Annotated in this window: 50 protein-coding genes; 32 read left to right on the top strand and 18 right to left on the bottom strand. The window is 70.7% G+C overall.

Annotated elements, in window-relative coordinates:
• Nucleotides 1–33 precede the first annotated feature (33 nt).
• The 4 genes from BLW84_RS11965 to BLW84_RS11950 all read right to left on the bottom strand — a co-directional run bounded on the left by BLW84_RS11965 (nt 34) and on the right by BLW84_RS11950 (nt 2,541).
• The gene (locus BLW84_RS11965) at nt 34–549 is read right to left on the bottom strand and encodes an Asp23/Gls24 family envelope stress response protein (RefSeq protein ID WP_093264947.1); all 516 of its coding nucleotides are present in this window, start codon (nt 547–549) and stop codon (nt 34–36) included.
• Between the two features lie 129 nt (nt 550–678).
• Entirely contained in the window at nt 679–1,245 is a 567-nt protein-coding gene (locus BLW84_RS11960; RefSeq protein WP_093264945.1) for a hypothetical protein, read from the bottom strand.
• On the bottom strand, nt 1,238–1,795 hold the full coding sequence (locus BLW84_RS11955; protein WP_093264943.1) for an RNA polymerase sigma factor: 558 nt from the start codon (nt 1,793–1,795) through the stop codon (nt 1,238–1,240). The genes BLW84_RS11960 and BLW84_RS11955 overlap by 8 nt, the downstream gene beginning before the upstream one ends.
• Complete coding sequence (locus BLW84_RS11950) at nt 1,792–2,541, bottom strand: pyrimidine reductase family protein (protein WP_177226425.1); 750 nt, start codon at nt 2,539–2,541, stop codon at nt 1,792–1,794. The genes BLW84_RS11955 and BLW84_RS11950 overlap by 4 nt, the downstream gene beginning before the upstream one ends.
• 96 nt (nt 2,542–2,637) lie before the next feature.
• Here BLW84_RS11950 and zapE point away from each other — a divergent pair, with 96 nt between their 5' ends.
• Nucleotides 2,638–3,663 (top strand): cell division protein ZapE, encoded by a 1,026-nt coding sequence (gene zapE, locus BLW84_RS11945; protein WP_093264939.1) that lies wholly within the window; start codon nt 2,638–2,640, stop codon nt 3,661–3,663.
• A gap of 79 nt (nt 3,664–3,742) precedes the next feature.
• Here the strand turns inward: zapE and rocD are convergent, their stop codons facing one another.
• A complete protein-coding gene (gene rocD / locus BLW84_RS11940) occupies nt 3,743–4,975 on the bottom strand; it encodes an ornithine--oxo-acid transaminase (RefSeq protein ID WP_093265220.1) in 1,233 nt (410 codons plus the stop codon).
• A gap of 179 nt (nt 4,976–5,154) precedes the next feature.
• Between rocD and BLW84_RS11935 the strand changes: the two genes are divergently transcribed.
• Entirely contained in the window at nt 5,155–6,210 is a 1,056-nt protein-coding gene (locus BLW84_RS11935) for a lactonase family protein (protein ID WP_093265219.1), read from the top strand.
• Between the two features lie 100 nt (nt 6,211–6,310).
• Here BLW84_RS11935 and BLW84_RS11930 read toward each other — a convergent pair whose 3' ends face one another.
• Complete coding sequence (locus BLW84_RS11930) at nt 6,311–7,963, bottom strand: serine/threonine-protein kinase (protein WP_093264937.1); 1,653 nt, start codon at nt 7,961–7,963, stop codon at nt 6,311–6,313.
• 225 nt (nt 7,964–8,188) lie between these two features.
• On the opposite strand from BLW84_RS11930, the gene BLW84_RS11925 reads away from it, so the two are divergent.
• The 4 genes from BLW84_RS11925 to BLW84_RS11910 all read left to right on the top strand — a co-directional run bounded on the left by BLW84_RS11925 (nt 8,189) and on the right by BLW84_RS11910 (nt 12,586).
• Nucleotides 8,189–9,709: a sugar ABC transporter ATP-binding protein gene (locus tag BLW84_RS11925; protein ID WP_177226412.1), complete on the top strand. Its 1,521-nt coding sequence runs from the start codon at nt 8,189–8,191 to the stop codon at nt 9,707–9,709.
• On the top strand, nt 9,706–10,716 hold the full coding sequence (locus BLW84_RS11920; protein ID WP_093264935.1) for an ABC transporter permease: 1,011 nt from the start codon (nt 9,706–9,708) through the stop codon (nt 10,714–10,716). The genes BLW84_RS11925 and BLW84_RS11920 overlap by 4 nt, the downstream gene beginning before the upstream one ends.
• A 97-nt stretch (nt 10,717–10,813) precedes the next feature.
• Nucleotides 10,814–11,818 carry a substrate-binding domain-containing protein gene (locus tag BLW84_RS11915; protein ID WP_093264933.1) on the top strand — a complete coding sequence of 335 codons (1,005 nt, stop codon included), beginning with the start codon at nt 10,814–10,816 and terminating at the stop codon, nt 11,816–11,818.
• 123 nt (nt 11,819–11,941) lie between these two features.
• Nucleotides 11,942–12,586: a trimeric intracellular cation channel family protein gene (locus tag BLW84_RS11910; RefSeq protein ID WP_093265216.1), complete on the top strand. Its 645-nt coding sequence runs from the start codon at nt 11,942–11,944 to the stop codon at nt 12,584–12,586.
• Here BLW84_RS11910 and BLW84_RS11905 read toward each other — a convergent pair.
• Nucleotides 12,583–13,035 carry a peroxiredoxin gene (locus BLW84_RS11905; RefSeq protein WP_093264931.1) on the bottom strand — a complete coding sequence of 151 codons (453 nt, stop codon included), beginning with the start codon at nt 13,033–13,035 and terminating at the stop codon, nt 12,583–12,585. The genes BLW84_RS11910 and BLW84_RS11905 overlap by 4 nt on opposite strands.
• Before the next feature lie 117 nt (nt 13,036–13,152).
• Here BLW84_RS11905 and BLW84_RS11900 point away from each other — a divergent pair, with 117 nt between their 5' ends.
• Complete coding sequence (locus BLW84_RS11900; RefSeq protein ID WP_093264929.1) at nt 13,153–15,126, top strand: hypothetical protein; 1,974 nt, start codon at nt 13,153–13,155, stop codon at nt 15,124–15,126.
• A 42-nt stretch (nt 15,127–15,168) separates the two neighbouring features.
• Here the strand turns inward: BLW84_RS11900 and BLW84_RS11895 are convergent, their stop codons facing one another.
• Complete coding sequence (locus BLW84_RS11895) at nt 15,169–16,350, bottom strand: low temperature requirement protein A (protein WP_093264927.1); 1,182 nt, start codon at nt 16,348–16,350, stop codon at nt 15,169–15,171.
• A gap of 238 nt (nt 16,351–16,588) precedes the next feature.
• Here BLW84_RS11895 and BLW84_RS11890 point away from each other — a divergent pair, with 238 nt between their 5' ends.
• Both BLW84_RS11890 and BLW84_RS11885 read left to right on the top strand, forming a co-directional pair.
• Nucleotides 16,589–17,389, top strand: a complete 801-nt coding sequence (locus tag BLW84_RS11890) for an Fpg/Nei family DNA glycosylase (RefSeq protein ID WP_093264925.1) — start codon at nt 16,589–16,591, stop codon at nt 17,387–17,389.
• 280 nt (nt 17,390–17,669) lie between these two features.
• Nucleotides 17,670–18,533: a 3-hydroxybutyryl-CoA dehydrogenase gene (locus BLW84_RS11885; protein ID WP_093265214.1), complete on the top strand. Its 864-nt coding sequence runs from the start codon at nt 17,670–17,672 to the stop codon at nt 18,531–18,533.
• A 63-nt stretch (nt 18,534–18,596) separates the two neighbouring features.
• Here the strand turns inward: BLW84_RS11885 and BLW84_RS11880 are convergent, their stop codons facing one another.
• The gene (locus tag BLW84_RS11880; protein WP_177226410.1) at nt 18,597–19,433 is read right to left on the bottom strand and encodes an alpha/beta fold hydrolase; all 837 of its coding nucleotides are present in this window, start codon (nt 19,431–19,433) and stop codon (nt 18,597–18,599) included.
• Nucleotides 19,430–20,476, bottom strand: coding sequence for an alcohol dehydrogenase family protein (locus BLW84_RS11875; protein ID WP_093264923.1), 1,047 nt, complete (start codon nt 20,474–20,476; stop codon nt 19,430–19,432). The genes BLW84_RS11880 and BLW84_RS11875 overlap by 4 nt, the downstream gene beginning before the upstream one ends.
• Nucleotides 20,477–20,601: 125 nt before the next feature.
• Here BLW84_RS11875 and BLW84_RS11870 point away from each other — a divergent pair, with 125 nt between their 5' ends.
• Nucleotides 20,602–21,162: a TetR/AcrR family transcriptional regulator gene (locus tag BLW84_RS11870; RefSeq protein WP_093265211.1), complete on the top strand. Its 561-nt coding sequence runs from the start codon at nt 20,602–20,604 to the stop codon at nt 21,160–21,162.
• A gap of 12 nt (nt 21,163–21,174) precedes the next feature.
• On the opposite strand, the gene BLW84_RS11865 is transcribed toward BLW84_RS11870, so the two are convergent.
• Complete coding sequence (locus BLW84_RS11865) at nt 21,175–21,828, bottom strand: GntR family transcriptional regulator (protein ID WP_093264921.1); 654 nt, start codon at nt 21,826–21,828, stop codon at nt 21,175–21,177.
• Between the two features lie 144 nt (nt 21,829–21,972).
• Between BLW84_RS11865 and BLW84_RS11860 the strand changes: the two genes are divergently transcribed.
• Entirely contained in the window at nt 21,973–23,154 is a 1,182-nt protein-coding gene (locus tag BLW84_RS11860; protein ID WP_093264919.1) for a CaiB/BaiF CoA transferase family protein, read from the top strand.
• On the top strand, nt 23,151–24,344 hold the full coding sequence (locus BLW84_RS11855) for an acyl-CoA dehydrogenase family protein (protein ID WP_093264917.1): 1,194 nt from the start codon (nt 23,151–23,153) through the stop codon (nt 24,342–24,344). The genes BLW84_RS11860 and BLW84_RS11855 overlap by 4 nt, the downstream gene beginning before the upstream one ends.
• 432 nt (nt 24,345–24,776) lie before the next feature.
• On the opposite strand, the gene BLW84_RS11850 is transcribed toward BLW84_RS11855, so the two are convergent.
• Nucleotides 24,777–26,264, bottom strand: a complete 1,488-nt coding sequence (locus BLW84_RS11850) for an amidase (protein ID WP_245761088.1) — start codon at nt 26,262–26,264, stop codon at nt 24,777–24,779.
• A 139-nt stretch (nt 26,265–26,403) separates the two neighbouring features.
• On the opposite strand from BLW84_RS11850, the gene BLW84_RS11845 reads away from it, so the two are divergent.
• Entirely contained in the window at nt 26,404–27,573 is a 1,170-nt protein-coding gene (locus BLW84_RS11845) for an MFS transporter (protein ID WP_218157292.1), read from the top strand.
• A 110-nt stretch (nt 27,574–27,683) separates the two neighbouring features.
• On the opposite strand, the gene BLW84_RS11840 is transcribed toward BLW84_RS11845, so the two are convergent.
• The gene (locus BLW84_RS11840; RefSeq protein WP_093265208.1) at nt 27,684–28,490 is read right to left on the bottom strand and encodes an SAM-dependent methyltransferase; all 807 of its coding nucleotides are present in this window, start codon (nt 28,488–28,490) and stop codon (nt 27,684–27,686) included.
• A gap of 143 nt (nt 28,491–28,633) precedes the next feature.
• Between BLW84_RS11840 and BLW84_RS11835 the strand changes: the two genes are divergently transcribed.
• From BLW84_RS11835 to BLW84_RS11815, 5 genes are all read left to right on the top strand, one after another.
• A complete protein-coding gene (locus BLW84_RS11835; RefSeq protein WP_093265207.1) occupies nt 28,634–29,722 on the top strand; it encodes an S-(hydroxymethyl)mycothiol dehydrogenase in 1,089 nt (362 codons plus the stop codon).
• A complete protein-coding gene (locus tag BLW84_RS11830; RefSeq protein WP_093264913.1) occupies nt 29,719–30,348 on the top strand; it encodes an MBL fold metallo-hydrolase in 630 nt (209 codons plus the stop codon). Before BLW84_RS11835 ends, BLW84_RS11830 begins: the two co-directional genes overlap by 4 nt.
• 212 nt (nt 30,349–30,560) lie before the next feature.
• Nucleotides 30,561–31,787, top strand: coding sequence for a sensor histidine kinase (locus BLW84_RS11825; protein ID WP_093264912.1), 1,227 nt, complete (start codon nt 30,561–30,563; stop codon nt 31,785–31,787).
• A gap of 37 nt (nt 31,788–31,824) precedes the next feature.
• On the top strand, nt 31,825–32,520 hold the full coding sequence (locus BLW84_RS11820; RefSeq protein ID WP_093264910.1) for a response regulator: 696 nt from the start codon (nt 31,825–31,827) through the stop codon (nt 32,518–32,520).
• A gap of 334 nt (nt 32,521–32,854) precedes the next feature.
• Entirely contained in the window at nt 32,855–33,904 is a 1,050-nt protein-coding gene (locus BLW84_RS11815) for a Gfo/Idh/MocA family protein (RefSeq protein WP_093264909.1), read from the top strand.
• Nucleotides 33,905–34,001: 97 nt separating this feature from the next.
• Here the strand turns inward: BLW84_RS11815 and BLW84_RS11810 are convergent, their stop codons facing one another.
• The gene (locus BLW84_RS11810; RefSeq protein WP_093265205.1) at nt 34,002–36,299 is read right to left on the bottom strand and encodes a M28 family peptidase; all 2,298 of its coding nucleotides are present in this window, start codon (nt 36,297–36,299) and stop codon (nt 34,002–34,004) included.
• Between the two features lie 168 nt (nt 36,300–36,467).
• On the opposite strand from BLW84_RS11810, the gene BLW84_RS11805 reads away from it, so the two are divergent.
• Both BLW84_RS11805 and BLW84_RS11800 read left to right on the top strand, forming a co-directional pair.
• Nucleotides 36,468–38,885, top strand: coding sequence for a phosphoketolase family protein (locus BLW84_RS11805; RefSeq protein ID WP_093264907.1), 2,418 nt, complete (start codon nt 36,468–36,470; stop codon nt 38,883–38,885).
• The gene (locus tag BLW84_RS11800; protein ID WP_177226409.1) at nt 38,882–39,973 is read left to right on the top strand and encodes an acetate/propionate family kinase; all 1,092 of its coding nucleotides are present in this window, start codon (nt 38,882–38,884) and stop codon (nt 39,971–39,973) included. The genes BLW84_RS11805 and BLW84_RS11800 overlap by 4 nt, the downstream gene beginning before the upstream one ends.
• On the opposite strand, the gene BLW84_RS11795 is transcribed toward BLW84_RS11800, so the two are convergent.
• Nucleotides 39,963–40,691: a hypothetical protein gene (locus BLW84_RS11795; protein ID WP_093265202.1), complete on the bottom strand. Its 729-nt coding sequence runs from the start codon at nt 40,689–40,691 to the stop codon at nt 39,963–39,965. The genes BLW84_RS11800 and BLW84_RS11795 overlap by 11 nt on opposite strands.
• A 358-nt stretch (nt 40,692–41,049) precedes the next feature.
• Between BLW84_RS11795 and ehuB the strand changes: the two genes are divergently transcribed.
• Genes ehuB through ehuA form a run of 4 tightly spaced genes read left to right on the top strand, consistent with a single transcriptional unit; the run spans nt 41,050 to nt 44,076 of the window.
• Nucleotides 41,050–41,931, top strand: coding sequence for an ectoine/hydroxyectoine ABC transporter substrate-binding protein EhuB (ehuB, locus tag BLW84_RS11790; protein WP_093264906.1), 882 nt, complete (start codon nt 41,050–41,052; stop codon nt 41,929–41,931).
• An 18-nt stretch (nt 41,932–41,949) separates the two neighbouring features.
• The gene (gene ehuC / locus BLW84_RS11785; RefSeq protein WP_093264904.1) at nt 41,950–42,654 is read left to right on the top strand and encodes an ectoine/hydroxyectoine ABC transporter permease subunit EhuC; all 705 of its coding nucleotides are present in this window, start codon (nt 41,950–41,952) and stop codon (nt 42,652–42,654) included.
• Nucleotides 42,651–43,307 (top strand): ectoine/hydroxyectoine ABC transporter permease subunit EhuD, encoded by a 657-nt coding sequence (gene ehuD / locus BLW84_RS11780; protein WP_093264903.1) that lies wholly within the window; start codon nt 42,651–42,653, stop codon nt 43,305–43,307. The genes ehuC and ehuD overlap by 4 nt, the downstream gene beginning before the upstream one ends.
• 13 nt (nt 43,308–43,320) lie before the next feature.
• Nucleotides 43,321–44,076 (top strand): ectoine/hydroxyectoine ABC transporter ATP-binding protein EhuA, encoded by a 756-nt coding sequence (gene ehuA / locus BLW84_RS11775; RefSeq protein WP_093265200.1) that lies wholly within the window; start codon nt 43,321–43,323, stop codon nt 44,074–44,076.
• 334 nt (nt 44,077–44,410) lie between these two features.
• Here the strand turns inward: ehuA and BLW84_RS11770 are convergent, their stop codons facing one another.
• Nucleotides 44,411–45,577: an LLM class flavin-dependent oxidoreductase gene (locus tag BLW84_RS11770; RefSeq protein ID WP_218157291.1), complete on the bottom strand. Its 1,167-nt coding sequence runs from the start codon at nt 45,575–45,577 to the stop codon at nt 44,411–44,413.
• 237 nt (nt 45,578–45,814) lie between these two features.
• Between BLW84_RS11770 and BLW84_RS11765 the strand changes: the two genes are divergently transcribed.
• The 7 genes from BLW84_RS11765 (at nt 45,815) to BLW84_RS11730 (ending at nt 53,771) form a co-directional block, all read left to right on the top strand.
• Nucleotides 45,815–47,203, top strand: a complete 1,389-nt coding sequence (locus BLW84_RS11765; RefSeq protein ID WP_093264902.1) for a purine-cytosine permease family protein — start codon at nt 45,815–45,817, stop codon at nt 47,201–47,203.
• Between the two features lie 203 nt (nt 47,204–47,406).
• Entirely contained in the window at nt 47,407–47,817 is a 411-nt protein-coding gene (locus tag BLW84_RS11760; protein WP_177226408.1) for a RidA family protein, read from the top strand.
• Complete coding sequence (locus BLW84_RS11755) at nt 47,814–48,596, top strand: creatininase family protein (RefSeq protein WP_245761087.1); 783 nt, start codon at nt 47,814–47,816, stop codon at nt 48,594–48,596. Before BLW84_RS11760 ends, BLW84_RS11755 begins: the two co-directional genes overlap by 4 nt.
• A 10-nt stretch (nt 48,597–48,606) precedes the next feature.
• Entirely contained in the window at nt 48,607–49,209 is a 603-nt protein-coding gene (locus BLW84_RS11750; protein WP_093265195.1) for an NADPH-dependent FMN reductase, read from the top strand.
• Between the two features lie 219 nt (nt 49,210–49,428).
• The gene (locus BLW84_RS11745; RefSeq protein WP_177226407.1) at nt 49,429–50,628 is read left to right on the top strand and encodes an oxygenase MpaB family protein; all 1,200 of its coding nucleotides are present in this window, start codon (nt 49,429–49,431) and stop codon (nt 50,626–50,628) included.
• 351 nt (nt 50,629–50,979) lie between these two features.
• Nucleotides 50,980–51,720, top strand: a complete 741-nt coding sequence (locus BLW84_RS11735) for a class I SAM-dependent methyltransferase (protein WP_093264897.1) — start codon at nt 50,980–50,982, stop codon at nt 51,718–51,720.
• A 59-nt stretch (nt 51,721–51,779) separates the two neighbouring features.
• The gene (locus tag BLW84_RS11730; RefSeq protein ID WP_093264896.1) at nt 51,780–53,771 is read left to right on the top strand and encodes an APC family permease; all 1,992 of its coding nucleotides are present in this window, start codon (nt 51,780–51,782) and stop codon (nt 53,769–53,771) included.
• A 135-nt stretch (nt 53,772–53,906) separates the two neighbouring features.
• Here the strand turns inward: BLW84_RS11730 and BLW84_RS11725 are convergent, their stop codons facing one another.
• Both BLW84_RS11725 and BLW84_RS11720 read right to left on the bottom strand, forming a co-directional pair.
• Entirely contained in the window at nt 53,907–54,884 is a 978-nt protein-coding gene (locus BLW84_RS11725; protein ID WP_281247393.1) for an LLM class flavin-dependent oxidoreductase, read from the bottom strand.
• 220 nt (nt 54,885–55,104) lie between these two features.
• Entirely contained in the window at nt 55,105–55,287 is a 183-nt protein-coding gene (locus BLW84_RS11720) for a PspC domain-containing protein (protein WP_093264893.1), read from the bottom strand.
• 62 nt (nt 55,288–55,349) lie between these two features.
• Between BLW84_RS11720 and BLW84_RS11715 the strand changes: the two genes are divergently transcribed.
• Complete coding sequence (locus BLW84_RS11715) at nt 55,350–56,171, top strand: hypothetical protein (RefSeq protein ID WP_093264891.1); 822 nt, start codon at nt 55,350–55,352, stop codon at nt 56,169–56,171.
• Nucleotides 56,172–56,571: the final 400 nt, after the last annotated feature.

Genomic DNA, 56,571 nt, shown 5'->3' with positions numbered 1-56,571 from the left:
AGGACGAGCCTGGAAACCGTTTCCTCTCGGGTCCTACTCGACGCGGGACGTGGTCTGCTGGCCGGCTTCCTCGCCGTCCTCGTCGGGCAGGTGGATGTCGTTGACCGCGATGTTGACCTCGATGACCTCCAGCCCGGTCATCCGCTCCACCGCGGTGATCACGTTGCGCCGCACCGCCCGCGCGAGGTCCACGATGGACGCGCCGTACTCCACGACGATGTCCAGGTCCACCGCGGCCTGCTTCTCGCCGACCTCTACCTGGACGCCCGAGGTGGAGGAGGTCCCGCTGCCGCCCGGGATCCGGTCCCGGATGGCGCCGAAGGCCCGGGACACGCCGCCGCCCATCGCGTAGACGCCGGAGATCTCGCGGGCCGCGATGCCGGCGATCTTCTGCACGACGGACGCGGCGATGGTGGTCTTGCCCTGGGCGGTCTCGTCGGCCAGGCGGGCGGGCGCGGTGCCGGAGCGGGTCTCCGGGATTCGCCGGCTCTCGTCGCTGCGCTCGGTCTTGGCCTGCGGGTTCTGCGGGCTCCCGCTGTTCTGGGCCATGGAAATCCAGCTCCTTCCCGGTCTTCGCCGATGCCGTGACGGCTCGGCTGGGCTTGTAGGTGATCTGATGCATCCGCTCGACGTGATCTTCCGCGGCTGTGAGCCACGCCACTCATTGTGACGATGCGGTCACCCGGCTCTCGGCGGCTCGACGTCGACCACCCGCACCCACACCTGCGGCGCGCCCGCGCCGAGTGCCTCGCCCAGCGCGGCGGTCAGCTCGCGGTGGATGGCGTCGGCCAGCTCCGGGGCGGGCAGCGGGTAGCGGACCGCCAGGTCCACCCGCACCTCGTCGACGTCGCCGACGCAGCCGCGCAGGTGCACGCCCGGCCGCTCGGCGAGGAGTTCCAGGCACAACCGACGCGTCAGCAGCACCACCGCCTGCGGGGAGACGCGCAGCTTGCCGCCCTCCTGGACGAGCTCCACCGGCGCCGCGCCGCGGCCGCCCCGCACCCCGCGCACCGCCATCAGCGTGCGCTCCACCAGCCCGTGCGGCGACTCGATCGGCAGATGCGCGGTTCGCCGCACCGGCGCCCAGTCGGAGTCCAGCTCGGCGAGCCTGGCCTGGCAGTCCTGGCAGGTCGGGATGTGCTTGGCGAGTTCCGGCGGGGCGCTGTCGGCGAGGAAGTCCAGCAGCATGCCGTCGGTGCGGCCGCACGGCAGCGCGCGGTCCGGATCGAAGGAGCGGTCATCCATCGCGCATCTCCTTCAGCCTGGCGAGCAGAACTGCCCGCGCCCGGTGCAGCCGGGACCGCAGCGCGGCCACCGGCACGTCGAGCATCTCGGCGATCTCCTCGTAGCTCAGCCCTTCCAGCTCGCGGAGCACCAGCGGGATGCGCTGGGAGGGTTCGAGGGATGCGATCGCGCGGTGCACGCGGGCCGCGTCCTCGGTGCGGACGACGTGGCCCTCAGGATCGACCGCGATTCGGTCGGAGATCAAATCGGCGGTCGGTTCCAGCGGGACGGTCGGCTTGCGGCGGCGCACGGTGGCCAGGGCCGCATTGGTGACCACCCGGTACAGCCAGGTGGTCGGCGCCGATTCGCCGCGGAACCGGCCCAGCGACCGCCAGGCGGACACCCACGCCTCCTGGACCGCGTCCTCGGCCTCGGCGGAGTCCCCGAGGATCCGGTACGCGACCCGGTACATCTTGGCGGTGTGGCGGCGGACCAACGCGTCGAACGCCGTCGCGTCGCCGCGTTGGGCGGCAGCCACCAGGGCTTCGTCCGCGCTCGCCCCAACTGTCACGAACGCATTCTCGCGTAACGCAGCAGGAGCAGCGATTCCGCATGCAGGGCGGACTGCAGGTGCATCCGCCGAGGCGCCTCGACACCGGCGCCCGTCGCGATCCGGCCCGCGTCGCCGCTGGCCAGCAGCGGCGACAGGGTGAGGCACAGCTCGTCGACGAGGTCCTCGTCGACGAGATTGCCGAACAGCGTCGGGCCGCCTTCGCAACCGATGCGGCGCAGCCCCCGCGCGTTCAGCGCGTCCAGCGCAGCGTGCAGATCCACCCGTTCGTCGCCGGCGACGACGACGTCGGCGCCCGCGTCGGCGAGCGCGGTGCGCCGCGACTGGGGGGCGGCCTCGCAGGTGAGCACGATCGGCGGCACCAGGGTGTCGGTGAGCAGCGGCGATTCCGGCGGCAGCGAAGCGTGCGCGGTGACCAGTGCGATCGGCGGCACCGGGGACAGGCCGAGGCGCTCCCGGCGCTCGGCGCGGACCTCGTTGCGCTTCACGCCGCGGTAGCCCTCGGCCAGCGCCGTGCCGACGCCCACCAGCACGACGTCGGAGAGGTCGCGGATCAGCCCGAGGACCCGCTGGTCGACCGGCGCGGACAACCCGCGTGAGCTGCCCCGGACGGTCACCGCGCCGTCGAGGCTGGAGACGAAGTTCACCCGCACCCAGGGCCGTTCCAGTCGCTCCGGGTAGGCGTAGAACCCCTCGAGTTGGTCGTCCACCTGCTGCGCGCCGTCGACCGGCCAGAGCTTGTCCACCACGGGTCAATCCCACCACGCGCGCCGGTCCGGCGGGTGAGCAGGAGCACGCGCCCGCACGGCCGGGAATGCCCCGTTCGGTTATAAGGTCTGCGCATGAGTTCTCCCCGTCTGGTCGACCGCCGTCCCGAGATGACACCGGACGAGCTGGTCCAGGCGATGACGCCGCCGCCGATGTTCGACGCGGTGCGCTTCGACACCTACATCCCGAACCCGGACGAGCCGAGCCAGGAGCAGGCGGTCCGGGACTGCTCGGCGTTCGCCGACCGGATCAACGCCGCCGCCGGTGGCGGGTCCTGGCTGCGCGGGGTGTTCGGCCGGAAGAAGAACGACGACGGCAAGCGGGGGCTCTACCTGGATGGCGGGTTCGGCGTCGGCAAGACGCACCTGCTCGCGTCGCTGTGGCACGCCGTCGAGGGGCAGAAGTCCTACGGCACGTTCGTCGAGGTCACCAGCCTGGTGGGGGTGCTCGGGTTCGCGGAGACCGTCGAGCGGCTCTCGACGCACCGGCTGCTGGCCATCGACGAGTTCGAACTGGACGACCCGGGCGACACGATGCTGGTCACCCAGCTGATCGCGAAGCTCACCGACGCGGGCGTGCACATCGCCGCGACCTCCAACACGCTGCCCGACAAGCTGGGCGAGGGCCGGTTCGCCGCGGCGGACTTCCTGCGCGAGATCCACGCGATGTCCGCCCGGTTCGGCGTGGTGCGGGTCGACGGCCCGGACTACCGGCACCGCGGGCTGCCGGACGCGCCGCCGCCGATGAGCGAGGACGAGCTGGCCCGGCTCGCGGAGGCCACCGACGGCTCGACGCTGGACGACTTCGACGAGCTCTGCGACTACCTGGCCGGACTGCACGCCTCGAAGTACGGCCGCCTGGCCGACGGGATCACCGCGGTGCACCTCAGCGGGGTGCACGCGGCGCCGGACCAGGACGTCGCGCTGCGGCTGGTCGCGCTCGCGGACCGGCTCTACGACCGGGCGATCCCGGTGCGGGTCTCGGGCGAACCGCTGTCGGCGCTGTTCACCGACGAGATGCTGCAGGGCGGCTACCGGAAGAAGTACCTCCGCGCGATCAGCCGCCTCACCGCGCTCTCCCGGGACCTGGCCAAGTCCTGATCCGGAGCGAACGGACCGTTCACTCCGCCTAGCGCGGCGAACGGTCCGTTCCCTCCTCTTCGGACGTCTCGGTCCCGGCTCAGCTGGTGAGGACCGCTTCGATCGCGTCGAGGCCGGTGTCGAGTTCGGCCCGGGTGATCACCAGCGGCGGTGCGATTCGCAGCGTCGTGTCCTGCGTTTCCTTGCACAGCACGCCGCGCTCGGCCAGCGCCTCGCTGGCCTGGCGGCCCGTCGGCCCGCCTGCGGCGAGCTCCACGCCGGCCCACAGGCCGCGGCCCCGCACCTCGACCGCTCCGCGGCCGACGAGCTCGCCGAGCCGTGCGTGCAGGTGCGCTCCCAGCTCGCGTGAGCGCTCCTGGAACTCGCCGGTGCTCAGCATGCGCACCACGGCTCGGCCGACCGCGCAGGCCAGCGGGTTGCCGCCGAAGGTGGAGCCGTGCTGGCCGGGTTCCAGGACGCCGATGACGTCGTCGCGCCCGACCACCGCGGACACCGGCAGGATGCCGCCGCCGAGCGCCTTGCCGAGGGTGTAAAGATCGGCGCGGATGCCGTCGTGCTCGCTGGCCAGCAGCTCGCCGGTGCGGGCGAGCCCGGACTGGATCTCGTCGGCGATCAGCAGCACGTCGTTGTCGTCGCAGAGCCTGCGCAGCCGGGGCAGGTAGTCGGCCGGCGGCACGATCACGCCCGCTTCGCCCTGGATGGGCTCGACCAGGACGGCCGCGGTGCGCTCGGTGATCGCGGCCTCGACCGCCGCGGCGTCGCCGTAGTCGGTGACGATGAATCCCGGGGTGTACGGGCCGAATTCGTCGTGCGCGACCGGGTCGGTGGAGAACGACACGATGGTGGTCGTGCGGCCGTGGAAGTTGGATCCGGCCACGATGATCTCGGCCCGGTTCTCCGGCACGCCCTTGACTCGGTACGCCCACTTCCGGGCGATCTTGATGGCGGATTCGACGGCCTCGGCGCCGGAGTTCATCGGCAGTACCCGGTCGGTGCCGGTGAGTTCGGCGAGCTCGCGGCAGAACGGGCCGAGCTGGTCGTGGTGGAACGCGCGGCTGGTGAGGGTGACGCGGCCGAGCTGCTCGGTGGCGGCGGCGATCAGGTCGGGGTGGCGGTGCCCGAAGTTCAACGCCGAGTACCCGGCCAGGAAGTCCAGGTAATGCCGTCCGTCCACATCGGTCATCCAGGCGCCGGACGCCTCGGCGATCACGACCGGCAGCGGGTGGTAGTTGTGCGCGCTGTACTGCTCGTCGAGCGCGCGGTACCGCGCGGCTTGCGACGACGCTTCGAGGTGCGACGGAACGACAGTCATGGCCATTAGGTTATGTCGACGCCCGCGCATATTTCATCCGCGAGGCATTGCTTTCAGCAGCGATCTGTTGCGTGCTAGCGACAGAATGTGGAGGTTCGTTGTCTCATCGGGGGAGTGGGGCGGGCTCTTGACATCATGTGTGCGGTGAGGTTTCCGCGGATGGGGAAGGCGAGGCGCTGATGCCGGACAACGGGGAGTACCGGGTCTACCTGGGGGCGTACACGGGAGCGGAATCGGCGGCCGACGGGATCCGGCTGGCGATCGCCGATCCCGGCGGGGCGCTGCGGTGCACCGAGAGCGTGGCCGAGGTGTTCGATCCGTCCTTCCTCGCGATGGCACCCGATGGGGCGACGCTGTTCGCGGTCAGCGAGCTGCGGGAGGGCCGGGTCATCGCCTTCGCGGTGCGCCCCGACGGCACGCTCGGCGAGATCAACTCCCAGCCGACGCTGGGTGCCGCGCCCTGCCACCTGAGCGTGCACCCGTCCGGCAAGTACCTGCTGACCGCCAACTACGAGTCGGGGAACCTCGTGGTGCACCCGATCGCCGAGGGCGGCGTGCTGCGCGAGCCGTGCCACGTGGTGCAGCACAGCGGCAGCGGGCCGAACCCGCAGCGCCAGGAGGGCCCGCACGCGCACCAGGTCCTGCCCGACCCGGCCGGCCGCCACGTGCTCGCCGTGGACCTGGGCACCGACTCGGTCCACGTCTACGACTTCGACGTGGACAGCGGCCACCTTTCGCTCAAGCACGAGGTCCCGGTGCGGGCCGGTGCCGGGCCGCGGCACCTGGCGTTCCACCCGGACGGGGACCGCGCCTACGTGCTCAACGAGCTGGCGTCCTCGCTCACCGAGTTCGGCTACGACCCCGCGACCGGGGAGCTGGAGCCGGGTCGGACGCTGTCGATGCTGCCGCCGGGCTACGGGCAGCCGAACCTGGCCGCCGAAGTCGTGGTGACGCCGGACGGCCGGTTCGTGCTCGGGTCGAACCGGGGCCACGACAGCATCGCCGTGTTCCGGGCGGATTCCAGCGACGGCGAGCTCCGGCTGGTCGACATCCGCCCGGCGGGAGTGGTGGAACCTCGCCACATGGCGCTGTCGCCGGACGGCCGGGTGCTGTTCGTGGCGGGCCAGCGCAGCAACGACGTGCAGGCGTTCCGCATCGGCCAGAACGGCGAACTGACGCCGCTGGGCGAGCCGGTTCTGACGCCGACCCCGGTCTGCGTCCTCCCCGTGAGCTGACGCCGCCCGGTGCTTGATTCCGCCCTGCGTGCCGGGCGGTCACGTCCCACACTTGCCCGCGCACCGTTCTGGAACGAGCTCTCGGGCGAAATAGGGCGCGTTACTGGAGCTGGGTGCTGTAGCGGCCGTAGGCGTACTGGCTCAGTGCCGTTCGGGCCCTGCGCGCTTCCTGGCGGCGGGTCAGCCAGCCTCCCGTGGCCCCGATCGGGAAGACCCGGGCGCCGCCGCGGTACGCCGGGGCTCGGTGCCACCACTTCGACGGCGGCTTCGAACCGTTGGCCAGCCAGACCACCAGCGCCGCCCGCTTGCCGTTGTCGACCACGTCGACCCGGTTCACCTGGCTCCACGGGATCTCCCGCGTCAAGCCCAGCCGGGAGATCAGCAGCCCGTCGCTGTTGATCTTCAGGCGCAGGCTCGGCAGCAGCACCCGCCCGATCGACCAGAACATGCTGGCGGCCAGCAGCAGCATGCCCAGCCGGAAGATCGCGAGGTTCTCGGTCGAAAGCCTGCCGTAGCTCTGGAACACCTGGTACGCGCCGACCATGATCAACCCGCAGATCAGCGCCGACATCGCGGCGCGGAACCGGCCGCCGGTGGCGAACACCGGGCCGGGGTTGTCCTTGCGCACCCGCGCCACCGGGTGCTGGTTCTGCGCGGTCTGCCTCGGGCGCGCCGGGACGATCTTGTCCCGCATGCGTTCGGGCGCCACCGCCGCGGGAACCACGGGAGCGGGCGGGACGGGAGCGGGCGGGACGGGAGCCGGTGCGACCGGTGCGGGCGGCGCCGCGTTCTGGGCCTGCGTGTAGGAGCGCGTCGCGGGCCTGGGCGTCGCCGGGACCTGCTGCGGCGGGGAAGTGTCCGGCAGCGGCGCGTTCGCCGTCTGCTGCAGCTGGGTGGCGTGCTGGGCGATCACGTCGCTGATCGCGGGCGGCAGCCAGGAGTTGCCCTGCGGGCTGGACTCGCCGATCCGGTCGAGCAGGTCGCCGGGCGTCGGCCGGTCGGCCGGGTCCTTCGCCAGGCAGGCCGCCAGCAGCGGCCGCAGCCCGTCGGACACCCGGGACAGGTCGGCCTCGGCGTGCACCACCCGGTACAGCAGCGCGGCCGTGCTCTCCTCGCCGAACGGACCGGTGCCGGTCGCGGCGAACACCAGCACCGCGCCGAGGGAGAACACGTCGCTGGGCGGCCCGACCTCGGTGCCGAGGGTCTGCTCCGGGGAGAAGAAGCCCGGCGTGCCCAGGAACATGCCGGTCGCGGTCAGGGCGTTGCCGGCCATCGCCCGCGAGATGCCGAAGTCGATCACCCTCGGCCCGTCCGGGCCGAGCAGCACGTTGGCCGGCTTCAGGTCGCGGTGCACCAGGTGCGCGCGGTGGATCGCGCCGAGCGACTCGGCCAGCCCGGCGGCCAGGCTGCGCACCGTGGCCTCCGGCAGCGGGCCGTGGTCCACGACGGCCTGGTGCAGCGTCGGCCCGGGCACGTACTCGGTGGCCAGCCACGGCTGCTCGGCCGTCGGGTCGGCGTTGACGACAGCCGCGGTCCAGAACCCGCCGACCGAGCGGGCGGCGTGCACCTCCCGCCGGAACCGCTCGCGGAACTCCGGGTCCTCGGCGAGGTCGGCCCGGACGACCTTGACGGCCACCACGCGGCCGCCGCGGGAGCGGCCGAGGTAGACGCCGCCCATGGCGCCGCGGCCCAGCCGGGCGAGCAGCCGGTAGTCGCCGACCCGGGTCGGGTCGCTGGCCAGCAACGGCTGCACAGGACCTCAGCCTCCTGCCTCGAAGATCGTGGATTCGTCCCCAACGAGCTTACGGATCCGCGGCCCCGGCGTACGCCGGTTCACCGGACTCGTCCCGGTGGTGGTGCACTGGTAATCGAATACTTGGCTTCGTTCCAACCTTTTCCCCGGGTGTTCGTTGTGGGTATGATCCGGCGCACTGCGAGCCCGAAGGAACGATCACGCGGATCCGATGGGAGGCGTTTCGTGACGTCCACCGAGCAGGACCGACCCGCCGTCGCGCTGCACGGCGTGGGCAAGCGGTTTCCCGGGGTGGTCGCGGTCTCCGACGTCACGCTCGCCATCCCGCCCGGCGAGGTGCACGTGTTCGCCGGGGAGAACGGGGCGGGCAAGTCGACGCTGATGAAGCTGATCGCCCAGGTCGAACAGCTCAGCGGCGGGCGCATCGAACTGGACGGCGTCCCGGTCGCCTACCAGGGGCCCGGCGCGGCCCGGCGGCTCGGCGTGTCCATGGTCCACCAGGAGTTCGCGCTGGCCCCGGACCTGTCGGTGGCCGAGAACCTGTTCATCGGCCACGAACCCGGCCGCGGTGGGTGGATCTCGCGGGCCGAGGAACGCCGCGCCGCGCGGGAGCTGCTCGGCCACGTCGGACTGGACATCGACCCGGGACGGCGGGTGGCGCTGCTGTCCACAGCGGAGCAGCAGCGTGTCGAGATAGCGAAAGCCCTTGCGGTGCAGTCGAAAGTGCTCATCCTGGACGAGCCCACGGCCAGCCTCACCGAGCGGGAGGCGGCGGAGCTGTTCGGCATCGTCCGGGAGCTGACCGCCAAGGGCATCGCGGTGCTCTACATCTCGCACCGGCTGGACGAGATCTTCGAGATCGGCGACCGGGTGACCGTGATGCGCGACGGCGCGGTCGTCGCCACCCTGCCGGTGACCGAGCTCGACGAGGCCCGGCTGGTGCAGCTCATGGTCGGCCGCGAAGTGGAGAACCTGTACCCGCGCCACCACAACCCGCCCGGCGAGGTGCGGCTGAAGGTGGACGGGCTCACCCGGGACGACGTCGTCCGCGACGTGTCCTTCGAGGTCCGGGCCGGCGAGATCGTCGGGCTGGCCGGGCTCGTCGGGGCCGGGCGCACCGAGCTGGCGCGCGCGGTGTTCGGCGCGGAGCTGCCGGACGCGGGCACGATCACCTTGGACGGCGAGCGGTTGCGCATCCGCGGGCCGTCCGACGCCATCGCCGCCGGCATCGGATACCTCACCGAGAGCCGGAAGACCGATGGTCTTGCCCTCCAACTGGGGGTGGACAAGAACATCACGATGGCGAAGCTGCCGATGCGCGCCGGGCTGATCGACCTCGCCGGCGAGCGGCGGATCGCGGAGCGGGAGCGCGACGGCCTGCGCATCCGGGTGCCGTGGGTGGGGCGCCCGGTGCGGCTGCTCTCCGGCGGCAACCAGCAGAAGGTGATCCTGGCGCGGTGGCTGGAGACCGGCGCGGAGGTGCTGTTCTTCGACGAACCCGGCCGCGGCATGGACGTCGGGGCCAAGTCGGAGATGTTCCAGCAGATGGATTCCCTTGCCGCGCGCGGGAAAGCGGTGGTGCTCATCTCCAGCTACCTGCCGGAGCTGCTGAACATGTGCGATCGGATCCTGGTCATGCGCGGCGGGCGGATCACCGGGGAGGTCCGCCGCGCGGAGTTCTCCGAGGAACGGGTCGTCGCGCTGGCGACCGGAGCCCGCAATTCCGGAAACGGGGGCAACCGATGACCGAGCAGACCAAGTCACCGTCCACTGGGGACCGCGGCCTGCTGGGCGCGCTGGGAGACCGGCTCTCCGGCGCGGTCTCGCAGGTCGCCGCGGCGGGCGCGCTGATCGTCGTGTTCGTCGTGCTGTCGATCATCGCACCGGCGTTCCTCACCGCGGACAACCTGTTCAACCTGGGCTCGCAGACCTCGGTGAACGCGGTGATGGCGGTCGGCGTGACGCTGGTGATCATCACCGGCGGCATCGACCTGTCGGTGGGTTCGGTGGCGGCGCTGTCCGGGGTGCTCGGCGTGCTGCTGATGGCCGAGTACGGCTTCAACCCGCTGGTGGGCGTCGTGGGCGGCATCCTGGTCGGCGCGGTGGCCGGGCTGGTGAACGGGCTGCTGGTGTCGGTGGTCGGGCTGCCGCCGTTCATCGCCACCCTCGGCATGCTCAGCGTCGCCCGCGGGCTGGTGCTGATCGCCACCGGCGCCGTCGCGGTGTTCGGCGCGCCGGAATCGTTCCGGCTGCTCGGGCAGGGCGTCATCAACAGCATCCCGATCCCGGTGCTGCTCATCGCGCTCGTCGCGGTGGCCGGGCACGTGGTGCTCACCCGCACCCGCCTCGGCCGCTACGCGTACGTGATGGGCTCCAACATGGAGGCCGCGCGGCTGTCCGGCGTGCCGGTGCGGCGCTACACCACGTCCGTCTACGTGCTCTCCGGCGCGCTGGCCGGGCTCGGCGGCATGATCGCGGCGTCCCGGATCCACTCGGGCCAGCCGAACTTCGGCGAGGGCCTGGAACTCGACGTCATCGCCGCGGTCGTCATCGGCGGGGCGAGCCTGTTCGGCGGTCGCGGCACCGTGTGGGGGTCGCTGATCGGGGCGTTCCTGGTCGCCGTCATCCGAAACGGGGCGGTCCAGCTCAACATCAGCACCTTCTACCAGAACGTGCTGATCGGCGTGATCATCTGGCTGGCGGTCTGGTGGGACCGGTACCAACGGCGCAAGCTCGGCGGCGACGCCACGTGAGGAATTTGCCGCACCACTCGTTCTGCGCAGCGGAACCCCGGCGCGCGGGAGCCCGAACACCGATCCAGCAGGCCGCGATGAGCAAGGGAGCTCGGCGATGAAGAAGGTACTGACGGCGACGTGCGTGCTGCTTTCGGTTGCTGCCGCCGGGTGCAGCGTCGGGGTGCGCGAGCAGACCGGCGGCGGCGTCCAGCAGGGCGGGCCGATCAAGCTGGCCGTGGTGCCGAAGGCGATCGGGTTCGACTTCTGGGAGAAGGTCCGGGTCGGCGCCGAGTGCGCCGGGTCCAAGCACCCGGACGTGACGATCCACTGGGACGGGGTGCACGCCGAGAGCGACGTCAGCGGCCAGCAGAGCCTGCTGCAGGACCTGCTCTCGCAGGGCGACGTCAAGGGCCTGGTGTACGCGGCGACGGACGCCAAGGCGCTGGCCGACATCACCAAGTCCGCGCAGGGCCGGGGCACCACGGTGGTCAACATGGATTCCGGCACCACGCCGCAGCCGCCGGACGTGCCGGTGTTCGCGACGAACAACGTCGCCGCCGCGGAGCAGGCCACCGACGCGCTCGCCGAGCAGCTCGGCGGCCAGGGCAAGGTGGCGTTCATCGAGTTCCAGCCCGGCACGAGCACCAACGAGACGCGCGCCGAGGGCTTCAAGAAGGGCCTGGCCAAGCACCCCGGGTTGCAGCTGGTCGCGCAGCAGTCCAGCGACAGCGACTACAACCGGGCGCTGCAGGTCACCCAGGACATCCTCACCGCGAACCCGGACCTCAACGCCATCTACGCGGCCAACGAGCCCAGCGTGCTCGGCGCGGCCGAGGCGGTGCGGCAGGCGGGCAAGGCCGGCCAGGTGAAGGTCATCGGCTGGGACACCTCGGAGGGCGAGATCCAGGGCCTGCGGGACGGCGTGATCAGCGGCCTGATCGCGCAGAACCCGTTCAAGATGGGCTACGCGTCGGTGAACGCGGCGGTCGCCAAGATCCGCGGTTCGGCGGACCCGCTGCCGGACCCGGACACCGGCGCCGTGCTGATCACCAAGCAGAACGTCGACGGCCCCGACGTCCAGAAGCTCCTCAACCCCACCTGCGAGAACCCGCCCGCCTGAGCGAGGCTCCGTCACCCGATCGGTTGAGATTGGCGGGCGCGTTCGACCGGTCGGGCCGGTCGAACGCGCCTTTTGCCCGCGGCCGGGTCGGGGCGCCCCGGCGGTGGCGGTGAGAATGTCGCGGTGGCTACCGCGATCGTGAATCCGCTGGTGCAGGAGATCCTCGACCTGGTCGGGATCTTCGCCTTCGCGCTCTCCGGCGCGCTGCTCGCCGTGCGGAAGCGCTTCGACGCCGTCGGCATCGTGGTGCTGGCCGAGGTGACCGCGCTGGGCGGCGGGCTGTTCCGGGACCTGGTGATCGGCGCGGTGCCGCCGGTGGCGTTCACCAACGTCGCCTACTTCACCACTCCGCTGGTCGCCGCGATCGTGGTGTTCTTCTGGCATCCGAGGCTGGCCCGGATCCGGCGGTTCGTGATGTTCTTCGACGCGGTCGGCCTCGGCGTGTTCTGCGTGGCGGGCAGCATCAAGGCGCTGAACTACGGCATGCACCCGCTGGCGGCGATCGCGCTCGGCGCGGCGACGGCGATCGGCGGCGGCGCGGCCCGGGACGTGCTCGCAGGCGAGATCCCGGCGCTGCTGCACCCGAAGAGCGAGATCTACGCCGTGCCCGCCCTGCTCGGCAGCGCGCTGGTGTCGATCCTGGCCGTGGCCGGCGTGCTGACGCCGATCACCAGCTCGCTCGCGGCGCTGCTCGCGATCGTCATCCGGCTGCTCGCCCTGCGCTACGGCTGGCGGGCCCCGCTGGCCCGCGGAACCGGATCGGCCTAGGCGCCCCGCCGGAGCACTTCCAGCGCGGTGTCGGCGTGCGCGGCCATCCGGAACTCGTTGCGGATCACCGCGAGCACCCGCCGCTGCTCGTCGATGACGAACGTGTGCCGCTTCACCGGGATCGGGCCGAACCGCCGCTTCACGCCGAACTGGCGGGCCACCGCGCCGTCGAAGTCGGACAGCAGCGGGAAGCCGAAGCTGTGCGCCTCGGCGAACTTCTGCTGCTTCGCGACCGAATCCGTGCTGATCCCGACCGGCTGGGCGCCGAGCTCGGCGAACTCCGCGGACAGGTCGCGGAAGTGGCACGTCTCCGCCGTGCAGCCGGTCGTCATCGCCGCGGGGTAGAAGAACAGCACCACGGGGCCGTCGACCAGCAGGCCGGACAGCTTGCGCTCGGTGCCGCGCTGGTCGGTCAGCGCGAAGTCCGCCACCACATCGCCTTCTCGCATACCGCCTCCTCGAAGGAATCGGGATCCACAGGGTATGCGGACCGCCGCACACCCGGACGGCCAGCCCGCTGCCGATTCGCCACCGGTCGTCGGGGGCCATCTCTACTGTGGTCGATCATGGATTTGAAGGGCAAGAAGATCTACCTGTCCAGCACCGAAGCGCCGGTTTCCCGGGAGGAGCTGGAGCGGCGGTTGGCGGAGCTCGGCGCCGAGGTGGTCGAGCCGGACGCTGCGCCGGATGCGGTGCTGGCCGGGGAAGTCGTGTTCTCGGTTCGCTTACCGGACTTGGCGGAGCAGAAGCTCGGCGTGCCGATGCTGCCGGAAGCCGAGTTGTACGAGCTGTTGCTCCGCGGCGAGCAGGCTGACGGTTCCTTCGCCGATCACGACGCGTTGGCGGCGGCGGACGACCCGGCTGAATTGCTCGGCCTGCTCCGGGAAGCGGCCTGGGCGGCGTTCGCGCCGGAGCGGGATTTGCCTTCGCTGCGGGAAAAGCTGGCCGAACTCGAACGTGAGCACGGCATCACGCCGGCGCACCGGCTGGCGACCGAGCGGTTGGTGGCTCTCGGCGCTCGGTTGCGCCATCCGCACGCCCATCCGGCCTACGAGGACGGCGGCGGGCTGCTGGACTTCGAGCTCAGCCCGTGCGGTCGGCACCTGGCCACCGGCCGGTGGGGCGAGGACGCGGAAGCGGGCACGGTGCAGATCTGGGAGATGAGCACCGGGCGTGCCGTCAACGAGATCGTGATCGACGGCGGCGTCGGCTGGCTGGGCGACCGCGACACGGTGCAGTGGTCGGCCGACGGCACGCGCCTCGCCGTCGGGTTCTGCACCAACCAGGTCGGGGTCTGGGATCCGTTCGGGCAGAGCGTCAATCCCCACGGCTACGCGGACGTGACGGACGGGAACGACTCCTCCGCGACATTCGCGCTGGCACCCGATGGCCGCCGCGCCTACATCAGCATGCGCACGAGCCACGAGGTGATGGGCTGCATCGCGCCGCTGGACCGGGGCGAGGTCGTCTACGCCCATCAGTTCCAGCACGTCCGGGGCGTACAGCCCGAATTGCTCCCCGAGCCGATCCCGGCGGAGGCCAGGCGGGTGCTCGGGCCCTCGCAGGTCGGCCGTGGCGGAGAGCCCGACCACTACGAGTGGTTCTTCGACCGGGTGCGGTGGTCGCGCGACGGCACCCGGCTCCTGGGCGACGACGGCCCGCTGGCCTGCGTCGTCGACCTGCCGGGCGGGCGGATGCGCTGGGTGGCGCACATCGGCGATGCCGGCTGGAACGGCCTCAGCACCCCGCTCGCGTGGAGCCCGGACGACCGGTTGGTCGCCGCCGTCGCGAGCGGCGAGCCCGGCACGCTGACCGTGCTCGACGCCCGCACCGGGAACCAGGTCGGCGAATCCGTGGAGCAGGTCCCGGGCATGCTGCACTGGGGCATGCGCGGAAGCGCTGCGCGGCTGGCGATCGTGCTGCCTGACGGCGGTGGCGTCGACGTCCACGACGAGGATGGCCGCCGCTTCCACCTCGACATCGACACGACCGAGCAGATCGGCATGCACGATGCGGGCCCCGAGCGCCCGTGGGCGTGGGAACCGTCGGGGGCGCACGGCGCGTGCCTGACGGCCGACGAGCGGGTCGAGGTGTGGTCCCTGGGCGACGAGCCGGCGTGCGTGCGGTCGGTCGAGGTGCCGGCGGAGACGACGGCGGTGCTGTGGGGCGCCTCCGGAGTGCTCGCCGTGCTGGGGGAGTACACGCTGCGGTTCGTTCGCGCCCGGACCGGTGAGGTTCTCGGCGACTTCTCGTTCGGCCAGGAATCCGACGAGGGACTTCGTTCCGTTGAGGAGGGCGACTTCATCGGCGACATGTTCCAGGAGGATTCGTTCCCGCTGGACGAGTCGACCTGGTGCACCATCGCCAAACCGGCCGTGGGCCCGGCGGCGTCGCTGGTGATCGCCCCGGAGGGGCGGGATGCCGACCTGGACGCGGTGCTGGCGTGGACCGTGGACCGGCGCTTCGCGTGGCCGGTGCGGTGGGGCGTCCTGGACGTCGTCGAGGATCTCGAAGCCGCCGAGGCCGCGCTGCAGCGGTGACTTCGCGCCGTGGCCCCGCGCGCACGGGGCCACGGCGGCCGGTCATCGCGCCGGAATCCGGCGCTGCTGGAGGACAAGCCCGGCGATGAGCGACAGGGCCATCAGGATTCCCATCGTCAGCACGGAACCCGAGATGGTGAGCCGGTCCGCCAGCAGCGCCACCACCACGAGCAGCGCGCAGCCCACCCCCGTCAGCACCAGGACCGGCGCGCCCGCGTCGGCCATCCGGGAGTGCAGGACGGCGGTCGTCACCAGGTAGACGATCAGCGGGATCGCGACGGTCAGCGCTCCGGAGACGGTGCTCACGTGCGCCTTGTGGGCGTTGACGTCGATGGCCACCTCCAGCCCGGCGCCGACCGCGGCGACTGCGGCGAACACCAGGTAGTGGCCGTATCCCCAGGCCAGCGGGGCGCGCTTCGCATCGCGCAGCTGCTCGGCCGCGGAGTGCTTGAAGTAGATCCACCACATCGCGAAGATCATCAGCAACCCGCCGATGCCGATCTCCAGCAGCTCCGGTGACCAACCGCCGTCGGAGACGTCCTCCTGGATCGCGGCGGTCACGGCCAGCACCACCTCGCCGAGCACGATGATCGTGAACAGCCCGTAGCGCTCCGCGATGTGGTGCGGGTGCCAGGGGGTCAGGTCGCGCCGCTCGGCGAACGCCGGAACCGCGAGCTCGGCCAGCACCAGCACCGCGAAACCGGCCTCGGCCCACGGGTGCGGCAGCGCCAACCGCAGGAGCCAGCCGATCTGCACCACCGAGATGCCGGCCGCGTACCGCAGCGAGCAGCCGCGGCTCTCGGGATGCTCGCGCGCGGCGCGCAACCACTGGGCGACCATCGCCACGCGCATCACCACGTAGCCGATGGTCACGACGGTGAAGTCGTAGTCGTGGAACGCGCCGGGCACCCCGGCGGCGAGCACCAGCACCCCGCCCATCTGCAGCAGCGTCAGCGCGCGGTAGAGGGCGTCGTCGGTGTCGAAGGCGGAGGCGAACCAGGTGAAGTTCATCCAGGCCCACCAGATCGCGAAGAACACCATGACGTAGCCGATGCCGAACTCGGCGAAGTGCCCCTCGGCGAGCCCGTGGTGCAGCTGCACGGCGGCCTGGCCGACGGCCGCGACGAAGCACAGGTCGAACAGCAGCTCCAAGGGCGTGGCCACGCGGTGCTGTTCTGCCGGGTCGCGCGCGACCATCACGCGCCGCAGGGGTGGGATGTTCATGGCCCGGATTCTCTCCAAGCCGAGCGGAGCCCGCTAAGGGTCGTTCCGGAACGGGACGCGGCACGTGCGAGGCGTGGCCGTCCGGGCCGCCGGTTTCGCGCGAAACCGGCATTCGGCGTGGGGCGGAACGGCGGTTTCGCGCGAAACCGCCACCGGTGCCGGGTGCCTTCGGAGGAGCTCGTCCGGATCCTTTCCGGAACGGCCGCTAGGGCACCGCGCCGACGGGTAGCCGGGAGGCATGCCCGAATTGCCCGACGTGGCGGGATTTCGCCGGGTCGCGGAGCAGGCGACCGGCAAGCAGGTGCGCGAGGTGCGCGTGCACGACGCGCAGGTGTTGCGCGGTATCGGCGCAGACGCGTTCGAGCGCGCGCTGCGGCGCAGGTTCTTCGCCGAGCCGCGGCGGCACGGCAAGTGGTTGCTGATCCCGACGGCGGCCGCCGCGAACGCCTCGGCGGCGCCGCCGACCTTGCTGGTGCACTTCGGGATGACCGGGAATCTCCAGTGGTGCGCCCACGACGAGGAACTGCACGCGCACGACCGGGTCGTGTTCGACTTCGCCGCCGGCGAACTCCGCTACCGGGACATGCGGAAGCTGACCGGCATCCACCTCGCGCGGGAGCAGGCCGAAGTGGACGGTCTGCTGGCCGACCTCGGCCCGGACGCGCAGCGCATCGACGCCGCCGAGTTCGACTCGCGGCTCACCCGCACCCGGCGTCGCCTCAAGCCGGCGCTGATGGATCAGTCGGTGCTCGCCGGGCTCGGCAACATCTGCGCCGACGAAATCCTCTGGCGGGCCCGGATCAACCCGAACCGCTCCACTGCGGAGCTCAGCGACGGCGATCTCGGCCGGTTGCACCGCGAGATGCGCGAGATGCTGCGGGTGGCGGTTCGGGCGGGCCGGATTCCGGACGGCGCGTCGTGGCTGACCGGGCACCGCGAGGAACCGGACCGCAGGTGTCCGCGGTGCTCGTCGGCGTTGCGGCGCTTGAGGATCGGCGGCCGCAGCACCCTCTTCTGCCCGGTGTGCCAGCCGGGGTGACCGCTTAGCACCCATGCCCGGAGTGCATGCATTCATGCGCAGAGCGTGTTGTAACCTGAAAGAACTTCAGGGGGTCAGGGTCGGATCGGGGGGTCCGACCGCGCGGAGCCGGGCCCGAGGGGGATCCGGCCCGGCTCCGTACGGCCCACCCTTCCGCGCGCCGGTGTGATCGACGTGGCCTAGCGCACTGTTCACCGGTCGGTAATCGCTGTTTTTGGCATGATCTGCCCGACGAGGGCCCTGCAGCGGCAGCGCAGCCGGAAGCGGAAGGATCGGTGTGGTGACGAAGATCGAACGCCTGGGAGTCGTCGGTGGCGGGCAGATGGGCGGCGGCATCGCCGAGGTCAGTGCCCGGGCAGGCATCGACGTGATCGTGTGCGAGGTCAGCACCGAGGCCGCCCGCGTCGGCCGGGCCAGGCTGTGGAAGTCGCTCAACCGCGGCGTGGAGAAGGGCAAGCTCACCGAGGCCGAACGCGACGAGGCGCAGTCCCGGCTGCACTTCACCACCACGGTCACCGACCTCGATGACCGGGACATGGTCATCGAGGCGATCGCCGAGGACGAGGGGCTGAAGCTCAAGCTGTTCGCCGAGCTGGACAAGGTGGTGTCCGACCCGGAGGCGATCCTGGCGTCGAACACGTCGTCCATCCCGATCGCCAAGCTCGCCGGCGCCACCAAGCGCCCGGAGCGGGTCATCGGCGTGCACTTCTTCAACCCGGTGCCGGTGCTCAACCTCGTCGAGCTCGTGCCGTCGCTGCTGACCGCCGAGGACACGGTGGCGCGGGCCACGGCGTTCGCCGGTGACCAGCTGGGCAAGGAGACCATCCGGGCCAAGGACCGGTCCGGGTTCATCGTCAACGCGCTGCTGGTGCCGTACCTGCTGTCGGCGATCCGGATGCTGGAGGGCGGCTTCGCCACCGCCGAGGACATCGACAAGGGCATGGTGCTGGGCTGCGCCCACCCGATGGGCCCGCTGCGCCTGTCCGACCTGGTCGGCCTGGACACCCTGAAGGCGATCGCGGACTCGCTGTACGCGGAGTACGCCGAGCCCACCTACGCGGCCCCGCCGCTGCTGCAGCGGATGCTCGACGCCGGTCTCAAGGGCAAGAAGACCGGCAAGGGCTTCTACACCTACGGCAGCTGACCGCTCGCGCGCTCGTGAGTGCGAAAACCGGTTCTTGCCGGGGTTCGCACTCACGAGCTGCGCTCAGGCGTCGTTGAGGAAGGTCAGGATCGCCTCGGTGATCCGGGTCGGGTCGTCCTCCATGGGGAAGTGGCCCGCGTCGGGGATGATCGACAGCACCGCGCCCGGGATGTCCTCGGCCAGGCGTTGCGCGAAGGCGAGCGGTTGCCAGCGGTCTTCCGCTCCCCACACGATCTTCGTCGGCGCCGCAAGGGTTTTCAGCAGCGGAGCCACCCGTTGCGTCGGCGTCGAGTCGTAGTGGCGGACCTGGTGCTCGAAGAACGACGCCCGGCCCATCGGCGTCCGGTGCGCAGCGAGGTAGGCCTCCAGGGTTTCGCCGGTCATCTGGGCCGGGTCGGCCACCGTCATCGCCAGTTGGCGGGTCAGCATCGCCTCGAACTCCGCCTGGGGCATGGCGGCGTGGTCGGCGAGGTGGTCGCGGATGATCTCCCGCCAGGTGCTCGACGGCCACGAGTCGTAGCTGACCGAGTCGATCAGCACGAGGCGTTCGACGCGGTCCGGGTGGCGGGTGGCGAAGAGCTGGGCCACCGCGCCGCCGATGTCGTGGGCGATCAGCGAGCAGCGCCGGATTTCCTGCTGCGCCAGGACTTCTCCGAGCAGATCGGCCTGCGCCTCGACCGAGGTGTCGCGGTTCGGCGGGCGCTCGGAGGCGCCGTAGCCCAGCAGGTCGTAGGCCAGCACGCCGTGCCCCGCGGCTTCGACTGGTGGGATCACGTCGCGCCAGATGTGGGAGTGCGACGGCGTTCCGTGCAGGAACACGAGCGTTTCGCCGGTGCTCCCGGCGGTTCGCCGGTAGGCCAGCCGGACTCCGTCGACGATCAGGTTGCGGTCCAGGATCATGCCGCGCCGTCCAGGGTGATCACGAGCTTGCCGAAGAAGTCCTTGGCGGCGAAGGCCTTCTGCGCTTCGGGCAGTTCGTGCAGCGGGTACGTTCCGGCCAGCAGCGGCGTCAGCTCGCCGCGGGCGATGTGCTGCAGGAGCTGGGCGAAGTCGTCGTGGGTGCCGAACGACGAGCCGATCAGCTGCAGCTGGCGGAGGTAGACCGTGCGCAGGTCCGTCTCCACCAGCGGGCCGGCGATCCCGCCGGCCACGACGTAGCGGCCCAGTGGCCCGAGCATCCGCAGCAGCGCGGGGAAGCTGGGCCCGGCCACGACGTCGGCGACCACGTCGGCCGGGCCGGCCGCGGCCCGCACCGCCGCGTCCAGGTCGGCCGCACGCCGGTCCACCGTCGCTTGCGCTCCGAGACGCAGCGCGCGCTCCCGCTTCGAGTCGCTGGTGATCGCCACGACGCGCGCTCCGCGCAGCGTCGCGAGCTGGATCAGCGCCGAGCCGACCCCGCCGGAGGCGCCGGTGACCACCACGGTCTCACCGGCGCCGACGGCCGCCCGGTTCAGCATCCGCATCGCCGTCGCGTACGCGGTGGGGAACGTCGCCAGCTCCGCATCGCCGAGGTCGCTGTCGATCCGGTGGGCGTTCTGGGCGGGCACGGTGGTGAATTCGGCGAATCCGCCGTCGCGCTCGCTGCCCAGGTACGCGGTGTCGACCAGTTCTCGTTCGCCGCCGGTGTAGAGCATCGGGTCGACGATCACCCGCTCGCCCAGCCGCGATCCGGGCACGCCCGCGCCGGTCTGGTCGATGCGGCCGACCACGTCGGCGCCCTGGATGCGCGGGAATTCCAGCGGCTCACGCCGCCAGCCCGCGCTCGCCCCCGGGTCGTCGGGGGAGCCGTACGCGCCTTCGCGGGTCCAGATGTCGGTGTTGTTGATCGCCGTCGCGGCGACCCGGATGCGCACCTCGCCGGGCCCGGCCTGCGGCTCGGGCACGTCTTCCCGGTACGCCAGCTTCTCCGGTCCGCCGAAACCGGTGAGCAGCACTGCCCGCATGGGAAACACTCCGTCCTGGTTCTTGGCGCCGGTCGGGGCAGGTATACCGACCGGTGTGGTTACCAGAGTAGGCATGCTCGGCCGCGTTGTGTCAACACACCGGTCGGTATAGTCGAGGCGTGGAGTTGTTGGAGAAGCTGACGCCGGCCGGGCGGCGGGTGCTCGACGTGGCGGCCGAGCTGTTCTACCGGCAGGGCATCCACGCCGTCGGCGTCGAGGCGATCGCCGCCGAAGCGGGCGTCACGAAGAAGACCCTGTACGCGTGCTTCGGCTCGAAGGACCGGCTCGTCACGGCGTACCTCGTCGAGCGGGACCAGCGGTGGCGCGCCTGGCTCCAGCAGTGGGTCGCCGAGCACGCGGCCACGCCGGAGGACGAGCTGCTGGCGGTCTTCGACGCGCTCGACGCGTGGATGGGCGGCGCGGACTTCCGGGGCTGCGGATTCGTCAACGCCCTGGCGGAGATCCCCGATCCGGAGAGCCCGGCCCGTGCCGTGATCATCGGCCAGAAGCGGTGGATGCGCGAGTACTTCGAGAAGCTCGCCGCGGCGGCCGGGCTGGCCGATCCGGCAGACTTCGCCGACAGCGCGCTGCTGCTCTACGAGGGCGCGACGGTCGCGGCCTCGGCGGGCTTCGACGGCGCGGTCCGCCAGGCGCGCCGGACCGCGGAGATCCTGCTCGGGGCCTGAGTTCCGGCTCGATCAGTCCACTTCGGACGCGATGGTGGCGCGCAGCGCGTCGACCGCGTGCCTGCGGTGCTCGTCGAGCAGGCGCACGAGGTCGTCGGCTCGTCGATCCGCGACCGCCGCCACGATCGAATCGTGCTCGTGGCGGACGCGCTCGCGGTTGGAGTTGGAGTTGTAGTACACCGCGCGGTAGGCGTCGGTGGCGTCCCAGAGCGTGCGCACGACGCGCAGCAGGCGGGGCATCCCGGCGGGCTCCAGCAGCGCGAAGTGGAACCGCCGGTTCGCCGCGATCATCGCGACCAGGTCGCCGCTGTCGGCGGCCTTCTCGACGTCGCCCTGGGCGTCGGTGATGCGCGCCAGGTCGGCGTCGGTGAGCCGCTCGGTGGCCACCGCCGCGGCCTCCGATTCGAGCAGCTCGCGCATCCGGTAGACCTCCAGCAGGTCGCTCAGCGACAGCTCCGCCACCGAATACCCCCGGTGCGGCTGGTAGATCACCTGGCCCTCGGCCTCCAGCGTCTTCAGCGCCTCGCGCAGCGGAACCCGGCTCACGCCGAGGCGCTGGGCGATGGTGTCCTGCCGGATCGGCTGGCCCGGCGCCAGCTCCCCGGACACGATGGCATTGCGGAGCTCGCCGAGGACGAACTCCTGGGTGGTGGGTGGTCGTTGCATCGGCTCTCCGGTTTTCGCGGTTCTCCGGCGTCTTGACCGCCGCTCGATCCACTGTATATTGGATCCAATATTACGGCGAGGCAAGCCGCTGTTCGGGCCACCGCGCCCGAATCGCACTGGTCTGCCTGGCGGAAGGGTGGGTGCATGGAGACGCTACCGCTGCAGGGCGTGGTCGTCGCGGACTTCAGCCGGGTGCTGGCCGGGCCGTACGCGACCATGCTGCTGGCCGACCTCGGCGCGACGGTGATCAAGGTGGAACGGCCCGGCGGTGGCGACGACACGCGTTCGTGGGGCCCGCCCTGGACCGAACGCAGCTCCGCCTACTTCGAGTCGGCCAACCGCAGCAAGCGAAGCATCACCCTCGACCTCGCCGACCCGGTCGGGCAGGAGGCCGCGCGCCGGCTCATCCGCCGCGCCGACGTCGTGGTGGAGAACTTCAAGTCGGGCTCGCTGGCCCGCTACGGCCTGGACCACGAGAGCGCGCTCGGCATCAACCCGCGGCTGGTCTACGCCTCGATCTCCGGGTTCGGCAGCAAGGAAGGCGCGCACCTGCCCGGCTACGACTTCGTGGTGCAGGCGCTCGGCGGCCTGATGAGCATCACCGGCGAGGCCGACGGCGCGCCGATGAAGGTCGGCGTGGCGCTGGTGGACGTGCTCACCGGCAAGGACGCGGCGCTGGGCATCATGGCGGCGCTACGGCATCGCGAGCTGACCGGCCGCGGCCAGCACGTCGAGGTGAACCTGCTGTCCAGCCTGCTGGCGTCGCTGGCGAACCAGATGAGCAACCTGCTGACCACCGGGGTCGCGCCGCAGCGGATGGGCAACCGGCACCCGAGCATCGCGCCGTACGAGGCGCTGCGCTGCGAGGACGCCTTCCTGGCCGTCGCGGTCGGCAACGACGGGCAGTTCCGCAAGCTCTGCGACGCGCTGGGCCTGGTCTCGCTGCCCGACGACCCGAGGTTCGCGACCAACGCGCAGCGGGTGGCCAACCGCGAGGAACTGGCCAAGCAGCTGGAGAACGTGCTCGGCGCGCGGACCGCCGCGGACTGGCAGCGGCGCCTGCAGGGCGTGGGCATCGCGTGCGGCCAGGTCAACGACCTGTCGCGGGCCGTGCACTACGCCGAATCGCTGGGACTGCGGCCGATGGTCGATCCCGGTGGCGGCGCGGCGATGCAGGTGCGCACGCCCATCGACTTCTCCGGCCACGGCACCGCCGAGGTGGCGGCGCCGCCGCTGCTCGGCGAACACACCGAGGAAGTCCTCGCCTGGCTGGAGGATTCCGAACAACAGCTTTCCCCGCTCGTCTCGAGGAGGAGCCCGCAATGAGTGCCGGTGGAAAACGTCCCGCGTTCGACCCGCGCGATCCGCTGGGGATCGACGCCGAATTCACCCCGGAGCAGCTCGCGATGCGCGACAGCGTGCGCGCGCTGTGCCGGGACCACGTGCAGCCGCACGTCGCGGAGTGGTTCGAGCGCGGCGAACTCCCGCAGGTCCGGGAACTGGCCCGGGAACTGGGCAAGCTCGGCGTGCTCGGCATGCACCTGGAGGGCTACGGCTGCGCCGGACTGTCCGCAGTGGACTACGGCATCGCCTGCGAGGAGCTGGAGGCCTGCGATTCCGGCCTGCGCTCGCTGGTTTCGGTGCAGGGCTCGCTCGCGATGTTCGCGATCTGGCGGTGGGGCTCGGAGGAGCAGAAGCAGCACTGGCTGCCGCAGATGGCCGCGGGCGAGGCGATCGGCTGCTTCGGCCTGACCGAGCCCGACCACGGCTCCGACCCGGCCTCGATGCGCACCGCCGCGCGCCGCGACGGCTCCGACTGGGTGCTCAACGGCCGCAAGATGTGGATCACCAACGGCACGGTCGCCTCGGTCGCCGTGGTGTGGGCGCAGACCGATGAGGGCGTGCGCGGCTTCGTCGTGCCGACCGGCACGCCGGGCTTCTCGGCGCCGGAGATCAAGCACAAGCTCTCGCTGCGGGCGTCGGTGACCAGCGAGCTGGTGCTCGACGACGTCCGGCTGCCCGCCGACGCGGTGCTGCCGGAGGTCACCGGGCTGCGCGGGCCGCTGTCCTGCCTGAACGAGGCGCGCTACGGCATCGTGTGGGGCGCCGTCGGCGCCGGGCGCAGCTGCCTGGAGGTGGCGCTGGACTACGCGACCACCCGCGAGCAGTTCGGCCGGCCGATCGGCGGTTTCCAGCTCACCCAGGCGAAGCTCGCCGACATGGCGGTGCGCGTCCAAAATGGACGGTTGCTGGCGCTGCACCTCGGCAAGCGCAAGGACGCCGGCGAGCTGATCCCGCAGCAGGTGAGCTTCGGCAAGCTCGACAACGTCCGCGGTGCGCTGGAGGTGGCCCGCACGGCCCGGACCATCCTGGGCGCCAACGGGATTTCGCTGGAGTACCCGGTGATCCGGCACATGACGAACCTGGAGTCGGTGCTGACCTACGAGGGCACCAGCGAGATGCACGCCCTGACCATCGGCCAGGCCCTGACCGGCCTCGCGGCCTTCCGCGGCTGATCTGCCCGGCAGTTTCAATTGAAACTGCCGGACGGTTTCGATGAGGTTTTTCCAACCTCGATTTGCGTGGCGGTGCGGGTGGCGGAACCTCAGAGGCTCCCTGGTCTGTGGGTGCCCTTCCTTATGTATGTCCGATACACGGCGTCGGGGCCGTCCTCGCCGAGGGAACCCCGAAGGGGTGGGCGCCGTGAACCCGCGGCGGTGCAGGTGTCGTAGGTGGGTTATGCGCCTGCGGCGCATGCGACACCCCATCGACGTGCAGCTTTGCGACCCGCGACTGCGGGCTCACCAGGATGAAAAACGCTCGATTGAAACTGGCGGACAGTTTCAATTGAAACTGCGATGGGTTGTCCACACCCTCCGGCGTGTCGTCGGGCGACACGCCGGAGGGCCGCAGTTTCCATTGAAACTGCGGTCCGGGCCCGGGTGGGGTCAGCGGAGCATGGGCGGCAGGACGCGGTGGGTCCAGTCGGTGGCCTGCTCGTAGGCGTGCGCCAGTTGCAGGAGCGGCCACTCCGCGTGGTTCCGGCCGATCAGCTGGATCCCCATCGGCAGCCCGGATTCGCTGAAGCCGACCGGCAGGTTGACGATCGGCAGCCCGGACAGCGTCCACGGCGCGACCGTCTCCATCCAGCGGTGGTAGGTGTCCATCGACCGGTCGCCGATCTGCTGCGGCCAGCGCTGCCCGGCGTCGAACGGGAACACCTGCGCGCTCGGCGCGAGCAGGAAGTCGTAATCCTCGAACAGCCCGGCTACCGCGGCGTACCACTCGTCGCGGCCGGTCAGGGCGCGCGCGATGTCGTCGACCGTCAGCCGCCGGTAGCCCTCGATCTCGAAGATCAGCTCCGGCTTGAGCAGCTCCCGGGTGGCCGGGTCGGCGTGCAGCTCGGCGTTCTTGCGCCCGACCGTCCAGGCCCGCCACAGCAGGAAGGTCTCCCATGCCTGCTCGACCGGCAGCCGGCGCGACACCGGCTCCACCTCGCAACCGATCTCGGCGAACGCGCCGAAGGACGCCGTGCACAGGTCGAGCAGCCCCGGCTCGGTGGCCAGGTAGCCGTCGAAGTCGCCGATCCAGCCGATCCGGGCCCCGCCGAAGTCGTGTTCCAGGTTCCCGGTGAACAGCTCCGGATCCTGCTCGATGCTCAGGGGCGCGCGCTCGTCCGGGCCGGCCATCGTGGACAGCAGCATCGCGATGTCCCGCACCGTGCGGCCCATCGGGCCGACCACGGCGGGCTCGCTCAGGAACCCCTCGCTCGGGATGCGGCCGAAGCCGGGGCGCAGCGACACGAGGTTCCCCCACGCCGCGGGGTTGCGCAGCGATCCCATGAAGTCGCTGCCGTCGGCGACCGGCAGCATGCGCAGGGCCAGCGCGGCACCGGCGCCGCCGCTGCTGCCGCCCGCGCTGCGCGTGGTGTCGTAGGCGTTGAGCGTGGTGTCGAACACCGGGTTGAAGGTGTGCGAGCCCAGGCCGAACTCGGGGACGTTGGTCTTGCCGACGACGATCGCGCCGGCCTCCCGCATCCGCCGCACGTGCAGGTCGTCGGTCGTCGCGACCTGGTCGGCGAAGATCGGCGAGCCCATCGTGGTGGGGAACCCGTTCGCGTGGGAGAGGTCCTTCACCGCGATGGGGAAGCCGTGCATCCAGCCGGTGGGGTCGCCGCGGTCGAGCTCCTCGTCGCGCTGGCGCGCCTGCTCGATGAGTCCGGCCTCGTCGGCGCGGGACACGATCGCGTTCACCGCCGGGTTGAGCCGGTCGATGTGCCGGAGGTAGGTCTCCATCACCTCGACGCAGGTGATCTCCCGGCGGCGGATCAGCCAGGACAGCTCCACGGCATCCAGCAGCACCAGGTCGGGTACCTCCGGCGCGGGAAGCCGGGAACCGGGCGCCATGACCACGCTGTCTTCCTGTTGTCGACCCACGTGTTGACCTTTGCGCCTCGGCGGGGCCGACGTCAACCGGGCGGTCGGGGAGGCGTGCGTCACGTTAGCGTTGCTAAAAATCGGCCCGCTTCGCACGCTGGTAAGACCACCGCACCGCACCGTGCCGCGAGGAGGACGCATGCCCGCAGTGGCCGTCGCCGAGCAGGCTCCGCGGACCATCGGGATCCCGCGGGTGCTGTCGTCCGTCGCCGCGGTCGTGACGGTCGGGGTGTTCCCGGTGTTCCTAGTCGGCGGCATGGGCGTGCAGCTGCAGCAGGACCTCGGATTCGGCGCTGCGCTGCTGGGTGTGGGCGCGGCCGGCTTCTTCGGCGTCGCGTCGCTGTCGTCCCGGACGATGGGGTGGGTCGTCGAGCGGATCGGTGCCCGGAAGGGCATGCGGTTGGGCGCGCTCGGCAGCTCGATCTGCCTGTTCGGGCTGGCCATGGCGCCCGGCGTGCCCTGGCTGCTGGGCCTGCTGTGGGTGGCCGGACTGCCGAACTCGCTGGCCCAACCGGCCTCTAACCTGCTCATCGCGCAAGGCATCCCGGCCAATCGCCGGGGCATGGGCTTCGGCGTCAAGCAGTCCTCCATCCCGGCCGCGACGCTGCTGGCCGGGGTCGCGGTGCCCGCCGTGGCGCTGACGGTCGGCTGGCGCTGGGTGTTCGTGATCGCCGGCGCGGTCGGCCTGGTCGCCGCGGTAGCGGTGCCGCGGTTGCCCGATGCCGAGCGGTCCGTCGCGCGCAGTGCCGATTCCGGCGGGCGCGACGCGGGCCGCGGTGCGCTGCTGTTGCTGGCGATCTCCGGTGGCCTCGGTTCGGCGGCGGCCAACGCGCTCGGCGCGTTCGTCACCACCACCGCCGTCGAGGTCGGGTTCAGCCCGTCCGCGGCGGGATTGGTGCTGTCGCTGGGATCGGCGACCGGGCTGACGGTCCGGTTGTGCGCGGGGGTCATCGCGGACCGCAAGAACCTGAACCTGGTGCGGATGATCACCGCGATGCTGCTGATCGGCTCGATCGGCTTCGGGTTGATGGCGGTGAACTCGCCGGTGGCGTTCCTGATCGGTGTGTCCATCGGCTTCGGCGCGGGCTGGGCCTGGCCGGGTCTGCTGAACTTCGCGGTCGCCAAGATCGCCCCGAACCGGGTCGCCAGCGCCACCTCGTTCACCCAGACCGGCATCTACCTCGGCGGCAGCCTCGGGCCGCTGCTCTTCGGCGTCCTGGCGGAGCAGGCGGGCTTGGCGGGGGCGTGGCTGGCGGCGGGAATCGCCGCAATCCTCGCGGGCGTCCTGCTGCTGTTCGTCCGCCGCTGAGCCAATTCCCGATTTTAGGCAAAATTGGGAGCTTGTCTGTCGGTGACGTCGCGTGGGGGCGTTCCGATTTTAGGCAAAATTGGAAACCCCTCCGGGCGTTCCGGAGTTCGTCAGTGCTTCCGGGCGACTCCGCCGTAGAGCAGGCGGTAGGGGCGCTTCGCCGCGGTCCGGCCGGGTTCCGGGCGCCAGTCCGAGAGGTACGTCGTTCCCGGCGGGACGACCTCGAAGTCGCCGAACTGCTTCTCGATCCACTCCACTTCGCGCGGGTGCAGCGGGTCCGCCGTCTCCTCGTAGCGGGCCGTGAGGACGCGCATCTCGTCCGCGTCGTGGCTGCCGGTCAGGTGTGAGATCACCAGGTGGCTGCCGGGGACCAGCGCGTCGCGGTAGGCCTCGACCAGCGCGACCGGGTCGTCGGAGTCGGGGACGAAGTGCAGCACCGCCGTCATCAGCAGCGCCACCGGCCGGTCCAGGTCGAGCAGTTCGGCGGCTTCCGGGGAATCCAGGACCGCCCACGGGTTCCGGCAGTCCGCCCGGATGATCTCGGCGCGTGGCTCGCCGGTCAGCAGCGGCTTGCTGTGCGCGACGGTGAGCGGTTCGTTGTCCACGTACAGCACCCGGAAGTCGCGGGTCCGGCGCCGTGCCACCTCGTGCACGTGGCCGATGGTGGGAATGCCCGAGCCGAGGTCGACGAACTGGCGCACGCCGTGCGCGAGCAGGTACTCCACGGAGCGCCAGACGAACGCCCGGTTCTCGCGGTACGACTCGCCGATGTGCGGCAGCTCCCGCTCCAGGTCTTCCATGAAGGCCCGCTCGCAGCCGAGGTTGTGGCTGCCGCCGAGGAAGGCGTCGTAGATCCGGGCTGCGCAGGGCCGGGTGATGTCCATTTCCCGGACCGGCGGAATGCGCATGTCGGTCATGATCATCCTCCCCCGCTCACTGGAATCGTACAGTAGTCAATCAGTGACACAGGGTGTTCGCGGTCGATCCGGTGTTGCTCTTGCTGACGGTCGCGCGCGCGTACGACGATGGTGGCCGAAACGACGATTTGCTGGAGGTGCTCGTGGCCGACGACGTCCGCGCGGTGGTGGCGACCGGGAAAGGCGCACCGGTCGAGGTGGTGACCATCCGCGTTCCGGATCCGGGACCCGGCGAGGCCGTGGTGCGGGTGCAGGCGTGCGGGGTGTGCCACACGGACCTGCACTACCGCGAGGGCGGTATCAGCGATGAGTACCCGTTCCTCCTCGGGCACGAGGCCGCGGGCATCGTCGAGGCGGTCGGCGAGGGCGTGCGCGACGTGCAGCCCGGCGACTTCGTGATCCTCAACTGGCGCGCGGTGTGCGGGGTGTGCCGGGCCTGCAAGCGGGGCCGGCCGCAGTACTGCTTCGCGACGCACAACGCCGCGCAGCCGATGACGCTGACCGACGGCACGCCGCTGTCGCCGGCGCTGGGCATCGGGGCCTTCGCGGAGAAGACGCTGGTGCACGCCGGGCAGTGCACCAAGGTCGATCCCGCGGCGCGCCCGGCGGTGGCCGGGCTGCTGGGCTGCGGCGTGATGGCCGGGATCGGGGCCGCGATCAACACCGGCGGCGCCGGGCCCGGGGACACCGTCGCGGTGCTGGGCTGCGGTGGCGTCGGCGACGGCGCGATCGCAGGGGCGAGCATGGTCGGGGCGCGGCGGATCATCGCGGTGGACCGGGATCCGAAGAAGCTGGAGTGGGCGCGGCAGTTCGGCGCCACGCACACCGTCAACGCCGCCGAGACCGACGCCGTCGAAGCGATCCGGGAGCTCACCGGTGGATTCGGCGCCGACCTGGTGATCGATGCGGTCGGCCGCCCGGAGACCTTCGAGCAGGCCTTCTACGCGCGCGACCTGGCCGGCACCGTCGTGCTGGTCGGCGTGCCGACGCCGGAGATGAAGCTGGAGCTGCCGCTGCTCGACGTGTTCGGTCGCGGCGGCGCGGTGAAGTCCAGCTGGTACGGCGACTGCCTGCCGGAACGCGACTTCCCGATGCTGATCGAGCTCTACCTGCAGGGCCGGCTGCCGCTGGAGAAGTTCGTCAGCGAGGAGATCGCGCTGGACCAGGTGGAGCAGGCGTTCGAGAAGATGCACCGCGGCGAGGTGCTGCGTTCGGTGGTGACCTTCGGATGACGCCGCGCATCGACCACACGACCACGTCGGGCACTTTCTCGCTGGACGGCCAGACCTTCGACGTCGAGAACAACGCGTGGGTGGTCGGCGACGACAGCGAGTGCGTGATCATCGACGCGCCGCACGACGTCGCGGCGATCCGCCGGCTCGTCGGCGACCGCCACGTGCTCGGCGTGGTGTGCACACACGCCCACGACGATCACGTGCGCAGGGCTCCGGAGCTGGCCGACGCGGTCGGCGCGCCGATCTTCCTGCACCCCGACGACATGGTGCTGTGGAATCTGGTGCACCCGGACCGGGAGCCCGACCGGGAGCTCGCCGACGGCCAGGTGATCGAGGTCGGCGGCGCGAGCCTGCGGGTGCTGCACACGCCCGGCCACGCGCCGGGCGCGGTCTGCCTGTACTCGCCGGAGCTCGGCGTGGTGTTCACCGGCGACACGCTGTTCGCCGGCGGGCCCGGCGCGACCGGACGGTCCTATTCGGACTTCGACGTCGTCGTGGCGTCGATCCGGGACCGGCTGCTGCCGCTGCCCGAGGACACCGAGGTCCGGACCGGGCACGGGGAGAGCAGCACGATCGGCGCGATCCGGCCGCAGTTCGACGAGTGGGTCGCGCGCGGGTACTGATCGTTCCAGGCATGTCGGTGGCGGCGAACCAGTAGGTTCGCCGCTACGACTTTCGCCGGATGAAGCTCGTCGGCACGGTGGTACACGATCTTGGTTCTCGTGAGTGGGTCGTTCCGGTGCGAACCGGAATTCCCGCTCACGAGCCGATCTGCGCCGCCGCGCCGACGGCTTCCGGAACGGTCTTGAGGCAGGTTCGATTGGTCGATCACGCAATGGGCCGCGCTGCGGTCGTCGAGCCGCGGACCGGCGTGCTGGCCTGGGCCGCCGCGCATCGCGCCGCGCTCGGCGATCTCTCCTTCGTGCTGGTGCTCTCGGTGCTGCACGGTTTCGACCTGACCATCGGCGACCATCCACCGTGGATGGACTGGTGGTGGCCGCTGCTGGTGAGCGTGCCCGCCACCAGCCTGCTGCTGCTTCGCCGGCGGGCGCCGTGGTTGGTCCTGTTCGCGCTGCTGGCGGTCGCCGTCGGGCTTACCTTGCTGCAGCTCAACATCGGCGGGCTGAACCTGGTGATCCTGGTCGCGGTCTACTCCGTCTGCGTGCGCAACGCGGTGCTCGGCGAGGTGGGCGCCGCGACGATCGCGATGGTCTACCCGGTCAGCGAGCTCGTCGTCTACGAGCTGACGCCGGTGGAGGGGTTGCTGCGGATCTCCGGCGCGGTGGTCAACCTCGTGATGGTGGTCGGCTGGGCCCGGGCGGTGCGGATCGGCCGCCGGCGGGCGGCGCAGCTGGAGCAGACCATGGCGCTGCTGGACGAGGCTCGCGATCAGCTCGCCGCCGACGCCGCGGTCGTCGAACGGGCCCGCATCGCCCGCGAGTTCCACGACATCGTGTCGCACAACCTATCCGTGGTCGCGCTGCGCGCGGGCGTCGCTCGCGCGCTGATCGACCGCGATCCGGAGCACGCTCGGCAGACCCTGCAGGAGCTCGAACAGACCTCGCGCGGCGCGCTGGGCGAGATGCGCAACCTGCTCAACGTGCTGCGCGATCGCAACCCGGCCGGTCAGGACCCGATCGACTGGCAGCCGACGCCCAGCCTGGACGGGGTGGACGCGCTGGTCGAGTCGGTGCGCGGCGGGAACGTGGTGTGGACGCTGGACCGGCGGGGCAAGGTCCGCGAGCTCGGCTCCGGCGTGGAGATGACCGCGTACCGGATCGTGCAGGAAGCGATGACGAACGTGCTCAAGCACGCCGGGGCCGGCCGGGCGCGGGTGTTGCTGGACTACGGGCCCGATGCGCTGCGGATCGAGGTGACCAACCGCATCAGCGGGCTCGACGCGGTGGATGGCAGGCCCGTCTCCCAACAGTCGGGACATGGGCTGATCGGCCTGCGGGAACGCGTTGCGCTGCTGGGCGGAACCTTGACCGCACATCCGGTTTTGAACGGATTTCACCTTCAAGCCGTGCTACCGTGCCCGGAAAATTCGGACCTGGCCTGAGTCGGAATTCAGGCCGTCCGGACCGAGGAGGCCCGGCGTGGAAACTGCGGACACGACTGTCCTGGTAGCCGATGACCAAGCGATGATCCGCGCGGGACTGGTTGCCCTGTTGTCCAACGAGCCGGGCCTGCGGGTCCTGGCCGAGGCCGCCGACGGCGATGCGGCGCTGGCGGCGGTGCGCCGCCGACGGCCCGACGTGGTGCTCATGGACGTGCGGATGCCCGGCAAGGACGGCATCGCGGCGGCCGCCGACATCATCGCGGAGACCGGCGGTGAGACCTCGGTGATCATGCTCACGGTGCACGATCTCGACGAGTACGTCTACGCCGCGCTGCGCGCCGGCGCCAGCGGTTTCCTGCTCAAGGACGCCACGCCTGAGGAGTTGGTCAAGGCCGTGCACACGGTCGCGGCCGGAGACGCGCTGCTGTCGCCGCGGGTCACCAAGCGGCTCCTGCAGCGCTTCGCGGCGCTGGGCGTCCGCGACGCACGCAGCGAGCTGAGCGTGCTGACGGAGCGGGAGTTGGACGTGCTGCTGGAGGTCGCGCGCGGCGGGTCGAACGCCGAGATCGCCCGCAACCTCGGTTTAGCGGAGCTGACGGTCAAGTCGCACCTCTACCACGTGATGCAGAAGCTGCACCTCAGCTCGCGCACCCAGCTGGTGATCACGGCCTACGAGACCGGCCTGGTCTGCCCCGGCCAGGCCGAGGTGCGCCCGCGCCAGGCCTCGGCCTGACCCCGGTGCCACAGTTTCAATTGAAACTGCGGTCACGATTTGCGTAGCGGTGCGGGTGGCGGAACCTCAGAGGCTCCCTGGTCTGTGGGTGCCCTGACTTATGTATGTCCAAATACATGGCGTCAGGGCTGTCCTCGCCGAGGGAACCCCGAAGGGGTGGGCACCGTGAACCCGCGGCGGTGCAGGTGTCGTAGGTGGGTTCTGCGGCGTATGCGGCGCCCCATCGACGTGCAGCTTTGCGACCCGCGGCTGCGGGCCGACCAGGATGAAAAGGCTCATTGAAATTGCGGCCCCGCCGGGGCGGGAGTGGGCCCGGCGGCGGTCTAATGGGACCATGGGTTCTGCACTGCGAGTCGGACTTGTCGGATATGGCGTCGGCGGCGCGATCTTCCACGCGCCGCTGATCGCCGCCCACCCGTCGCTGCGGCTGGACGCGGTCGTCACCGCCAACCCGCAGCGGCAGCAGCAAGTGCGCGCCGAGCACGCCGACGCGGCGGTGGTCGACGACATGGACGCGCTGCTGGCGCGCGAGCCGGACCTTGTGGTGATCGCCAGCCCCAACCGCACCCACGTCGAGCTGGCCACCGCAGCGCTGGACGCCGGGCTGCCCGTGGTGGTGGACAAGCCGTTCACGCCGACCTCGGTCGAGGGGCGGCAGCTGATCGAGCACGCCGCGGCGAAGGGGCAGCTGCTGACGGTCTTCCAGAACCGCCGCTGGGACAACGACATGCGCACCGTGCGCAGGTTGCTCGACGACGGCGAGCTGGGCCGGGTGCACCGCTTCGAGTCGCGGTTCGAGCGGTGGTCGCCGACGCCGAAGCCGACCTGGCGCGACTCCGGCGGGGCGGAGGACGTCGCGGGCGTCCTCTACGACCTGGGCAGCCACCTGATCGATCAGGCCCTCCAGCTGTTCGGCCCGGTCGCGGCGGTCTACGCCGAGATCGACTGCCGGCGCGACGGCGTGCGGGCGGACGACGATTCGTTCCTCGCGCTGACCCACGCCAACGGAGTGCGCTCGCACCTGTGGATGAGCAAGGTCGCGGCGCAGCAGGGCCCGCGCTTCCGGGTGCTCGGAGACGCCGCCACCTTCACCAAGTACGGCCTGGACCCGCAGGAAGCCGAGCTGCGCGCCGGCCGGCTGCCCGTCGACGACACCTGGGGCCGGGAACCCGAGCAGATGTGGGGCGTTCTCGGCGTCGGCGACGAGGTCCGTCGAGTGCCCAGCGAAGCGGGCGATTACCCGGCGTTCTACGACGGAGTCGTCGCGGCGCTGCGCGACGGCGCGCCGCCGCCGGTGGACCCGGCCGACGCGGTGGCCGCGCTGGACATCATCGCGGCGGCCAGCCGCTCCGCCGCCGAGATCACCGTCGACCGCCTGCTGTAACGGTTTTCGCCGCTCAGGGCCCGTGCGTACTTTGTGCCGCCATGGCAGCACAAAGTACGCACGGGTGGTCACCAGGCGAAATGATCGTCCACTTTGGTCAGAATCGGTAGGTGCGGGTGACCGCGATGCGGTCGCCGTCTTCGCGGGTGCCCGCCTCGACGTCCGGTGGCCTCGGGCGGAAGCCGGGGGCCGTGGCGAGGCCGTGGGTTTCGTCGATCGCCGTCACCTGGACCTCGTTCCCGCGAGCGCGGAAGGTGATGTCCGCGCCTTCCGGTGGCAGGTCGCGGAAGCGGATCTCACCGGGCCACGTTCCGGCGCGAGTCCCGGACACCTGGACCGACACAGGGGCGCTGCCGGGGGCACGAGCCGTGACGTCGGTGATCGGCCGGTCCACGCGCAGCACCAGGTCCGCCGCACCGCGGCCGGAGGACACGTGCAGGGTCACGGTGTCTCCGGCGCGGGATCCGGTCACGCGCGGCCCGTCGACGCCGAGTGGTTGCGCCGGGCCGGTCCACAGGTCGCCGCGCGCGTATCCGGCCGGGAGCCGGTCGGTGTCGCGGGTGCCGACGAACTGTTTGGTCCAGTCGGTCGGCTCGTCCTCGGCGCTGACCCAGCTCGCGGTGTTCGCGTCCGCGTCCAGCACGTAGGCGAGATGGGAGCGGCGGGGGTGCTGCGCGTCGAATCCGTCCGCGGCAAGACCGCCACCCATCAAGGCGCAGGCGACTGCGAATGCCGACAGCAGGATGACTGCGACGCTTCGACGGCGTAGTGCGCGGTCGGGGAAGGCCAGCTCGCCGATCGGCAGCAGCACCAGTCCGAACAGAACGACCAGCAGCGCACCGGCACCGCCGAGGGCCAAGCCCACGCCGTGGAAGACGTTGCGCGTGACGGCAGGCAGCACCATCGCGGGCACCAAGGCACCGGCGGAGACCGGAACGAGAGCCCACCTCGGGAACATCATCGCGATGAGCGCGCCGAGAGCTCCCGCCAGCGCCGGAACGGTGAACACGAACGACGCCCCCGGCGCGAGCGCTGCGCACGCGATGCCCAAGGCTGTCGGCCAGGCCAGGCCGCCGAGCGCGAGTGCCGCCTGGCCGAGCCGGTTGCGCAGCGGCAGGTACCAGCAGAGCAGCGCGAATCCGGTGAGCGCGACGATGGCGACCTGGAAGATCAGCGGGCGGTGCACCAGACCGCCCATCAGGTCGTAGCCGGGGCGCATCGCCACCATCAGCGACCACATCGCCTGCGCGAGCACGACCGAAGCGCCGATCGGGAGCAGCGCGGACAGCGCGCTCACCAGCACCTTCGGCAGCGAGACCAGCCGCCGGTACCGCGCCAGCGCCACGGCGCCCGCCAGCAACAACGCGGCGAGCCCGGCTAGCGGCCAGACCAGCGTGTCGGGGTAGGTGATCGTCATGCCGAGCGCGCGGAAGTAGATCAGGTCGTGGTCCGAACGCAGCCCAGCGAGATCGGCGCCGCCGAAGGCGCGGGCCAGGGCGAGCATGTTCTCGCCCTGGTGCTGGAGGCTGCCCGGCGCCAGGTTCGCGATCGAGTCGCCCGCGGTGTGGTAGCGCGACGAGCCCTCGATGTACGCCGAGTTGAGGCCGGTGAAACCGGCCTGGGTGAAGGCGGTGAAATCGGTGTTGTTCGGCAGCATCCGATACATCGCGACCATCGAGGAGTCGCCTCGCGGGTGCGCGACCGCGGTGGTGAACGTTTCGACCAGACGCGCGTTGTCCTCCGAGGTCTCGAACATCAGCGACGGGCCGTCGACGCCTCGTGCTTCCCAGTTGAGGACCACTCCGCCGCGAAGGGCGAGCGGGTGCTCCCGGACGAACGCGTTCGCGCCGAGCAAGCCGTCCTCCTCGCCGTCGGTGATCACCAGCACGAGGTCGTTGCGCAGCGGCCCGCCGGCCCGCAGCGCCCGGACGGTCTCCAGCATCGCCGCGACAGAGGAACCGTCGTCCGACGCCCCGGGGCCGACGGCCGCCGAGTCGTAGTGGGCGGCGAGTAGGACCGATCCCGTGGATGCGCTGCCGGGCAGCGTCGCCACCACGTTGTCCACCCTGCCGAACGTCGCCAGCCCGGTGGCCGAGCGCGCGCCCACCGAGTGCTGGACCTGCACCTGCAGTCCTTCCGCGCGCAGCCGCTCGACGAGGTGTTCCTTGGCCCGGTCGCTCGCCGGGCTGCCCATCGGGCGGGCTTCGGTGGCGAATCTGCCGAGCTCGGAAACGGCGCGCTCGGCGCTGAACTCGCCGGCAGGTGCCGAGGCCGGGGCAGGCTGCTGGGTGCTCGCATTGCCCAGTACGGACAACGCGAGCACCACCAACACGGCGAGCGCGCTCGCGACCCCGGCCGCGGGCGGGAAACGCTTGTTGATCAACTTTCCGGTCACGATGCGCAAAGCTATGGCGCCGCGGCGCGCCGGGGAATGCGGTGCACAGCACTCGTCGACTGCGGTTTTCCGCAGGCACCCGGATTCGTGCTGGTCCTGGCCCGTCGAGTTGCGAACCGGCCGGTGCCGCCCACGCTGGTTGGCGGGTGTCGAGCTTGAGGAGCCGGGATGAGCAGCGAGACCAGCACCGCGACCGGGGCCACCTGGACCACCACGCCCGCCGTGTCCGAACACCTGGACGCCGCGGAACTCGACGGCCTGCAGCTCTGGTGGCGGGCGGCGAACTACCTGTCCGTCGGGCAGATCTACCTGATGGACAACCCCCTCCTGCGGGAGCCGCTGCGCCCCGAGCACGTCAAACCGCGGTTGCTCGGGCACTGGGGCACCACGCCGGGCCTGAACTTCGTCTACTCCCACCTCAACCGGGCGATCCGGGCCCGCGACCTGGACATGATGTACGTGATCGGGCCGGGGCACGGCGGGCCGGGCCTGGTCGCGGCCGCGTGGCTGGAGGGCACCTACAGCGAGATCTACCCGGACGTCGCGCAGGACTACGACGGCCTGCGCCGCCTGGTCACCCAGTTCTCCTTCCCCGGCGGCATTCCCAGCCACGTCGCGCCGGAGACGCCCGGCTCGATCCACGAGGGCGGCGAGCTCGGGTACTCGCTCTCGCACGCCTTCGGCGCCGCCTTCGACAACCCCGACCTGATCGTGGCGTGCGTGATCGGTGACGGCGAGGCCGAGACCGGGCCGCTGGCCGCCGGCTGGCACTCCAACAAGTTCCTGGACCCGGTGACCGACGGCGCGGTGCTGCCGATCCTGCACCTCAACGGCTACAAGATCGCCAATCCGACGGTGCCCGCGCGCATCCCGGTCGAGGAGCTGTTCAGCATGCTGCGCGGCTTCGGCTACGAGCCGTACCTGGTGTCCGGCTCGGTGCCGGAGCCGATGCACCACCTGTTCGCCGCGACGCTGGACCGGTGCCTGGACGAGATCACCGCGATCCAGCGCCGGGTCCGCCGGGACGGCCGGGTGCAGCGGCCCCGTTGGCCGATGATCGTGCTGCGCACCCCGAAGGGCTGGACCGGTCCAGCCACTGTGGACGGACAACGGGTGGAGGGCACCTGGCGGTCGCACCAGGTGCCGATCAGCGACCCGCGCCACGACGAGGACCACCTGCGCCAGCTCGAATCCTGGCTGCGCAGCTACGAACCCGCCGCGCTGTTCGAGGCGAGCGGAGCACCGGTGCAGCGGATCAGGGACCACAATCCGGTGGGCACCCGGCGGATGAGCGACAACCCGCACGCCAACGGCGGAATCCTGTTGCGCGCGCTGCGGATGCCCGACTTCCGCGACTACGCGGTGCGGGTCGACGAGCCCGGCGCCACCACCGGCGAGGCCACCCGGGTGCTGGGCGGCTTCCTGCGCGACGTGATGCGCCTCAACGAGGGCGAGCGCAACTTCCGGGTCTTCTCGCCCGACGAGAACAACTCCAACCGCCTCAACGCGATCCTGGACGCCACGTCGCGCGCCTGGGAGGCGGAGACCGAACCGGGCGACGACGCGCTGGCCCCCGACGGCCGGGTGATGGAGATCCTCTCCGAGCACACCTGCCAGGGCTGGCTGGAGGGCTACCTGCTCACCGGCAGGCACGGGTTCTTCTCCTGCTACGAGGCCTTCGCGCACATCGTGGACTCGATGGTCAACCAGCACGCCAAGTGGCTGAAGGTCACCCGCGGGCTCGCCTGGCGCGCGCCGATCGCATCGCTGAACTACCTGCTGACCTCGCACGTCTGGCGGCAGGACCACAACGGCTTCTCCCACCAGGACCCGGGTTTCATCGACCACGTGATGAACAAGAAGGCCGAGGTGGTGCGGGTCTACCTGCCGCCGGACGCGAACACGCTGCTGTCGGTGACCGATCACTGCCTGCGCAGCCGGAACTACATCAACGTGGTGGTCGCGGGCAAGCAGCCCGCGCCGCAGTACCTGGACATGGACGCGGCGATCGTGCACTGCACCAGGGGGATCGGGATCTGGGACTGGGCCAGCAGCGACCAGGACGGCGAGCCGGACGTGGTGATGGCGTGCGCCGGGGACGTTCCGACGATGGAGACGCTGGCCGCCGTCGACCTGCTCCGCCAGCACTTCCCGGACCTGCGCATCCGGGTGATCAACGTGGTGGACCTGATGCGGCTGCAGGACGAGCGCGAGCACCCGCACGGGTTGTCCGACGCCGATTTCGACAGCCTGTTCACCCGCGACCGGCCGGTGATCTTCAACTTCCACGGCTATCCCTGGCTGATCCACCGGCTGACCTACCGCCGGCACAACCACGACAACATCCACGCCCGCGGCTACAAGGAGGAGGGCACCACGACCACGCCCTTCGACATGTGCGTGCTGAACCAGATCGACCGGTTCAACCTCGCCATCGACGTGATCGACCGGGTGCCGCGGCTGGGCCCGAGCGCGGCCTATGCGCGAGAAGCGTTGCAGGCCAAGCTGATCGAGCACCGCAACTACGTGTCGACGCACGGCGAGGACATGCCGGAAATCCGGGACTGGGCCTGGTCGGCGCGATGAGGGTGCTGACCGTGAACGCGGGCTCCAGCAGCCTGAAGCTCGGTCTGCTGGACGGCGACGAGGCGGTCGCCGAGGAGACCCTGGAACGCTGGGAGGGCGGGGCGGAGCCGATCCGCCGGTTCCTGGACGAGCACGGCGCGGACGCCGTCGGGCACCGCGTGGTGCACGGCGGCACCCGGATCGTCGCGGCGACCGTGGTCGACGACGAGGTGCTGGCCTACCTGGATTCGCTGACCGAGCTCGCCCCGCTGCACCAGCCGCGCGCGATCGCCGGGCTGCGCGCCGCCCTGACCGCCGCGCCGGGCACGCCGTCGGTGGCGTGCGTGGACACCGCGTTCCACGCCGGACTTCCGGTGGCGGCGGCCACTTATGCGCTGCCCCGGGAGTGGAATCGGCAGTGGTCGTTGCGCCGCTACGGTTTTCACGGCCTGTCGCACTCCTACGCCGTGGTTCGCGGCGCGGAGGTGGCGGGACTGCCGCCGCGGGAGGGGCGGGTGCTGTGCTGCCACCTCGGCGCCGGGGCCTCGATGGCGGCGGTGCGCGACGGGCGGTGCGTGGACACGACGATGGGCTTCACCCCGGAAGAGGGGCTGGTCATGAACACCCGCAGCGGCACGGTCGATCCGGGGCTGCTCGGCTGGCTGATGACCACGAAAAGCGTTGCGCCACAAGAGTTGTTCGAAGTGCTGGCGACGCGTTCCGGGTTGGCCGGCCTGGCCGGCGGCTCCGGCGACCTGCGCGACGTGCTGGCGGCCCGCGAGCGCGGCGACGCGGACGCGGCGGTGGCCTTCGACGTGTACCGGCACAGCCTGGTCCGGTTCGCCGGGGCGATGGTCGCGGTGCTCGGCGGGCTGGACCTGCTGGTGTTCACCGGCGGCATCGGGGAGCACCAGCCGCCGGTGCGGGCGGCGGTCTGCGAGGCGCTGGGATTCGCCGGCGCGGCGGCGGATCCGGAGCTGAACGCGGCGGCGTCGGACGACGCCGACATCACGGCGCCCGGCGCAGCGGTGCGCACGGTGGTGGTGCAGGCCCGCGAGGACCTGGAGATCGCCCGCGAAACCCGCGCGGCGGCAACGGTCACCTGGTGACCGCGCTGCTCGGCCTGCGGTTGGGGGAGTTCCAGAGGACGCATTCCTCGCAGTAGCCGCTGCCCGGCTTCCGCCACCACTGGCAGCAGGTGGTCCGCCGGGGCCACGGGTCGCGTTCCGGGGCGATGTCGAGCAGGCGCTCGCGACCGGTGGCCGCGCGGAGCTCGCGGGCCGTGGCGATCGCGTCGCCGGGGAGGCCGGAGCGCTGCAGCCGCCAGAGCACCGTGCCGATGGAGCCGACCGGATTTCCCCAGTATTCCGGGCTTTCCGGGGCCGGGCCGCCGAGCGCGTGCAGCCCCTCGGCCAGCGGCTCGAACGCACGGCGGAGCTGATCCCACCACAGCTGAGGGCTGCTCTCGTCGAGTTCGCCGGTCGGGCGGAGTCCGGAGAGGCGGCCTTCGGTCGTGATCGCGACGCGCAGATCGTCCAGCGCGGGCAGCGGCGCCCCGAGGTGGTACTCCGGCACCGTGGCGCAGCAGGCGAGCCAGCCGAAGCGGAACGCCACCAGCACGATTCCCGCCCTGCGGTGCCGGAATTCGCCGCGTTCCTGCCATTCCTCGACGCAGCGCGCCAGCCACGGCCCGGCCGGGTCGCAGAACTCCGCCCAGGGCACCGTCGGCAGGGTGGGGGAGCGGATCGTGCCCGGCCTCGGGAGCAGTCGGTCGCACTCCCGCAGCCGTCCGAGCAGCACGGCCGGGGAGCAGGGCTCGGTGGTCATGGTGCGCTCCTGATCGTCCGGGACGATCACAGGGTACCCGGACCTTTCGGACTGTTTCGCCATGCGAAACAAGGACATTGTGGACGGCCGTCCAACTCCGGGCGGTGAGGGGAAGTTCGCCGGATCGGCGCAGCGGAAACGCCGCGCCGGGCCGGTCGGCGCCCGGCTCGGCTTGCGTTCTTTGGTGCGTTTGCGCTGGCGGTTCGGCATCTTGCGAGCTTTCGTACCGCCGTGCGGCCGAATCCCGAGGTTACTCATTGTCAACAATCCGTTCATTGACAGGGTGAATCGGGCGACCTAGCGTCTCTGCCCAACGCATCACTCGATTGGGTGATGCTCGCGAGGGAGGCGTGAGCCGATGCGCAGATCCGAATTCTCCCGACGACAGTTGTTCCGCGGTGGTGCGGCGGCGGCTCTGGCCCTGCCGGCGGCCGGTCTCCTCACCGGATGCAGCTTCACCCAGCCCGGCGGCGGACAGCCGGGGTCCACGTTGGACCAGATCAAGGCGCGGGGGTCCGCCCGCATCGCCATCGCCAACGAGCCGCCGTACACGCAGATCAAGCCGGACGGCACGGTCACCGGCGCGGAGCCGGACGTGGTCGCCGCCGTGCTCAAGCGGATGGGCATCCCGAGCATCGAGGGCGTCGTCACGCCGTACGAGTCGATGATCCCCGGGCTCAACGCGAACCGGTGGGACATCATCGCCGCCGGGCTGTTCATGAAGCAGTCCAGGTGCGGCCAGATCCTCTACTCCGAGCCGGAAATCGTGTCGACGGAGTCGTTCGCGGTGCCCGCGGGCAACCCGAAGAACCTCACCAGCGTGGCCTCCGTCAAGGCAGACCCCGCGGTGAAGGTCGCCGTGCTGCCGGGCGGTTTCGAGGACGGGGCGCTGAAGACGCAGAACGTGCCGGCTGCCCAGATCGTCAACATTCCCGACGGCCGCAGCGGGATCGAGGCGGTGCTGGCCGGGCGCGCCGACGCGTTCTTCCTGCCGACGCTGTCGCTGAACTCGCTGAAGGCCGACGGCATCGACATCACCCCGGCGATCCAGGACGTGCAGCAGACCGGCTCGGGCGCCGGTTTCCGCAAGACCGACCAGGACCTGGTCAACGCCTACGACGAACAGCTGCGCGCGTTGAAGGCCAGCCCCGAGTTCGACGAGATCCTCTCGCGGTGGGGCTTTTCGGCGGACGCGGCCCGGGGTGTCACCCGCGACCAGCTCTGTGCCGTCGCCGGCTGACCCGGGAGCGCTGGGCGCATGTCGCAGATCCTGCCCTTCTTGCCGCTGCTGCTCAACGGGTTGCTGATCACGCTCGCGCTGACCGCCGTGGGCGTGGTGATCACCGTGCTGGTCGCGTTCGCGGCCGGCCTGTGCCGCATGTCGCGGCGGCGCTGGCTGAGCTGGCCGGCCGGGGTGTTCATCGAGATCTTCCGCGGTACGTCGATGCTGGTCCAGCTGTTCTGGCTGTTCTTCGCCCTGCCGTTCTTCGGGGTCCAGCTGGTGCCGTTCGCCGCGGCGGTGCTGGCGCTCGGGCTCAACGAGGGCGCCTACGGCGCGGAGATCGTGCGCGGTGCCATCACGGCGCTGCCGCGCGGGCAGCGCGAGGGCGCGATCGCGCTGAGCCTGACGCCGTACCAGCGGATGCGGTACGTGATCCTGCCGCAGGCGATCCCGGCGATGATCCCGCCGTTCGGCAACGTCTTCGTCGACCTGCTCAAGAACACCTCGCTGGTGTCCCTGGTGACCGTCGCGGACCTGACCTTCCGGGCGCAGATGGTGCGCGCGACCACCGGCGCCACCACCGCGGTGTTCGGCACCATCCTGGTGCTGTACTTCGTCGCGGCGTACGCACTGTCGGTCGGGATGGGCCGGCTCGAACGCCGGATGGATCCGGGACGGCCGGAGCTGCGGCCCACGTTGCTGCAGCGCCTGTTCCGGCCGGGCGGGGTGGTCGGCTCATGATCTGGGACTGGGCCTTCGCCGCGAGCATCGTTCCGTCCCTTTTGGACGGACTGTGGGTGACCGTTCAGGTCACGCTCGTCGGCACGGCGATCGCGCTGCTGCTCGGCCTCGGGGTGGCCGTCGTCCGCTACTCGCGGGTTCCGCTGCTGGGCAAGCTGTTCGACTTCTTCGTCCTGTTCGTGCGGGGCACGCCGCTGCTGGTGCAGGCGTACTTCGCCTTCTACGTGCTGCCCAACGTCGGGGTGCAGTTCTCGCCGCTGGTCACCGGGATCATCGTCATCGGCATCAACTACAGCGCCTACACCGCCGAGGTCTACCGGGCCGGGATCCAGAGCGTGCCGGCCGGGCAGTGGGAGGCGTCCACGGCGCTGAGCCTGTCCGCCGTGCAGCGCTGGCGGTTCGTGGTGCTGCCGCAGGCGGTGCGCGACGTGATACCGGCGCTGGGCAACTACGTGGTGCAGATGTTCAAGGACTCGGCGATCCTGTCCGCCATCACGGTTTTCGAGCTGCTCAGCCACGCGACGTCGATCGGTTCCGGCAGCTACCGCTACCTGGAGCCGCTGACCATCGCGGGCCTGCTGTTCCTGGCGGTGAGCCTGCCGGCGGCGAAGCTGATCAAACGATTGGAGCTGCGCCTTGCGCATCCGCGATGAGGACGTCCGGCCGATGATCTCGTTCTCGGGCGTGGGGAAGTCGTTCGGCGACAACCACGTGCTCCGCGAACTCGACCTCGACGTGGCGGCGGGGGAGAAGGTCTCCATCATCGGGCCCAGCGGTTCGGGGAAGACCACCATCCTGCGGCTGCTCATGACGTTGGAGGAGCCGGACGGCGGCCTCGTCGAGGTCGACGGCGAGCCGCTGTGGGACCGCCGCGGCGGCGCGGCGGCGGACACCCGCGGCCAGGCGGCGGCGCGGCGCAAGATCGGCATGGTGTTCCAGCACTTCAACCTGTTCCCGCACATGACGGTGCTGAACAACGTCGCGCTCGCGCCGGTGCAGGTGCTGGGCATGTCGCGGGAGGACGCCGAGCACCGCGCGGTCGACCTGCTGCAGATGGTCGGGCTGCAGAAGCACCTGGGGCACAAGCCGGGGCAACTGTCGGGCGGCCAGCAGCAACGCGTGGCGATTGCCCGGGCCCTGGCCATGCGCCCCAAGGTGATGCTCTTCGACGAGGTCACCTCCGCGCTGGACCCGGAGCTCATCGGCGAGGTCCTCGCGGTCATCCGGGACCTCGCCCACACCACCGCGATGACGATGCTGCTGGTGACCCACGAGATGCGCTTCGCGGCGGAGATCTCGGACCGGGTCCTGATGTTCGACTCCGGCGCGGTGATCGAATCCGGCCCGCCATCGAAGATCTTCGAGAACCCGCAGCACGAGAGGACCCAACGCTTCCTCAAAGCGGTCCTCGAACGCAAGTGACCCCCGGGCCGGGTCGCAGTTTCAATTGAAACTGCGACCCGGGACCCTCCGGGGAGGGGCAGTTTCAATGAGTCTTTTTCATCCTGGTGAGCCCGCAGCCGTGGGTCGCAAAGCTGCACGTCGATGGGGTGTCGCATGCGCCGCAGGCGCATAGCCCACCTACGACACTTGCACCGCCGCGGGTTCTCAGAGGCTTCCTGGCGAGGACGGCCCTGACGCCGTGTATTGGACATACATCAGGAGGGGCACCCACAGACCAGGGAGCCTCTGAGGTTCCGCTACCCGCACCGCCACGCAAATTGAGGTTGGAAAAACCTCAATTGAAACTGCGGGGTCAGCGGAGGAGGGGGACGACCTGGTCCTGGAAGCGTTGCATCTGCTCCGCCGCCATCGCGTAGGTGTGGCCCGGGAAGTGCGGGAAGATCACCAGGTGTTCCAGGCCTAGCGAATCCTTGTGGAACTGGACGGTTTCCGCGACCTCCTCGGGCGTGCCGATCGCCCACATCTTCTGCTCGGTCGACTGCTCCAGCGTCGGCACCAGGCCGGGCTTGGCGGGCTTGCCGTCCTCGCCCCGGTAGCCGCGGCTCCAGCCGAACGGGGCCAGCAGGTTCCAGAACTCGTCGTGGCCCGCGCCGCCGATCCGCCACGCCGTCTCGTGGTCGTCGGCGATGTGCACCGGCAGCACCAGGATTCGCTTGGCGCCGCTGGACAGCTCGACGTGGTGGTGCTGCCGGTAGAGCTCCGCGTAGCGCTCCCACTGGTCGCGCACGAAGCCGTGGTACTGGTTCCACCAGACGCAGCCGTGGCCGACCTCGGCGGCGTAGCCGAGGGTGGGCGGACTGGTCACGGCCTGCCAGATCTCCACCGGGTGCAGCGGGCCGGGCAGCAGCGTCAGGGTGTCCACCGCGCCGTCCGGGCCGTTGGTGTCCGGCGGCGGCAGCTCGAAGAACTTGCCCTTGTAGGAGAAGGTCTCGTTGGCCAGTGCGGTGCGCACGACCTCCATGTACTCGGCGAAGACCTCGCGGTTGTGCGCGTCGATGGCCTTGCTCTTCTCCTCGGATTCCAGGTAGCCCATGTCCGCCTGGTGCAGGCCGAGGCTGCGCAGCTCCCGGGGCACCGTGCCGCGCCCGACGCCGAGCACCGCGCGCCCGCCGGAGAGGTTGAGCAGCGTGCTGAAGTCCTCGGCCAGCCGCAGCGGATGCCACTGCGGGACGATGTTGAACATCGCGCCGACCTGGATGCGCTGGGTGCGGGCGACCAGGTTCGACTGCAGCATCAGGGAGTTGGGCACGATCTCGTAGCCCTCGTGCTGGAAGTGGTGTTCGGCCAGCCAGTAGCTGTCGTAGCCGAGACCTTCCGCGCGCACTCCCATGTCGATCAGGTGCTCGGTGGCCTCCCACACCTGCTGCCGGGTGGCGCGGCGCTGACCGGCCGGGAGCGGGTTCCCGGCCAGCACGTCGGGCATCTCCACGGAGCCGAAGAAGAACACGCCGTACCGCACGGGTACCTCCATCCTGCCCGGCTGCTCCGGGCCGCTGACGAGCAAATGTAAGTAGTATCAACATTGGCTGCGGATCAGTTTCCTCCGGATTTCCGCGCCGTCAAGTCCCGTTTCGGCTCTTGACTCCGAACCCGTCGTCGGCTCACGATCCCCGGTGAATGTTCGCCACATCAACATCCGGCCTCATCCGTCGCCAGGGCGAACACCAACCCATCGGTGCGTCCCCGGGAGGACCCCATGGTCGAAGACGCTGCCCAAGCCGCACCCGCCGTGACCGGCCAGCCGCCTCGCGGCGGGGTCGAGCACAAGGGCATCGAAGCGGTCCGCGACGACGAGCGGCACGGCTCGCCGCTGTCCGCGTTCACCCTGTGGTTCGCGGGAAACCTGCAGTACTCGGCGCTCGTGGTGGGCGCCATCCCGACCGCGTTCCTCGGCCTGAGCTTCGCGCAGGCCGCGCTCGCGCTGGTCGTCGGCACGCTGATCGGCAGCCTGCTGCTGGGCGTGGCGGCCACCATGGGGCCGCAGGCCGGCGCCCCGCAGATGGTCCAGTCGCGCGGCCCGTTCGGCTACTTCGGCAACTTCGTGCCGGTGTTCCTGCTGTTCCTGACCGGATTCGGCTACTTCGCGGTGAACACCGTGCTCGGCGCCTACATCGTCCGGCAGCTGTTCGGGATCCCGTTCCTGTGGGCGCTGATCGCCGTCGCCGTGGTGGAGATCGTCATCGCGATCATCGGGCACGACTTCGTGCACCGCATCGAGCGGATGCTGCTCGGCGTGATGGCGGTGCTGTTCGTGCTCATCACCTGGTACGGCATCGCGCGCGGCGACGTCGGCGCGGTCGGCGATCCCGGCGAGAAGACGCTGACCGGGGCGCTGCTGATGACCGTGGCCGTCAGCTCCTCGCGCACCTTCGGCTGGGCGATCGGCGCATCCGACTACACGCGCTACCTGCCGCGCGACACCAGCCGGGCGCGCCTGGGCTGGTCGGCGTTCCTCGGCGCGGCGATTGCGGGCCTGTGGATGCATCTGCTCGGCGCGGCGATCGGCACCGTCGTCTTCCCGGACAGCCCGACCGACCTGGTGACGCAGCTGATCCCGTCGGGCCTGGCGATCGTCGCGCTGATCGCGCTGCTGGCGTCGACGATCGCGGGCAGCGTGCTGGACATCTACTCCGGCTCGCTGGCCCTGCTGATGGCCGACATCCCGTTGCGCCGCTGGGTTTCCGCGCTGCTCACCGGCGTGCTGGGCACCGCGCTGGGCTGGTGGGCCGGGCACGTCGAGGGCGAGGCCTTCGGCAACTTCCAGAACTTCCTGTTCGTGGTCGGCTACTGGATCGGCCCGTGGCTCGGCGTCACGCTGGTGGACTTCCTGGTGCACCGGCGCGACGGCGTCGAGGTGGCCACGTTCTACGACCGGTCGCGGCGGCTCGGGCCGGGGCTGGCGGCGTTCGCCATCGGCGTGGTCGCGTCCGTGCCGTTCATGAGCCAGAGCCTCTACACCGGCCCGCTGGCGGCCGCGTTCCCGCAGCTGGGAGACATCACGTACTGGGTCGGCGGGGTCGTCGCGGCCGTCGCGTACTACCTGATCAAACATTTCAGAACGGGGTTTGCGTGGCGGCGCGGGTAGCGGAACCTCAGACGCCGCCTGGATTGTGGGAGCCCCGACTTACGTATGTCCAATACGCGGCATCGGGGACTGGCCTCGCCCAGTAGCCCAGCAAGGGCGGGCACAGCCTGAGAACCCGCGGCGGTGCGAGCTGAGTCCCACACCGCATGCGGCTAACGCCGCATTCTGAAACGACCTCTCATCAAACGAGTCCGGGAGTCGAAGTGAAACGTGGTTTGGGCCCGCTGTCCTACGGCGACGCCGTGCAGCCGTGGGGAAGGGGCGCCGCCGCAGGCGGTTTCGTGTTCCTCAGCGGGATCGACGGGGCGACCGACGACAGCGGCGCGCCGGTCGACGGCATCGCCGAGCAGACGCGGATCACCTTGGACCGGATCCGGCAGCTGCTGGCGGACGCGGGTGCCGAGCTCGCGGACATCGTGCAGCTGGACCAGTTCGTCGCCGATCCCAACGAACGTGCGGAATACATGAAAGCCCGCGACGAGTGGCTTGCGGAGCACGCGCCCGCGCTGCTCGACGAGCGCTCGTACGCCTCGCTGTTGATCTACCCGGCGCTGGCCACGCCGCAGATGCGGGTGGAGATCCGGGCCGTTGCCTACCCAGGGGAGAAGTCGTGATCACATCCCGCGAGTTCGCCGAACTGAGCGTCGCCGACGTCGCCGGTGCGTGCGGCGAGTCGTCGATCGCGGTGGTGCCGGTCGGCGCGATCGAGCAGCACGGGCCGCACCTGCCGCTGGTCACCGACGCGCTGGTCGCCGAGGCGGCGGCGCGGGCGGCCGTGGCCGAGCGGGGCGAGGAGCTCGACCTGTGGTTGCTGCCGACCCTGTCCTACGGCCGCAGCGTCGAGCACGTCTGGGCCGCGGGCACGCTTTCCCTGTCCACCGCCACGTTCGCCGCGGTGCTCGACGACATCGGGCGGTCGGTGGCCGCGGCCGGCTTCCGCCGCATCGCGTTCGTCAACGGCCACGGCGGCAACATCTCGGAGATCCAGACCGCGCTGCGCGACATCCGGCACCGGCACGGGTTGCTCACCTTCGCCGCCAACACGTTCGTGCCGGTCGAGAAGGACGAGTCCTTCGCCGAGACCGAGCAGGGACTCGGGATCCACGGCGGCGCGATGGAAACGTCGCTGATGCTGCACCTGCGGCCGGAGCTGGTGGACATGTCCGCCGCGCGGACGCGGGTGCCGAGCAGCATGAACGAGAACCGGCACGTCCGGTTCGGCGGCAGCGTCGCCTTCGGTTGGCTCTCCGACGACTTCGGCCCGGACGGCTACCTCGGCGACCCGACGCGCGCGACGCCGGAGGCGGGCAAGCGCGGTTTCACGGCCCTCGTCGACGTGCTGGGCGACCAGCTGGCCGAGGTGTCCCGGTTCGACTTCGCCAACTACCAGTGAGGTGTTCGCCATGCAGGACAACGAGAAGCTCGTGCGCGACGGCTCCGCTCCGCTGATCGTCGGGCTGGGCGGCACGACTCGCGCCGGATCGAGCAGCGAGCGGGCGCTGCGGTTCGCGCTGGCCGCCGCGCGGGAGCACGGCGCGGCGACGCTCCTGTTCGGGGCCGACGAGATCAACCTGCCCATGTACCAACCGGATTCGGGCGATCGGACCTCGCGGGCGGCCGACCTGGTGACGGCGTTGCGCCGCGCGGACGGGGTGGTCATCGCCTCGCCCGGCTACCACGGGGCGCTGTCCGGCCTGGTGAAGAACGCCCTGGACTACGTCGAGGACCTCCGGGGCGACGATCGTCCGTACCTCGACGGCCGGGCGGTCGGCTGCATCTCGACGGCGGCGGGCTGGCAGGCCCCGGCGGCGACCCTGGGGCAGCTCCGCGCGATCGCCCACGCCCTCCGGGGCTGGCCGACGCCGCTGGGCGTGGCGATCAACTCAGCGCAGCCCTGCTTCACCGAGGACGGCGAGCCGACGACGCCGTACGCCGACCAGCTGCGCACGATGGCCCACCAGGTGGTCGACTTCGCCCGCCGCCCGGCGCTGCCCCTCGCCGTCTAGGCGAGTGCGGCTCAGAAAGAACCTGAGCCGTGCTGAAGCTCAGCATTAACACTCTTCGTAACTGCTATGGGTGGTCGTTACGTGGGCTTGACCAGTTGATCGATTCGGCGGAGCCGCGTCCGGCTGGGACACTCCGGGATTGTCGGCGTCGTTTCGCGCCGCGTCGTGCTTCAAGCGTGCGGTGCATCGATGACCGCTTGGAGACAAGGGGGGATTTCCATGGACATCAGCGGGACCATGCTGGACCGGCTCGCGCTCTTGGGAGACAAGCGGGCTGAAGCGGTCGTTGAGAAGCTTGTGGAGGGAGGGCAACTGGAGGAGGTCAACCGCGTTTTGCGGCAGTGGCACTCCGCCGACCAGAACATCCCGGCGGGGCTCCCGGATGATCTGCATGACTTCATCGAGGAAGCGCGGCAGGCACCGGAGTGGGCCGATCAGGAACGGCTCGCACGGGTGCACGAGTTCTTCCAGGACGACGGGATTCATATCGGCGCTGTGCTGGCGCTGGGGTCGATGGCCATGGCTTACGCGGTTCCGCTCGGCGCGAAGATGATGAGCCTGACACATCGATTGCGTTATCCCGAGCGGCGGATGGCGAACACGGCGCAGTTCGTCTTCGATCTCATGCAGCCGGACCCGTTCGGCCCCAGCAGCAATTTCGTGGTCAGCGCGGTGAAGGTGCGGTTGATTCACGCCACGGTGCGGTATCACCTTCGTGCCACCGACAGTTGGGACGAGGTGCGCGACGGCGTGCCCGCTTCTCAGGAACACTTGCTCATCGTGTTGTTGGCGTTGTCGGTGCAGGTGCTGGACTTCCTGGAGCGTCTCAAGGTTCGGGTGACCCCGCAGGAAGCCGAAGACTATATGCATACCTGGCGGGTGGCCGGCAGTTATCTCGGTATCGACCCCACGGCGGTACCTCCGACCGTGGGCGAGGCCCGGCAACTGTTCGCTACTGCACTGGCGCGCAGTGCCGGCCCGTCTCCGGAGGGTGCGGAACTGACCAAGCATCTGCTCGATCTGTACGAGGGAATCGTCCCGGGGCGGATCTTCGACGGTATTGTCCCCGCGCTGCTACGCCGGTTGATTGGCAAGGATGTTGCCAATTGGCTCGAAGTTCCGCATTCACCGTTGTGGCAGGCTGTTGTCCGCTGCTACGTGGCGGTACTGGGCACGATGGAGAGCCTGGAAGACCACTCGCGACTGGCCAGGCGCATTCTCGACAAGCTCGGTCAACTCCAATACGCAGTCGAACTGCGCATTCTGACGCGGGGGAAGAGCACCCCCCTGGAGCTGCCGACCCAACTGGCCGGGTACAAGGACGAAATCGTGCTGCCCACTCCACGCAGTGCAGCAGAGGTTGAGCACGCTGGCGATGAGCATGTCGTGCCGATCATCGCCGTCGACCAGGCCAGGTGAACCGGCATGATGACGTTGCCCTGGTGCCCGACCACCACCTCGTCGTCTTGTTGGGACCGTCATCGCGGCGCGGTCGGCCGCCAGGCCGCAGGCGCAAGCCCGCGCGGGTCCCCGGCGGGCGCCGCCTTGGCGGCGCCCCTTGATCTTGTATAGCGAAATGAGCTTGTCCCGGATGGCGCAGCGCACGCACTTCGCCAAGTCGCACTTGAGCATGGTCGAAACCGGGAAGCGGTCGGTGGCGCCGGACGTGGTCGACGAGGACAGTCCCAATAGCAGCACAAAGTGCTCACGGGCAGCCGGCGGTGCAAAATCGGTCGCCGTGCTCCGCCGGGCTTTGGCAAGCTGACGGCTATGGTCGACATGCAGTTCTCCGATCGTCGGCTCGCGGCGCTCTACGACCTCTACTGCCCGACGGACGAACGCTCCGACTTCGGCTTCTACCTGCCCCTGGTGATGTCCGCGCGGTCCGTGCTGGACGTGGGGTGCGGGACGGGCACGTTGCTGGGCATCGCGCGGGACAACGGCCATCCGGGGCGGCTGTGCGGCCTGGACCCGGCCGCCGGGATGCTGGAGGTGGCGCGGTCGCGCCCGGACATCGAGTGGGTTCAGGCCGACCTGGCCGCGGCACCGGCCTGGGACCAGGAGTTCGACCTGGTGGTGATGACCGGCCACGCGTTCCAGGTGCTGCTCGGCGACGACGAGTTGCGCGTCGCGCTCACGACGATCGCGGCGGCGCTCACCGACCGCGGCGAATTCGCGTTCGAAACCCGCAACCCGCTCGTGCGGGAGTGGGAGGACTGGCACCTGCGGTACTCGGGCGGGGTGGTGGATCCGGCGGGCGTCGCGGTGCACTGCGAGTGCGAGGTGCTGCCGGTGGAAGGCGACCTCGTCACCGCCACGCACACCTACACCGGCCAAGGGTGGGACCGGCCGCTGCAGAGCCGGAGCACACTGCGATTCCTCGGTTCGGAGGCGCTGTCGGCGTTCCTCGCCGACGCGGGCCTGGCGGTGGCCGACCAGTTCGGTGACTGGGACCGCGGCCCGTTGCGCGACGACAGCCCGGAGATCATCACCGTCGCGCGCCGCTGCTGACGAGAGACCGGGTTGGCGCGCGAAGCGCGTTCGGCGGCGGGCGCGCCTAGCCTGGTGGGGTGGCTTCGGCGTTGCAGGTGCTGAAGCGGCTGGTGCTGGGGCGTCCGGTGCGCAGCGACCGGCTGCGGGAGATGCTGCTGCCAAAACGGCTCGCGCTGCCGATCTTCGCCAGCGACCCGCTCTCATCGGTCACCTATGCGACGCAGGAGATCCTGCTGATCCTGTCGCTCGGCGGCTTGGCGCTGCTGCACCTGACGCCGTGGGTGGCGCTGGCCGTCGTGGTGCTGCTCGCCGTCGTCGTCGCCTCGTACTGGCAGGTCGTGCACGCCTATCCCAGCGGCGGCGGGTCCTACGAGGTCGTGGCCCGCAACCTCGGCCGCGATCCGAGCCTGGTGGTGGCCGCCGCGCTGATGGTGGACTACGTGATGACCGTGGCGGTGTCGGTCGCCGCCGGGGTCGACAACCTGGTGTCGGCGGTGCCGGCGCTGTACCCGCAGCGGGTGTGGATCAGCCTCGTCGTGGTGGTGCTGCTGATGGCGGTGAACCTGCGTGGGATCCGCGAGTCCGGCCGGGCGTTCGCCGTGCCCACCTACCTGTTCGTCGTGGCGATCGGCCTGACCGTCGCCGTCGGTCTCGGGCAGGTCGCGGCGGGGCACCCGCCGGTCGCGGAGAGCGCAGGTTGGGGCATCCGGCCGGAGCAGGTCGACGTCACCGGGCTGGCGCTGATCTTCTTGCTGCTGCGGGCCTTCTCGTCGGGATGCACGGCGCTGACCGGCGTGGAGGCGATCTCCAACGGGGTGCCCGCGTTCCGGCCGCCGAAGGACGTCAACGCCGGCCGCACCATGATCATCATGGGCGCCTTGGCGATCGGCCTGTTCAGCGGCGTGACCGCGCTGGCGATGATCTCCGGCGTGCGGGTCGCGAACCACCCGTGCGACCTCATCGGCTTCCCGGCGGACTGCCACAGCACGGGGCAGCGCACCGTCATCGCGCAGATCGCGGGCGCGGTGTTCGGGGTGAACAGCGTGCTGTTCTTCGTCGTGCAGGCCGGCGCGACGCTGATCCTGCTGCTCGCCGCGAACACCGCCTTCAACGGCTTCCCGATGCTCGGCTCGCTGCTCGCGCAGCGCCGGTACCTGCCACGCCAGCTGCACACCCGCGGTGACCGGCTGGCGCACTCGAACGGCATCGTCGTGCTCGGGTTGATCGCGATCGCGCTCATCGCGGCGTTCGAGGGCTCCGTGACGGGGCTGATCCAGCTCTACATCATCGGGGTGTTCACGTCGTTCACGCTGAGCCAGGTCGGCATGGTCAAGCACTGGAACCACCTGCTCGCCACCGGCGACGCCGCACACCGGGCGCGATACCACCGGTCCCGCCTGGTCAACGCGGTCGGCGCGGTGCTGACCGCGACGGTGCTGGTCGTCGTGCTCATCACGAAGTTCACCCACGGTGCCTACCTCGTGGTGATCGCGATCCCGCTGCTGTACCTCATGATGCGGGCGATCCACCGGCACTACGGCGACGTGCGGCGGGAGCTCGAACCGGAGGCCGACGGCATGACCTTGCCCAGCAGGGTGCACGCGGTGGTGCTGGTGTCCACATTGCACAAGCCGACGCTGCGTGCGCTGGCGTTCGCCCGCGCCAACCGGCCGGACACGCTGACCGCGCTCACCGTCAACGTCGACGAAGCGGACACGCAGCTGCTGCGCAGCGGGTGGGATCGGCACGGCATCGGTGTGCCGCTGAAGGTGGTGGACTCGCCCTACCGCGAGATCACCCGGCCGGTCATCGATTACATCAAGCGGATCCGCCGGGAGGGGCCGCGGGACCTGGTGTGCGTGTACATCCCGGAGTACGTCGTCGGACACTGGTGGGAGAACCTACTGCACAACCAGAGCTCGCTGCGGCTGAGCTGGCGGCTGCGGTTCGAGCCGGGAGTGATGGTGGTCAGCGTGCCGTGGCAGCTCGACTCCAGCCACCGCCGGGACGTCGACCGCATCCACCACGTCCCCGGCCACACCCGCCGAGGCATCACCCCACCCACCTGACCCCGGAGTGCCGGTTTCGCGCGAAACCGCCGTCCGGTGGGCGTGGGCGGCGACGTTTTCGCGCGAAAACGGCGTTTCCCGTGAGGGGGCGGCGACGTTTTCGCGCGAAAACGGCGTTTGGTCCGGCGTGACGGCTCAGGTGAGGGCGGCGAGGCGGCGGTAGGAGTCGATGCGGTCGGCCGGGTCGTAGGCCGTGGTGGTCACCAGGAGCTCGTCGGCTCCGGTGCGGGCGGTCAGCTCCTTCAGCTCCACCGCGACCTCGTCCGCGGTGCCGAAGACATGGCCCCGCAGCGCACGCTCGAACTGGCTGCGCTCGCGCTCGGACATCTCGCGCGTCAGCACCTGCTCCGGCGGTTCCAGCGGCGGGAACTCGCCTCGGAGGCGGGATTCGGCGGTCGCCCAGGCCTCGGGCACGAGCAGCCGCCGGGCCTCCTCCGAGGTGTCGGCGACCGCGACGGAGCGGGCGAGGACCACGTACGGCCGCGCCGCCCAGGCCGACGGGCGGAAGCGCTCGCGGTAGGCGTCGATGGTGTCGATCATGCGGTCGTCGCCGTGGGCCGCGGCGATCACCAGCGGCAGCCCGAACTCGGCGGCGGTGTCGGCGCCCGACCCGGTGGCCAGCAGGAACACCGGCATCGGCAGCCCCTCGGCAGCGACCGCGTGCACCCCGGGGAACCTGCCCGGCTGCCCGGACAGGTAGCCCAACAATTCGACGAGCTGTTCGCCGAACCGGTCGGCCGCGTCCTTGTCGCGCCCCAGCGCGCGCCGGATTCCGCTGGTGAAGCCCACCGAGCGCCCCAGCCCGACGTCGACGCGCTCCGGGAACAGCGAGCCGAGCACGCCGAACTGCTCGGCCACCACCAGCGGCTGGTGGTTGGGCAGCATGACGCCGCCGGTGCCGACCCGGATGCGGCTGGTCGCGGCGGCGATGGCGGCGGCGAGCACGGTCGGCGCGGCGCCGGCGACGCCGGGCACGCTGTGGTGCTCGGCCACCCAGAACCGGTGGTAACCGAGGGCCTCGGCCTGTTGGGCGAAGCGAACCGTCTCCTGCAAGGCGTACTGCGGACTCCGCCCCTGCATGGTGTGCGAGCGGTCCAGCACGGAAAGGCGCAAAGTCACACCCGTGCAAACCGCCCGGCGAGCCGCAAGATTCCAGCTCCGGGTGAGGCGGAGCCCACGGCGGCTCGGTTCCGCGATGCGAAACCCCATCGGCCTGGAGCGCCACGACATGCCCACGGCTTACGAAGCGGCGTTCCCGCAGGCAGGGGGTCGTGAGCGTTTTGGGTCGCTATGGCAACCCAAAACGCTCACGGGTCCTGACCAGCAGAAACCGTCACGCCGCGCGGGGAATCAGCAGCCACAGGCCCAGGTAGATCAGGAACTGCGGGCCGGGCAGGACGCAGGAGAGCACGAACACCAGCCGCACCAGACCGACGCGCCAGCCGAAGCGGTTCGCGATCCCGGCGCACACCCCGGCGATCAGCGCCCCGTGGCGGGGACGTTCCAAAACCGTCATGCGCCCAGCCTGCGGCGTCCGGCCGCATCGCGCACGCCGCGCCGACGTGGCACGTTGATCCCGTGGAGTTGGAGGAACTCGCTCGCGAGCTGTACGCGGCAGATCCGGCCGAGTTCATCCCGGCCCGCGACCGCCACGCGGCAGCGGCCGCCGAACGCGGCGACCGGGAGCTCGCCGCCGGGCTCAAGAAGCTGCGCAAACCGACCGCCGCGGCCTGGGCGGTGAACCTGCTCGCCGGCACGGATCCCGGCAGCGTCACCGAGCTCCTGGAACTGGGCGAGAAGCTGCGAACGGCGCAGCGCGAACTGCGCGGCGACGACCTGCGAGCCCTCGCAGCCGACCGCACCCGCCTCCTGCGCGAGGTCACCGGCAGGGCCGCGGAACTCGCCGAGCAGCACGGCCACCGGCTCACCGAACCGACCCGGCAACAAGTCGAGCAAACCCTCACCGCGGCGCTGTCCGATCCCGAAGCTGGCCGCGCGGTCCGCGCCGGAACCCTCGCCAAAGCCCTCGAATACAGCGGATTCGGCCTCGACGAACTCGCCGTCGCCGCCATCCGCCGCACCGCCGCGCGCCCCAAACCCCGACAGCCCAGCGCCGAACGCCCCAAACCCCAACGGGAACTTCGCGAGCTCCGCGAGCAGCTGCGGCACACCGACGAGCAACTGGGCGAAGCCACCGGCGCGGAGGAACGCGCCCAGAGCGCGGAGCGCGAAGCCGAGCAGCGCTGCGCAGAGCTGCGCGAGGCGCTGCAGCAGGCGGAAAGCGAGCTCCGCGAGCACCGCCGCAACGCGAAGACGGCGCGCCAGCGCCGCGAGCGCGCGCAGCACGACCGCGACGCGTCAGCGGAGCGGCTGCGCCGCCTTGAAGCGCGGGAGCGCTGAGCTCGCGGTATCCGCGTAGCGGATGGCGGGTATTTGAAAAGTGCGCTTCTCCCGGAAGAAACGCCTGCTTAGGGTCTAGCCCCAATGCCGGTCGTTTAAGTGATCTTGGCTGGTCGAGGTCGGTGCCCGGTCTTGCTGGGTGCGGTGATGACGACCGCTGAGCGGGATGGCCTGCTGTCCTGGCGCTGCTGGCGATGGCGTGCCCGTTTGACCGGGAAGTTGCTCATCTTCCTCTTGATCACGCGCGGATAGCTCCGGTTCCGGCGCTTCGGATTGATCTCATCGCAGACCTCGGCCAGCAGTAGACGATAGTGATCATCACTTGCTGTGAGGGGGAAAAGACTCCGGTTTCCACACGCGGGACCGGATGACACGCACCGTGTTCTTATGCGAAATCCGA

The sequence above is a fragment of the Saccharopolyspora shandongensis genome, assembly GCF_900106995.1.
In the GTDB taxonomy this organism is placed as follows: Bacteria; Actinomycetota; Actinomycetes; order Mycobacteriales; family Pseudonocardiaceae; genus Saccharopolyspora; species Saccharopolyspora shandongensis.
Note: the sequence above shows the minus strand (reverse complement) of the source record. Positions and strands in the feature narration are given on the sequence as shown.

Excerpts from the sequence above, each read along its gene's own strand:
- BLW84_RS11825 (WP_093264912.1), top strand. The coding sequence starts at position 30,561 with ATGGGCCGCGCTGCGGTCGTCGAGCCGCGGACCGGCGTGCTGGCCTGG.
- BLW84_RS11895 (WP_093264927.1), bottom strand. The coding sequence starts at position 16,350 with ATGAACATCCCACCCCTGCGGCGCGTGATGGTCGCGCGCGACCCGGCA.
- BLW84_RS11765 (WP_093264902.1), top strand. The coding sequence starts at position 45,815 with ATGGTCGAAGACGCTGCCCAAGCCGCACCCGCCGTGACCGGCCAGCCG.
- BLW84_RS11935 (WP_093265219.1), top strand. The coding sequence starts at position 5,155 with ATGCCGGACAACGGGGAGTACCGGGTCTACCTGGGGGCGTACACGGGA.
- BLW84_RS11960 (WP_093264945.1), bottom strand. The coding sequence starts at position 1,245 with ATGGATGACCGCTCCTTCGATCCGGACCGCGCGCTGCCGTGCGGCCGC.
- BLW84_RS11845 (WP_218157292.1), top strand. The coding sequence starts at position 26,404 with ATGCCCGCAGTGGCCGTCGCCGAGCAGGCTCCGCGGACCATCGGGATC.
- ehuA (WP_093265200.1), top strand. The coding sequence starts at position 43,321 with ATGATCTCGTTCTCGGGCGTGGGGAAGTCGTTCGGCGACAACCACGTG.
- ehuB (WP_093264906.1), top strand. The coding sequence starts at position 41,050 with ATGCGCAGATCCGAATTCTCCCGACGACAGTTGTTCCGCGGTGGTGCG.
- BLW84_RS11890 (WP_093264925.1), top strand. The coding sequence starts at position 16,589 with ATGCCCGAATTGCCCGACGTGGCGGGATTTCGCCGGGTCGCGGAGCAG.
- BLW84_RS11840 (WP_093265208.1), bottom strand. The coding sequence starts at position 28,490 with ATGACCGACATGCGCATTCCGCCGGTCCGGGAAATGGACATCACCCGG.
- ehuC (WP_093264904.1), top strand. The coding sequence starts at position 41,950 with ATGTCGCAGATCCTGCCCTTCTTGCCGCTGCTGCTCAACGGGTTGCTG.
- BLW84_RS11855 (WP_093264917.1), top strand. The coding sequence starts at position 23,151 with ATGAGTGCCGGTGGAAAACGTCCCGCGTTCGACCCGCGCGATCCGCTG.
- BLW84_RS11875 (WP_093264923.1), bottom strand. The coding sequence starts at position 20,476 with ATGCGGGCAGTGCTGCTCACCGGTTTCGGCGGACCGGAGAAGCTGGCG.
- rocD (WP_093265220.1), bottom strand. The coding sequence starts at position 4,975 with ATGACTGTCGTTCCGTCGCACCTCGAAGCGTCGTCGCAAGCCGCGCGG.
- BLW84_RS11815 (WP_093264909.1), top strand. The coding sequence starts at position 32,855 with ATGGGTTCTGCACTGCGAGTCGGACTTGTCGGATATGGCGTCGGCGGC.
- zapE (WP_093264939.1), top strand. The coding sequence starts at position 2,638 with ATGAGTTCTCCCCGTCTGGTCGACCGCCGTCCCGAGATGACACCGGAC.
- BLW84_RS11905 (WP_093264931.1), bottom strand. The coding sequence starts at position 13,035 with ATGCGAGAAGGCGATGTGGTGGCGGACTTCGCGCTGACCGACCAGCGC.
- ehuD (WP_093264903.1), top strand. The coding sequence starts at position 42,651 with ATGATCTGGGACTGGGCCTTCGCCGCGAGCATCGTTCCGTCCCTTTTG.
- BLW84_RS11745 (WP_177226407.1), top strand. The coding sequence starts at position 49,429 with ATGGACATCAGCGGGACCATGCTGGACCGGCTCGCGCTCTTGGGAGAC.
- BLW84_RS11735 (WP_093264897.1), top strand. The coding sequence starts at position 50,980 with ATGGTCGACATGCAGTTCTCCGATCGTCGGCTCGCGGCGCTCTACGAC.
- BLW84_RS11900 (WP_093264929.1), top strand. The coding sequence starts at position 13,153 with ATGGATTTGAAGGGCAAGAAGATCTACCTGTCCAGCACCGAAGCGCCG.
- BLW84_RS11915 (WP_093264933.1), top strand. The coding sequence starts at position 10,814 with ATGAAGAAGGTACTGACGGCGACGTGCGTGCTGCTTTCGGTTGCTGCC.
- BLW84_RS11805 (WP_093264907.1), top strand. The coding sequence starts at position 36,468 with ATGAGCAGCGAGACCAGCACCGCGACCGGGGCCACCTGGACCACCACG.
- BLW84_RS11860 (WP_093264919.1), top strand. The coding sequence starts at position 21,973 with ATGGAGACGCTACCGCTGCAGGGCGTGGTCGTCGCGGACTTCAGCCGG.
- BLW84_RS11750 (WP_093265195.1), top strand. The coding sequence starts at position 48,607 with ATGCAGGACAACGAGAAGCTCGTGCGCGACGGCTCCGCTCCGCTGATC.
- BLW84_RS11865 (WP_093264921.1), bottom strand. The coding sequence starts at position 21,828 with ATGCAACGACCACCCACCACCCAGGAGTTCGTCCTCGGCGAGCTCCGC.
- BLW84_RS11800 (WP_177226409.1), top strand. The coding sequence starts at position 38,882 with ATGAGGGTGCTGACCGTGAACGCGGGCTCCAGCAGCCTGAAGCTCGGT.
- BLW84_RS11965 (WP_093264947.1), bottom strand. The coding sequence starts at position 549 with ATGGCCCAGAACAGCGGGAGCCCGCAGAACCCGCAGGCCAAGACCGAG.
- BLW84_RS11830 (WP_093264913.1), top strand. The coding sequence starts at position 29,719 with ATGACGCCGCGCATCGACCACACGACCACGTCGGGCACTTTCTCGCTG.
- BLW84_RS11795 (WP_093265202.1), bottom strand. The coding sequence starts at position 40,691 with ATGACCACCGAGCCCTGCTCCCCGGCCGTGCTGCTCGGACGGCTGCGG.
- BLW84_RS11720 (WP_093264893.1), bottom strand. The coding sequence starts at position 55,287 with ATGACGGTTTTGGAACGTCCCCGCCACGGGGCGCTGATCGCCGGGGTG.
- BLW84_RS11880 (WP_177226410.1), bottom strand. The coding sequence starts at position 19,433 with ATGATCCTGGACCGCAACCTGATCGTCGACGGAGTCCGGCTGGCCTAC.
- BLW84_RS11920 (WP_093264935.1), top strand. The coding sequence starts at position 9,706 with ATGACCGAGCAGACCAAGTCACCGTCCACTGGGGACCGCGGCCTGCTG.